Origin of the sequence: Stenotrophomonas sp. TWI602 (assembly GCF_039674045.1) — a bacterium.
Taxonomy (GTDB): Bacteria; Pseudomonadota; Gammaproteobacteria; order Xanthomonadales; family Xanthomonadaceae; genus Stenotrophomonas.
This window is the reverse complement of sequence record NZ_JBDJMT010000005.1, coordinates 170278-224316: the sequence shown is the minus strand read 5'-3', so window position 1 is coordinate 224316 and position 54039 is coordinate 170278. Positions and strand designations below refer to the sequence as shown.

Genomic DNA, 54039 nt, shown 5'->3' with positions numbered 1-54039 from the left:
GTTGTTTGTGGGGCGCGGGGGGCGACCTCGTTTTGTGGGGGGGGCGCCGGCGGCGGGCGGGCACTACCTGGGGCTCACGCCCATAAAAAAACGCCCCGGGAAACCGGGGCGTTTTTTGTGTGAGATGTTCCGCTGCGCTACGATCTCGACCGGGCCGACATCCATGCCGTCGTAGTCTTCCACGCCGTTCGCTTCGGCCAGGGCCTGCAGCTCATGGTTGCGGGCATCCAGCGAGGCTTCGGTGTGCACCTCGGCGCGCTCCACGTGCAGCACGTGGTACGGGTCTTCGCCTTCTTCAAGGTCCGGTTCGAACACTTCCACCAGGGTGTACCCCAGTTCGACCAGCTTCTCGCCCAGGCCGTGCAACGGCTCCGGGGTGGTGTTGACGAAGAAGTAGCCCCACAGCATCGGGCCGTTGAGGTCCCAATCGGTGTTTTCACGGATGTTGGCGAACATCTCGTTGATTGCGGTGATATCCATCTGGGTGTCCTGTATGCGTGTTGCGGTGAGCGCCGGCACGTGGCCGACGCTGCGATGGATGTGCTGGGCCGGGCGGCCACAGGCGTGATGCCGGCGAGCCTACCCGGTTATGGCTTACTTGTCGCAGCCCTGCAGCTTGATGCTCTGGCCCTGCCTGAGCGAATAGGCCGGCGCCTTGAGGCCATTGGCCCGTGCCAGGGTCGGCACATCGCACTGGAACTTGGCCGCGATCCTGCCCAGCGTCTCGCCCTTGCCCACCTTGTAGCTGCGGGCCGGCTTGGCCTTGGGCTTGGCGGCCGGGACGGCTACCGGCGCGGCCGGGGTCACCGCGGGCATGGCCTGCGCCTGGGCGACCGGGACCACGCTGCCCACCGCCACGTTGCCGGTGTAGCTGACCGCCGTAGGCCGCACGATCGCCGCATTGAGGTCGGCGGTGATGAGGGTGCGGGCCAGATCGGCGCGCGGGCCGCTGACGCAGAACCGGTTGTACAGGCCCGCGATGCGGGTGGTCGCGTTGATGATGGTGCCGGCCGGAATCCAGCCGTCGGCCTCATAGCGCGGGTTGAGGTTGCGCAGCGCGCGCATGTAGCCGTCACGGGTACCGGTGCTGCCCAGGCAGATGGTCAGCTCGTAGATCGTGGTCGACTTGGCCAGGCGGATGGTCGCCGGCTGCGCGCTGATCTTCGGGAATTCCACGCCGTACTGCTGCGGGTGCAGATAGATCCACGCCGCGGCGATCACCATCGGCACGTAGTCCTTGGTCTCGCCCGGGAACTGGTTGTAGACGCTGTCGGTCCAGAAGCCCTGCCCCGGGTACTGGCGGAACACGCGGATGGCACGGCCCTCACCGCCGTTGTAACCGGCCAGCGACAGCTCGACACTGTTGTTGAGCTCACGCATACGTTCGTTGAGGTAGGTCGCGCTGGCCTCGGCCGCGCTGCGGGCATCAAAGCGCGTATCAAAGCCGGTCCCGTCCGGGCCGAGACCAAAGCGACGCCCGGTGGCGGGCATGAACTGCATCAGCCCGGCGGCGCCGGCACGCGAAGAGGCGTGCACGCGGCCGTTGGATTCCTTGGCCATGATCCCGAACAGCAGCGCTTCGGGCAGGCCGCGCTTTTCCCACTCCGGCCACATCACCGCACGCAGGTTCTGGTAGTTCTCGTAACTGGTGAGCAGCGCCGGGCGCATGTCGGTCAACCAGCGGCGGATGCCGGCCTGCACGGCCGGGTTGTACTCGACCATGGTGTCGAAGGCGTGCCGCTTGTCGTTGAGCAGCGCTGCAGCGCGGGCGGCTTCGGGCACATCGGCGGCCAGCGGGCCGACATGGTCCGGGTCGGCCTCCAGCAAGGTGCCGTCGGCGATGGCCGTGCCGTCCTCGCTGTCCTGCTGGCTGTCGGCGTTGCTCTTGAGCAGGCGTTTGTAGGTCGGCAGCAGGTTGCTGACCTGGCAGCCCTTCTGGGCCACACAGGCGCTGATCACATCCTCCATGTCCTCCAGCGCGGCATCAGCCTCGTTGGTGCCTTTCGGGTCGGCATTGTTCACCAGCACCAGCGCCGCGTTGTAGCGCTTTTCGGCGGCTGTCATGCGCTGGTCGAGCGCCTCCACCTTGGCCTTGTCGCGGGCGGAGACGCGCTGGGCATGGGCCTCGGGGACGATCGACAGCATCGCGGCAACGGCCAACAGCGGCCAACCACGGACAAGCAAGACAGGAACGGGCATTTTTGGCACTGTGTGCGAACGATGGGGCAGAGTAGCCGCGCCGCTTGCATCCGGGCAACCCGTCTGCCGGCCGGCCAACGCCGACGTTTAGAATCCCGCCTATTCACACTGCGAGTTGACCATGGATCCGATTCTGCTCGGCAAAGGCATCACCGACGATATCCCCGTGACCCTGTTGCCGCGGCTGGGCAACCGCCATGGCCTGGTGGCCGGCGCGACCGGCACCGGCAAGACCGTCACCCTGATGACGCTGGCCGAGGGCTTCTCGCGGATCGGCGTACCGGTGTTCCTGGCTGATGTGAAGGGTGACGTGTCGGGCTTGGCCGTGCCCGGTGCCGGGACCGAGGCGCTGCTGCAGCGCGCGACCGATCTCGGCGTGGCCGATTACGCGCCCGCCGCCAGCCCGACCATCTTCTGGGACCTGTACGGCAAGCTCGGCCACCCCGTGCGCACCACAGTGAGCGAGATGGGCCCGACCCTGCTCGCGCGCATCCTGGAACTCAACGACACCCAGGCCGGCGTGCTGGACATCGTGTTCAAGCTCGCCGACGACCGCGGCCTGCTGCTGCTCGACCTGGACGATCTGCGCGCCCTGCTCGGCCTGGTCGCCGAGGAGCGCAAGGACATCTCCACCGAATACGGCTTGGTCAGTGCGCAGACGGTGGCGGCGATCCAGCGCTCGCTGCTGCGCCTGTCACAGGACGGTGGCGAAGCGTTCTTCGGCGAGCCTGCACTGGAGCTGGCCGACCTGATGCGCGTCAACCACGATGGCCGCGGCGTGATCGGTATCCTCGCCGCCGACCAGCTGGTGCTCAAGCCGCGGCTGTATTCCACCTTCCTGCTGTGGCTGCTCTCGGAGCTGTTCGAAACGCTGCCGGAAGTGGGCGATCTGGAGAAGCCGAAGCTGGTCTTCATCTTCGATGAGGCGCACCTGCTGTTCGATGACGCACCGCCGGCGCTGGTGCAGCGCATCGAGCAGGTGGTCCGGCTGATCCGCTCCAAGGGCGTGGGCGTCTACTTCTGCTCACAGTTCCCGGATGACGTGCCGGCCAACATTCTCGGCCAGCTCGGCAACCGCGTGCAGCATGCGCTGCGTGCGTTCACGCCGCGCGACCAGAAAGCAGTGAAGGTCGCCGCCGAAACCTTCGTGCCCAACCCGAAGCTGGATGTGGCCGCCACGCTGGCCAAGCTGGGTACCGGTGAAGCGCTGGTGTCCACGCTGCAGGACAAGGGTATCCCCTCGCCTGTGCAGCAGACCCAGATCGCGCCACCGCGTTGCCGGATGGGCGCGATCACCGAGGCCGAACGTGCGCAGGTGCGCGCCGGCAGCCCGGTCGGCACCCGCTACGACACCGCGATCAATCGCGAATCGGCGGCGGAACGGCTGGCGCAGCGCGCGCAGAAGGCGGTCGAGCAGGCCGATGCGCCCAAAGCCCGCACCCGCCAGCAGGATGAAGCGCAGGAGGGCGGCTTTGGCCAGAGCATCAAGGACGCGATCTTCGGCACCAAGCGCCGCCAGGGCATGATCGAAACCATGGCCAAGCAGACCACCCGTACCGTCGGCACCAAGCTGGGCAACCAGATCGTGCGTGGCCTGCTGGGCGGTATTTTCGGCGGAAAGCGCTGATACTTCGTGTCGCGCCCTGTGGCGCGGCACCTTTTGACGAGCACAAGCAGACCTGATGTCGCGTTGGCGTCCCCCCGCGGAAAAAAGCACGGCCCTGATCACCGCACAGGGCCACCAGCGGTTGAAGACCGAACTGGATGAGCTGTGGCGGCACAAGCGCCCCGAAGTGGTGAAGGCACTGGCCGCCGCTGCTGCGGAAGGCGACCGGTCCGAGAATGCCGAGTACACCTACCGCAAGAAGCAGCTCGGTGAGATCGATCGGCGCGTACGCTACCTGACCAAGCGACTGGAGGCGCTGCGCATTGTCGATACCGCGCCGACCGATCCGAACGCGGTGTTCTTCGGCGCGACGATCGAGCTGGAGAACGTCGACTCGGGCGACATCCACGTGTATCGCATCGTCGGCCCGGACGAGACCGACGCCGGTGCGGGCTGGATCAGCATCGATTCGCCGTTGGCGCGCGCGCTGCTGAAAAAACGCGTGGACGATGAGTTCGAGGTGGAGCTGCCCAGCGGCCGCCATGGGTTCGCGATTCTGTCCGTGGCGTACCCCGGCTGACAGGGTGCATCCACGCATGGCGTGGATCTACACGTGACGCCGGCAACCCGCGGGGATGGCGCCACTGCCGGATCACCCCAGCGCTGCGGGATACACGCGCCCCGGGCGCAGCGGTCGGAAGTAGTCGGCCCGCGCATAGAAGGCCGCCTCCTGCCGCGCGTGCCACCCGGGAATCCCCGCCAACGGCAATGGCCGCAACTCCAGGGGGTCATTGAGCAGCGCGCCGTCCGTGATGGCCTGCGCCACTGCCGCGACCGCAGTGGCATCATCATCACTCTGTACCACCACGCACTTGCCGACCAGCAGGCGCTCCGGCACCAAGGCCTGCTCCAGCAGCGCATGCCCGATCACCGCCGCGACGGCAATGTCGCCCCGTCGCCACTGCCCTGCCCCATCCCAGAGCAGCGCCTGCCAATCATGCTGGTCCCACGCGCGCAGCAGCGCCGGTTCGCGCACACGCACGATCACGCCGCTCTCGTCGAATTGGGTCAACGCGGCCTGCGCACGGTTGCGCTGCCCTGGCTCCATCGCCGCGATGTGCCGGCATTGCTGCCGGTTGAGCGCGCGCTTGATGGTGGGGTAACGCGCCCAGACCAGGGCATTGAACAGGTCATGCCAGTTGTCTGCACGCGTGGCGATCTGGCCGCGCCCGGCGATGCGCGTTTCATAGTGCAGGCCGTCGGCCAGCAATGCCTCGTCCTGCTCGGCCAGATGCTTGTCTGGCAACGCGAGGCGTGCATCGAGCGCTGCGATGGTGGGCCAGCTCGGCGCCACCATCAGGTCCTGCATGTCGCTCAGCCCGGCGTAGATCGGCTGCGCGAAGCAGGCCGCATCCACCGCCTCACGCGGCGGCGCGATGAAACGGCGACGACCACCGATATCGGCAGCCGTCACCACTGCGATCACAGCACCTGCAGATCGAACGGCTTGCGCGCTTCGGTGGCGAGGATCGCATCACCGAACAGATCGTGGTCGTCGCTCTCGGTGATCTCCACATCGATGAACTGACCCACGCGCAGCTTGGCTTCTTCCGCGTTCTGGATATGCACCAGACCGTCGATCTCCGGCGCATCGGCCTTGGAACGGGCCACCGCGATGCCGTCTTCGATGGCATCGACGAGGCACTGCTGCACGGTGCCGATCTTGGCTTCCAGGCGCGCGGCGGAGATCTCCGCCTGGCGCTCCATGAAGCGTGCCAGGCGTTCCTGCTTCACTTCTTCGGGCACCGCACCGGGCAGATCGTTGGCGGTCGCGCCGGTGACCGGCGAATAGGCGAACGCGCCCACGCGGTCCAGCTGCGCCTCGTCCAGGAAGCTCAGCAGCTCCTCGAACTCGGCATCGGTCTCGCCCGGGAAGCCGACGATGAAGGTCGAGCGCACGGTGATATCCGGGCACAGCTGACGCCAGCGCTGCACGCGCTCCAGGGTCTTGTCGACCGCCCCCGGGCGCTTCATCAGCTTCAGGATGCGCGGGCTGGCGTGCTGGAACGGAATATCCAGGTACGGCAGGATCCGGTTTTCGGCCATCAGCGGCACGATCTCGTCCACGTGCGGGTACGGGTACACGTAGTGCATGCGGGTCCACGCATCCAGCTCGGACAGGCCTTCGCACAGCGCCTTCAAGCGGGTCTGGTAGGCCTTGTCGCGCCACATGCGCTCGGCGTACTTCACATCCACGCCATAGGCCGAGGTGTCCTGGGAGACCACCAGCAGTTCCTTGACGCCCCCCCGCACCAGCCGCTCTGCTTCGCGCAGCACCTCATCGACCGGGCGCGAGACCAGCTTGCCGCGCATCGAGGGGATGATGCAGAAGCTGCACTTGTGGTTGCAGCCTTCGGAAATCTTCAGATACGCGTAATGGCGGGGGGTCAGCTTGATGCCGTAATCAGGCACCAGATCCACGAAGGGATCGTGCTTAGGCGGCAGCGCGGCGTGCACGGCCTCCATCACGCTCATGTAGTCCTGCGGGCCCGACACCGCCAGCACGTTCGGGTAGGCCTCGCGGATCTGCTCCGGGCGCTTGCCCAGGCAGCCGGTGACGATCACCTTGCCGTTCGCGTTCATCGCCTCGCCGATCGCATCCAGCGACTCGGTCACGGCCGAATCGATGAAGCCGCAGGTGTTGACCACCACCACGTCGGCCGCGTCGTAGGAGGGAACGATGTCGTAGCCCTCGGACCGCAGCTGGGTGAGGATGCGCTCGGAATCGACAAGGGCCTTCGGGCAGCCAAGGCTGACGAAGCCGACTTTGGGGTTCAGCTGGGACATGGATCGCAAGGACTCTGGGGGCCTGGGCCCATGCCGGAATGGCGTGGGGGACCTGGGGCCGGAAACGGCGGCAAGTATACCGGCGTTCAGCCCACGCCCCTGAACCGGATCGGGTTGATCCCGCCAGATCCGGCATGCCCCCTGACATCGCGCTAACCGGCGCGGGGCCGATAATGAATGCCTGAACCAACGGGAGTCTCGCACCATGGGTGAGTGGATCACACTCGATACGCATTACGGACCGGTCCGCGCCTGGCAGGCGACGCCGGAAGGCAAGCCGCGCGGGGGCCTGGTGGTGATCCAGGAGATCTTCGGCGCCAACCCGCACATCCGCGCAGTGGCCGACGATTACGCCGCCAAGGGCTATGCCGTACTGGCCCCGTCGTTCTTCGATCTGGCCGAGTCGGCCCCGGACAGCACCGAACCGCCGGAGCTGCCTTACGACAGCGATGGCGTGGCCGCCGGCCTGGCCATGGTCGACGAGCTCGGGGTCGAAAAGGCGCTGGAGATCGTGCGGGCGGCCGCCTCGCGGCTGGCTCCGGCCGGCAAGGTCGGCACCGTCGGCTACTGCTGGGGCGGCAGCATCGCCCTGCTCTCCGCGCTGCGCCTGGGCCTGCCCTCGGTCAGCTATTACGGGGCCCGCAACGTGAAATACCTGGACGAGACGCCCAAGGCGCCGGTCATGTTCCACTTCGGCGCGCAGGACAAGAGCATCCCCCCGGAGGCGATCAAAGCCCACCGCGAGAAGCTGCCGCAGATGGCCACCTTCGTCTACCCGGCCGATCACGCCTTCAACCGCAGCGTCGGACATGCGTATGATCCAGACAGCGCCCACCTGGCGCTGGAACGCACCCTGGACTTCTTTGCGGAGCATCTTGGATGAGCGAGTTCGAACTGGATTCACGCCTGGCCACCGACAGCGTACTGGTAGCAGAAGGGCCGTTATCGCAAGTGCGATTGATGAACGATGAAAGGTATCCCTGGCTGATCCTGGTGCCACGCCTGAGTGGCGTGACCGAATGGATCGACCTGGATGGCGAGCAGCAGGACAAGCTGCGGACCGAGTTGAACCGGGCGTGCAAGGCGCTCAAAGGCACCGATGGGGTCGAGAAGATCAACATCGGCTCGCTGGGCAACATCGTGCGCCAGCTGCATTTCCATGTGATCGGGCGCCATGTCGGCGATCCGGCATGGCCGGGCCCGGTCTGGGGCCAGGGGCAGGCACACCATTTTGATCCACAGGTGCTGGCCGAGCGTGTCGCACTCTGGAAGGAACGGCTAGGATATTCGCCCCAGCCCTAGCGGACCCTGCCCCTGATGCGCTCCAACCTTGTCGCCGCCATTGTCCTGATCCTCGTCGGCCTGTTCCTGCTGGCCAGCAATCTCGGCTGGACCAACATGAACATGGGGAAGCTGATCCTCACCTGGTGGCCGGTCGTGCTGGTAGCGGTGGGCATCGGCCTGCTGTTCGGCCGCGGCAAGTAGAGCGGACCGTTGGTCCGCTGCTGTTCGGTCCGCTGCTGTTCGGTCCGCTGCTGTTCGGTCCGCTGCTGTTCGGTCCGCTGCTGTTCGGTCCGCTGCTTTTGGGTCCGCTGCTTTTGGTCACCACGCCGCACGTCGGACCAAGCCACAAAAAAAGCGCGGAGTACTCCGCGCTTTTTCTGTGGTCGCCCCTTGATGGGTAACGGTAACCACAGAAGCAGCCGACCAACGGTCGGCTCTACCAGGCGCGGACGCGGCAGCACGCCCGGGGATCGATCAGGTGCGCCGCGCCACCCGCGTGATCATCAGGTCCGCGGCAGGGTCACGCCGGTCTGGCCCTGGTACTTGCCACCGCGGTCCTTGTAGGACGTCTCGCAGATATCGTCCTTGTCGGCCTGGAAGAACAGCATCTGCGCCACGCCTTCATTGGCGTAGATGCGCGCCGGCAGCGGCGTGGTATTGCTGAATTCCAGGGTCACGTGGCCTTCCCATTCCGGCTCCAGCGGGGTCACGTTGACGATGATGCCGCAGCGCGCGTAGGTGCTCTTGCCCAGGCAGACCACGAGCGTGTCGCGCGGGATGCGGAAGTACTCCACGGTGCGCGCCAGCGCGAAGCTGTTGGGCGGGATGATGCACTCATCACCCACGATGTCCACGAAGCTGCCCGGGTCGAAGTGCTTCGGGTCCACGATGGTGGAGTTGATGTTGGTGAACACCTTGAACTCGCGCGAGCAACGGACGTCGTAGCCGTAGCTGGAGGTGCCGTAGCTGACGATGCGCTGGCCGTTGGCCTGCTTGACCTGGCCAGCTTCGAACGGCTCGATCATGCCGTGCTGCTCGGCCATCTGACGGATCCAGCGGTCACTCTTGATGCTCATGGGGGGTCCTGGGTGCGGAAGGAACAACGGCACCGCCAATGGGCGCCCGGGTGTCGATTCTAAACAGCGGCCCCGGCCGCGACCAGCGTCGACGCCGTCGCGGCAACTGCCTGGCCATTGGGGCCTGGAAACGAACAGGCCCGGCGGGGGCCGGGCCTGGAGGATACGGGGGGGGGCGCGCTCAGATCAGCGACGACAGGATCGGAATGCTGGCCCGCGGCCGCTTGGCCACTTCCTCGATCAGCCGCTCGGCCGCGCGCAGATAGGCCTGGGCCGCAGAAGACGCCGGCGCGGCGGCGGTGATCGGCGTACCGGCATCGCCCTGCTCGCGGATGCCGATCTCCAGCGGCAGCGACCCCAGCAGCGGCACCCCGTACTGGGCGGCCATGCGCTCGCCGCCGCCCTCGCCGAACAGATGCTCGACCTGGCCGCAGTTGCTGCAGGTATGCACGGCCATGTTCTCGACGATACCCAGCACCGGCACTTCCACCTTCTCGAACATCTTCAGCGCCTTCTTCGCATCCAGCGTGGCGATGTCCTGCGGGGTGGTGACGATCACCGCCCCGGCCAGCGGGATCTTCTGGGTCAACGTCAGCTGGATGTCGCCCGTGCCCGGCGGCAGATCGATCAGCAGGTAGTCCAGGTCGTCCCACAACGTATCGTTGAAGAACTGCGTCATCGCCGAGGTCGCCATCGGGCCGCGCCAGATCATCGGCGTCTCGTCCTCGATCAGGTAACCGATCGACATGGTCTCCACCCCGAACGCGCGCATCGGTTCGATCGACTTGTTGTCCGGGCTCTCCGGGCGACCGCTCAGGCCGAGCATTGCCGGTACGCTGGGGCCGTAGATATCGGCATCCAGCAGGCCCACGCGCGCGCCGAGCGCGGCAAGTGCGACAGCCAGGTTGACCGCGGTGGTGGACTTGCCGACCCCGCCTTTGCCTGACCCCACCGCGATCACGTTGCGCACGCGCGGATGCGGTGACAACCCCTTCTGCACTTGACTGGCGTGGGGACGACGCGTCTGGCTGGCACTCACTGCGGGCACTCCGGAAACACAACAAGGGGACGCAACACTATACAACCTTGACTGCACCTGACTGAGAATCCCAGTTGCTACGAAACCATGCAATTTTCGTTAAGTTCATGTTACGGTCGAAACGCACTACGTTGAGCGTTTTCCGCGCGTTTCGGGAGGGAATCATTGGCGTCAGTGCTTTTCTGTTTTGTTCTATGGACTATCAATGAATTACAGCACCACCGCACGTCGCAACACGCTCGCCGCTGCATTGTTCTCCGCCCTGATCGCCACTGCAGCCGCTCCGGCCATGGCACAGGATAAAGCCACGACGCTGGACAAAGTCACCGTCACCGGCTCGCTGATTCCGCAGACCGATATCGAAACCCAGACCCCGGTGATGTCCATCACCGCGCAGGACATCCAGACCCGCGGCTTCACCAGCGTGGCCGAAGTCCTGCAGCAGTCCTCGCTGACCACCGGCGGCCTCCAGGGCGGCCAGACCTCGGCGTCCTTCACCCAGGGCGCGGAAGCCTCGGGCATGTTCGGCCTGAATCCGGGCTACACCAAGTACCTGATCAACGGCCGTCCGATGATGTCGTACCCGGCGCTGTACAACGGCGGCGATACGTTCAACAACATCAGCGGCATTCCGATCGACATCGTCGAGCGCATTGAAGTCCTGCCGGGCGGCCAGTCGTCGCTGTACGGTTCGGACGCCATCGCCGGCGTGGTCAACATCATCCTCAAGGAACGCATGGACGGCGGCAGCATCTCCGTCCGTGGTGGCACCTACACCGAAGGCGGCGGCAACAGCGTGCGCTTCAGCGGCGCGCATGGTTTCAGCGCGTTCGATGACCGCTTCAACGCACTGGTCAACGTGCAGATCGAGTCGAGCAACCCGATCTGGGGCTACCAGCGCGACCTGACCCGCACCACCAATGCCAACGGCTACACCGCGCAGCTGCCGAGCAATGATTTCGCCGTCATCGACGCCGATACCAACCGCCTGTACATGATGGACCCGAACAACTGCGCCAACGTGGCCAGCCAGTTCGGTGGCACCACGGTGCTGGGCAATCGCCCGACCGGCCAGTCGTGCGGCACCTACTTCGGCGCCGGCTACAAGACGCTGAAGAACGGCAAGGACAGCGGCCAGTTCTATTCGGCGATGACCTTCGACGTCAACGACAACCTGCAGCTGTTCGCCGACGTGCTCTACAGCAAGGAAAAGACCGAGTACACCTCCGGCTCGAGCTACCTGTGGTGGGGCACCAAGAGCGGGATGGGCGGCTTCTACGACCAGTCCTCGGGCAAGGTGGTGAACCTGCAGCGCGCGTTCGCCCCGGAAGACATCGGTGGCCAGGGCTACAACGACGTTCTCAACAGTGACGAGAGCCGCTCCTACCAGGTGACCCTGGGCGCGAAGGGCATGGCCGGCAACTGGGACTACAGCGCCAGCTTCACGCGCGGTGAGTACAAGCTCACCGAGAACAAGTTCATGCGTTGGAAGGACCCGATCAACAACTACTTCGCCGAACACGTGCTGGGCCCGCAGCTGGGCACCACGGCCGACGGCTGGGGCATCTACAACCCGAACTACGACGCGTTCTACTCGCCGATCTCGCCGGAAGATTTCGCCAGCTTCACCGGCTACGCGACCAACCGCAGCCTTACCTGGCAGAACCTGGGCCGCGTGCAGATCACCAATGGCTCGCTGTTCTCGCTGCCGGGCGGTGACGCCGGCTTCGCGGTCGTGGTCGAAGGTGGCAGCGAAGGCTGGGATTACTCGCCCGACCAGCGCCTGCTGGACGGCCAGGTGTGGGGCTCTTCGGCCGTGGCCGGCAATGGCCACCGCAGCAATTATGCGGTGACCTCCGAACTGCGCATGCCGGTGCTGGAGCAGGTCACGGTGACCGCTTCGGGTCGCTATGACGCGTTCAAGATCGCCGACAACACCGTCGACAAGGCCACCTACAGCCTGGGTCTGGAATACCGCCCGATCGACAGCCTGCTGTTCCGCGGCAAGTACGGCACGGCGTTCCGCGCACCGACCCTGTCCGATGCCTTCCAGGGTAAGAGCGGGTACTACGCGGCCAACTCGACCGACTACTACCGTTGCGGCACCCTGGGCTATGCACCGGGCAACACCGCCGACTGCCGTTACCACGACAACGTCTCGGTGTACTCCGAGCGCGCGGGCAACCCGGACCTGGAGCCGATCACGGCCGACGTCTGGAATGCAGGCGTGGTCTGGGCACCGATGCCGAACCTCTCCATCTCGGCCGACTACTACAACTGGAAGATCGAGAACGAAGTCGATACGGCCAGCACCGACCAGCTGCTGCTGGCCGAGTACTACTGCCGCAACGGCCTGCCCAACGGCTCTTCGGCCAGCTGCCAGAACGTGGCCGACTGGGTCGTGCGCGACGCCGCCGGCAACCTGAGCAGCCTGTACACCCCGAAGATGAACGTGGCTCGCCAGAACCTGCAGGCCGTGACGGTCGGCTTCAAGTATCTGCAGGACATCGGCCGCTTCGGCTCGCTGCAGTTCTCGGCCAACTACACCAACATGCTCAAGCGTGAAGTGCAGTCGCAGCCGGGCGAGGAGTTCCAGGATCTGCTGGGCAACCCGATCGCGATGTGGAACTACGACAACTTCGCCAAGGTCCGCAGCGATGCGTCCGTGGGCTGGTCGGTCGACAAGTTCACCACCACGCTGTACGCGAACTACATCGGCAAGACCCCGAACTACCTGGCCGGCATCAATGGCTATGACTACGTCCACCCGGCATCGGGCAAGGCCGCAGGCAAGTGGGGCTCGTACACCACGTACAACCTGAGCGTGAACTATCGCGCACAGGACGACCTGACGCTTTCGCTGATGGTCAACAACGTGTTCAACAAGATGCCCGACGGCCAGGCCTACAGCTACCTGGGCACCTCGGGTGCGCCGTACAACACCGGCCTGTACAACGCGTACGGCCGTGCCGTGTACGTCCAGGCCAAGTACGACTTCGGCAAGTAATCGCCGCAGGCAGCACCGGCGACCGTGCAGGGCCCTGCCCTGCCGGTTCGCCAACCGGAACGCCCCGAAAGGGGCGTTTCGCGTTTGTGCACCTGCAACCGGCGTGATGCCCGTCCGCCGCCCTGAATGCAACGACACGCGTCGCCGCGAGAGAGGCATGTGCATGTCCGACGTTCTGATGGTGCGATGCGTCTATGGGACAGGCATACGCACACCGATCTCAGTTGTTAATTCCGCGCCATATTCAGCATTCACTCATTGACGAAACATAAATAAAATTTCATTTAGGCCCAGGCAATTGTTTTTCAACGCCTTTCAGTTTGCGTCAATGCACAGCCCTTATCGGCGATGACCATTCAGCGTATTTCACGTTAAGCGTGTGTTACGTTCGCCGCACGCCGGTTTCAACTGAACGCAGAATGAAACTACCAAGGATGGCCGCCCAGGCCTGATACCGGCTCGCTGTTGAACGCAGTCAAGAAGTCCCACGGAAGGGAAAGCCACGACATCACCACTACATGGGGTTGCACATGTCTCGCCAAGGTAATTCGATCTCGCGTCATCCGCTTGCCGCCGCCGTCCTCACCGGCCTGCTGCTCACCAGCGCCACCGTCTTCGCACAGGACAACGCCGCCACCAATCTCGATCGTGTCACTGTCACCGGGTCCTTGATCCCGCAGACCGAGATCGAGAACCACACGCCGGTCCTGACTGTCACCGCCGAAGACATCCAGACGCGCGGCTTCACCAGCATCTCCGAAGTCCTGCAGCAGTCTTCGCTGACCACCGGCGGCCTGCAGGGCGGCCAGACCGCCGCCTCGTTCACCCAGGGCGCCGAAGCGGCCGGCATGTTCGGCCTGGATCCGGGCTACACCAAGTACCTGATCAATGGCCGGCCGATGCTGCAGTACCCGGCGCTTTACAACGGCAGCGACGCGTTCAACAACCTCAGCGGCATTCCGATCGACATCGTCGAGCGCATCGAGATCCTGCCCGGCGGCCAGTCCTCGCTGTACGGCTCGGATGCGATCGCCGGCGTGGTCAACATCATCCTGAAAGAACGCATGGACGGCGGCGTGCTCAACGTCCGCGGGGGCGCCACCACCGAAGGCGGCGGCAACAACATCCGCGTCAGCGGCGCCAGGGGCTTCAACAGCGCCGATGACCGCTTCAACGCACTGGTCAATGTGCAGTACGAAAAGAGCAACCCGATCTGGGGCTACCAGCGCGACCTGACCCGCACCAACAACCGCGTCGGTTACAGCGCGCAGGTGCCGGCCAATGATTTCCTGGTCTACCTGCCGGCGGACAACAACGCGTTCGTGATGATGGATCCGACCCGCTGCGCCAGCGTCGCCGGCCAGTTCGGCGGCACCACCGTGCTGGGCACCCGCGCGGCCGGCGAGTCCTGCGGTTCGGCCTACGGCGCCGGCTACCGCACCCTGAAGAACGACAAGGAGAGCAGCCAGTTCTACAGCTCGATGACGTTCGATGTGAACGACAACTTCACCCTGTTCGCCGATGCGCTGTACAGCCTGGAAGAGGTCAAGTACACCCCGGGTTCGGGCTATACGTTCTGGGGCAGCGACCTGAGTTTCGGCGCGTTCTATGACCAGGACACCGATCAGTACATGAACCTGCAGCGCGCGTTCGCGCCTGAAGACATCGGGCCGAACGGCTACAAGGACATCCTCAACACCGACCGCAACAAGGCCTACCAGGTCACCCTCGGCGGGCGTGGCACGTTCGGCAACTGGGACTATAGCGCCAGCTTCAGCCGCGGCGAGTACAAGCTCACCGAGCGCGGCTTCGTGCGCTGGGCCGATGACATCGACAGCTACTTCGAAGACCGCGTGCTCGGCCCGGTGCTGGGCACCACCGATGACGGCTACAACATCTACAGCCCGAACTGGGGCGCGTTCTATTCGCAGCTGCCGGCCGGTGATTTCCAGAGCTTCACCGGATACACCTACAACCAGAGCAAGACCTGGCAGAACCTGGGCCGCTTCCAGATCACCAACGGCTCGTTGTTCACCCTGCCCGGTGGCGATGCAGGTTTCGCCGTGGTCGCCGAAGCCGGCAGCGAAGGCTGGGATTACCGCCCGGACGAGCGCTTGATGGATGGCAGCGTGTGGGGCACCACCTCGGTAGCCGGCAATGGCCATCGCAGCAACTACGCCGTCACCTCCGAGCTGCGCCTGCCGCTGATCGACTCGTTGACCGTCACCGGTTCGGGTCGCTATGACGCCTACAAGATCGCCGACAACACCATCGACAAGGCCACCTACAGCGTCGGCGTGGAGTTCCGTCCGATCGAAAGCCTGCTGTTCCGCGGCAAGTACGGCACTGCGTTCCGTGCACCGACCCTGCCCGATGCCTTCCAGGGCGAGAGCGGCTACTACGCCAACGGCGCAGTCGATTATTACCGTTGCGGCCAGCTCGGCTATGCCCCGGCCGATACCCTCGCCTGCCCCTACGGCAACGAATCGGTGTTCGGCGTGCAGGCCGGCAACACCGAGCTGGAACCGATCACCGCCGATGTCTGGAATGCCGGCGTGGTCTGGGCACCGATGAACAATCTGTCGATCTCGGTGGACTACTACAACTGGAAGATCGACAACGAAGTCGACACCCTGAGCTCGGACCAGCTGCTGCGCGCGGAATACTACTGCCGCAATGGCCAGGGCAACCCGACCTCGGCCAGCTGCGAGAACGTTGCGGACTGGATCACCCGCGATGCCGCCGGCAACATCGAGCAGATCTTCACGCCCAAGCTCAACGTCGCGCGCCAGAACCTGCAGGCACTGACGGCCAGCTTCAAGTACGTGCAGGACATCGGCCGCTTCGGCTCGCTGCAGTTCGCCAGCAACTACACCAACATCCTCAAGCGCGAGCTGCAGCCGCAACCGGGCGATGACTACCTGGATCTGCTGCGCGACCCGTATGCGATGTGGTACTACGATGCCTACGCCAAGGTCCGTACCGATGGTTCGGTGGGCTGGGCCAAGGACCGCTGGACCACCACGCTGTACTTCAACTACATCGGCAAGACGCCGAACTACATGTCCTACCTGGGCGAGAGCTTCGACTACGTCCACCCGTCCGGTTACAAGGCCGGCAAGTGGGGCTCGTACACCACCTACAACCTGAGCGTGAACTACCGGGCGTTGGACAACCTCACCCTCTCGGTGATGGTCAACAACGTGTTCAACAAGATGCCCGACGGCCAGGCCCACAGCTACGCCGGCAACATCGCCTCGCCGTACAACAGCAGCATCTACAACCCGTACGGCCGCGCGGTGTACGTGCAGGCCAAGTACGATTTCGGCACCAAGACCAACTAAGCCGCACCCGGGATGACACCCCCAAGCCCCGCCGCAAGGCGGGGCTTTTCCTTGGCCGCCCCGGGCCAGGGCCACGTCCGGAGTTGACCGGATCGGGCCTCTTGCCATCGGCCATGACCTTCGACACCCTTGCAGGCCGGGCCGGCGGCGTATCGTCTGGCCCACAGGCTCTTCGGGGCCATTCCTGCATGACTTTCCGGCCTGGAGGCCAATCACGTGATCGCTCGTACACCCAAACTGGTACTGCTGACCCTGGCCGTTTCGGCCGCGCTGGTCGGCTGCGGCAAGAACGAAACCCCGGCGACGGACAGCGCAGCCTCCACCGCCGCGCCGGCCGCCACGGCCGCCACCGAGTACAAGCTCGACGAGAGCAAGCTGCCGGCCTACAACGCCTTCCACCCGTCCGATCTGGACACCAGCATGGACGCCTGCGGTGCGTTCGGTGACTACGTCAACAGCAAGTGGCTGGCCGCCAACGAGATCCCGGCCGACCGTACCAGCTGGGGCGCCTTCACCATCCTGGACGAGCGCTCGGTCGCCGTGCAGCACCAGCTCGCCGAGCAGGTCGCGGCGGTCAAGAATCCGGCCGGCATCGAAAAGATCGTCGGCGACTTCTGGGCCACCGGCATGGACGAGGCCAAGATCAATGCCCAGGGCATCGAGCCGATCAAGGCCGACCTGACCGCCATCGACGGCCTGCAGGACAAGGACGCGATCGCCAACTACCTGCGCACCAGCGCGGCCAAGGGCGAAAACGTGCTGTTCGGCTTCGGTCCGGAAGCGGACTTCAAGAATTCCAGCATGAACCTGGCCTATGCCAGCCAGGGCGGCCTGGGCCTGCCGGACACCACCTATTACACCGACGCCAAGAACGCCGACAAGCTCAAGGCCTACCAGGCCCACGTGGCCAAGGTGCTGGAACTGGCAGGCGTGGCCACGGCCGATGCCGAGAAGCAGGCCGCCGACGTGGTCAAGTTCGAAACGCGCCTGGCCAAGGCCTCCAAGTCCAGCGTCGAGCTCTCGCGCGATGTCTCGCTGTTCTACAACCCGGTCACCGTGGCCGATGCGGACAAGCTGACCCCGAACTTCAGCTGGACCGAGTTCTTCAAGGCCCAGGGCATCGCCGCCCCGGAGAAGTTCTCGCTGGCCATGCCGAGCTTCCACCAGGAAGTGAGCAAGGCACTGGGCGACACCGATCCGTCGGTGTGGCGTGCCTACCTGCGCTTCCACACCGTGGACGGCGCCTCGCCGTACCTGGCTGATGCGTTCGTCAATGAGAACTACAACTTCTACGGCAAGACCCTGAACGGTCAGAAGGAGCAGAAGCCGCGTTGGAAGCGCGTGCTGGGCACCATCGAAAACGATGCCGGTGATGCGTTCGGCCAGCTGTACGTCAAGGTCGCTTTCTCGCCGGAAGCCAAGGCCAAGATGGAAGAACTGGTCAAGAACCTGGCCGCCTCGCTCAAGGAGCGCATCCAGGGCCTGACCTGGATGAGCGACGAGACCAAGGCCAAGGCGATCGCCAAGTGGGAAACCTTCACCCCGAAGATCGGCTACCCGGACAAGTGGCGTGACTGGAGCGGCCTGACCACCGGCCGCGACAGCTACCTGGGCAACGTGCGCGCGGCGAACGCGTTCAATTACAAGTTCGCGCTGTCCAAGATCGGCCAGCCGGTGGACAAGACCGAATGGGGCATGACCCCGCAGACCGTCAATGCCTACTACAACCCGCTGCAGAACGAGATCGTGTTCCCGGCCGCCATCCTGCAGCCGCCGTTCTTCGACCCGAAGGCCGATGACGCGCTGAACTACGGCGGCATCGGTGCGGTGATCGGCCACGAAATGACCCACGGTTACGACGACCAGGGCAGCCGCTTCGGGCCGACCGGCAACTTCGAGAACTGGTGGACCGAGGCCGACACCAAGAACTTCAGCGGCCTGACCGGCAAGCTGATCAAGCAGTTCGATGGCTACAAGGTGGATGGCCAGCCGGTCAACGGCAAGCTGACCCTGGGCGAGAACATCGCCGACCTGGGTGGCCTGGCCACCGCCTACGATGCCCTGCAGAAGGCCTCGGCCGGCAAGGAAGACCCGAAGGTCGACGGCTTCACCCGTGACCAGCGCTTCTTCTTCAACTGGGCCACCGTGTGGCGCACCAAGTACACCCCGGAGAACATGAAGGTCCGTCTGGCGACCGACCCGCATGCCCCGGCGCAGTTCCGCGCGATGGGTGCCCCGTCGAACCTGCCGACCTTCGCCGCGGCGTTCCAGTGCAAGGCCGGTTCGCCGATGGTGCGCGCCGGCGACCAGCAGGTCGTGATCTGGTAAGCCATCGCGCCCACGCGTGAGGTGATGCATGCAAAGGCCCGGGATCTCCCGGGCCTTTGCTTTTGCGGCGCATGCTGCCCATCACGCTCGTTTCGCTTTGCTTGGTACACTCGCGCGATCCCAATCCTGCTGGATTCGCTTTACATGTCCAACCTCCGTCCGCTCGCCATTGCCCTGGGCCTGAGCCTGGCCTCCCTGGTCATCGCTCCCGATGCGCACGCCGCGCCGAAGAAGAAGGCCGCCGCCCGCGCGCCGGCCGTCAGCGCCCAGTGCAGCGACTTCTACGAGGCCACCAACGCGACCTGGCTGAAAGCCAATCCGGTGCCGCAGACCGGTGCCACCACCGCACTGGGCCAGCTGGCCGACCGCGCGCGCCAGCAGCAGCGTGAACTGCTGGATGGGGCGATGACCGCACCGCAGGGCAACGTGCAGAAGCTGCTCGGCGACTTCTGGGCCAGCGGCCTGGACGAGGCCGCGGTGGAAGCCGACGGTTCCAACCCGATCGCCCCGTTGCTGACCCGCATCAACGCGATCAAGAAGGCCAAGGACGTGCCGGCCTCGATCGCCGCGCTGCACCAGGTCGGCATTCCGGTGGCCTTCAACTTCGCCCCGGACGTCGACCTCAAGGCGCTGGACCGCCACATCGGCTACTTCATGCAGGGCGGCATGGGCCTGCCGGACCCGGCGTTCTATACCCGTACCGATGCCGACACCGTCGCGCTGATGGCGCGCTACCGCACTTACGTCAAGCAGGTGCTGGCGCTGACCGGTACCCCGGCTGACAAGCTCGATGCCGAATCGCAGTCGGTGATCGCGCTGGAGACCGAGCTGGCGCGCAATGCGCAGTCGCTGGCCGGCATCAACAATCCGTTCAACAACTACGCGCCGATCTCCACCAAGGAGCTCAACAGCCGTTACCGCAACCTGCAGCTGGAGGCCTTCCTGAAGGCGCAGGGCGTCAATGACGACCTGGTCTCGCTGTCCGATCCGGCGCTGTTCAAGCAACTCGACGGCATGGTCACCCGGCTCAAGCCGGAACAGTGGAAGGTCTACCTGCGCTGGCGCGTGGGTGATGCAATGGCCCCGTACCTGTCCAAGGCCTACCGCGATGCCGAATTCGAATTCCGTGGCCGTGTGATGCGTGGCCAGACCCTGCCGCCGGCGCGCTGGGAGCAGGTGCTGGATGCGATCAACGTGGCTGCCGGCCCGATGGTCGGCCGCGAATATGCGGCCAAGCACCTCTCGGCCGACGACCGTCGCAAGGCAGCGCTGGTCGTGGACAAGATCCGCGAAGTGCAGATCGATGCGGTCAAGCGCAGCACCTGGATGAGCGATGAGGCCAAGACCGAAGCACAGGCCAAGCTGGCTGCGCTGAAGATCGAGATCGGCACCCCGCTGCGCGATCTGGACTACACGGTGCAGCCGATGGGCCGCGGCAGCTTCGGCGGCAACATGCTGATCGCCTCCACCTGGCGCCACCGCGAGGAAATGAAGCGCATCGGCAAGGGCAACGCCGACCGCCGCTGGGACGTGCTGCCGCAGCAGCCGGCACTGGCGTATGACATCGCGCAGAACCGCCTGATCGTCACTGCCGCCGTGCTGCAGGGCCCGGTGTTCAATGCTAAGGGCGACACCGCCGACCTGTTCGGCAGCTACGGCGCGCTGGTCGCGCACGAACTGACCCGTGCGATCGACGCCAAGGGCGCGCTGGTGGATGCCAAGGGCGAACTGCGCAGCTGGTGGACCCCGGCCGACAAGACCGCCTGGACCCTGTTCGGCAACCGCGTGGCCGCCCAGTACAGCGGCTACGACTACCCGGGCGTGAAGGGTGCCAAGGTCAACGGTGAACTCACCCGCGAAGAGAATCTGGCCGACCTGGCCGGTCTGGAACTGGCGTGGGAGGCTTACAAGGCTGTCGAACCGGCGGCCAAGCCGGCCGCCCAGCAGGGCTTCTTCCGTGCGTGGGCGAGCCTGTGGCCGCAGCAGCTGTCGCCGAACGTGGCCGCCCAGCGCGTGACCTCGGACATCCTAGCCCCGGGCCGCTGGCGCACCAACGGCCCGCTGTCCAACCTGCCGGCGTTCGGTGCCACGTTCACCTGCAAGCCCGGCCAGCCGATGCAGCGCGTGGATAACGACCAGATCAAGGTCTGGCGCTGAGCCCCCTGCCGGACCTGCGCTGAGCCGCAGCGGCTGACGAAGAAGGCGCCCCAAGGGCGCCTTTTTTTTGTGTCCATAACCCGCCAACCAGGCAAAAAAGACCCCGGCAGGCGCCGGGGTCGAAGACCCGTCCACGGAGAGTGAGGGAGTACGTTAGAAGTCGTAGGACGCCGACAGCCGAACCGTGCGCGGCGCAGTAAGGTAGGTCCCGATACCATAGAGATTGGACACGGTGTCGGGCCCTGCCTGGTACGTCGCATCCGACTGCAGCGCGCGGCGCTGGTTGAACACGTTGAACACATCCAGCCCGAAGCCAAGACGTTGCTGGGCGAACGTGGGGCGATACATCACGCCCAGGTCCACGCGCGTGGTCCACGGCTGGCGGCCGGCATCGCCCGGACGCGAGGGGCTGCCATTGCAATAGTGGTAGGCCGAGCCGTAGGCGATCGGATCACTCTGGTCGGCGCCGTAATAGCCCAGGCAGCTCTTCGGCGCACCGGACATCACGCGCAGCGTGGCCGACGCCGTCCACTCCGGCGTGAACTGATAGGCCCCGTAGCCCTTCAACTGATGACGGCGATCGTTGGCGAGATAGCCACCGGCGTACTCCATCAGGTAGGAAGAATCCCAGTCCTGGGTCTTGGAGACATCATCCTGGCCGATGTCCGATTTGACCTGTCCTTCGGTGTTTCCGAAACTGCGCGACCAGGTGTAGTCGAGACGGCCATACCAGTTGTTGCTCATCGGATGTTCGACAAACAGATCGACCGCCACGTAATCACGCTTGGCCTTGTTGCTGCCCAGCCCCCAGTCCGCCCCGCTCATGCTCACTGGCACGTAGCCGGAGCCGTCGGTCTTCTTGACCAGGAAGGTATTGGTCTTGCCCGGGTTGAAGATCACGCAGCCCGGCACCTCCAGGTTGCTGGAATCCACACCCATGGCATCGAGCTTGTCGTAGATGCGGTCCGAATCGCAGGTATCGTCGATCGCGGTCTGCAGGCGACGGTAGGTGACTTTCGCGCCGCTGTTCCACGCCGTGCCGAGGGTCTTCTCGAAGCCGAGGATCAGCTCGTCCTGGTACTGCGACTTCAGATCGCTCGGCGCCACGCTGCGCGGATCCGGCGTCTGTCCATACTCATTGTTGGCCGACACCGGGCCCGGCCCCAGTTCGCCCAGTCCGGTCGGATTGCCATTCGCGTCGATTCCCGTGTACGTGAAGTACTCGCGGGTGTAGGTCGACGCCGACGCACCGCGGATGGCCACACTGTTGGGCAGCGCCAGGAAATAGCGGCCCAGGTTGGCGAACACCTTCAGCGAAGAATCACCGAATACGTCCCACGCCGCGCCCAGCCGGGGCGCCCACTGGTCGCCGGTTTCGACATACGCCACGGCGGCGCTGTTGTAATTGGTGAACGTGTCGTTGCGTACGCCCAGGGTCAGCAGCCAGTTCGGCGTCACCTGCCAGCGGTCTTCAAGGTAGTACGCCTTCTGCTTCAGCGACATGCTGGTGGTGGTGGAGTAGATGTACTTCTGCACGAAGTAACCCTCGCCACCGGGCGGGGTGATATCGAAGCCAGGCGACGGCGACGAACCTGGGGCGATGCGCGAGTAGATCCAGGCGTAGCCGGGGCCGGTCATCGCCTCGCCTTCGTTGCTGCCCTGGAAGGTCATGTTGTCGATACCACCGGTGATCTCGTGATCGCCGATGCGGTACTGCAGGTCCACGCGCAGGCCACGCGACGTGCTGCCCGCGTTGTAGGCCTTGTCGTTGGCCGCCGGCTGATCGTTGCGGATCGGGGTGCCACCGGTGATCAACGGATCCTGGTTGTTGGCGCCACTGATGAGAGGATTGCCCGAACTCAAGGGATTGGAGTCCAGGTTGTCCTGCTTGCTTCGCCCCCACAGTGCGCTGAGCGTGAGGTCGTCGGTGAGGTAGCTGGTGAACTTGAAGACGTCGTAGGTGTCCTTCACCTTCGTCGTGTTGGCAAACGTCCCCGTGCGCTCGCCCTCGCTGCGGGTCTCGTAATCGAAGTCCCGGTAATAGGCGTCGTAACGGTCCGTGTTCTGGAGACGCGTGTATTCCAGCGTGTTGCTGTCATTGATGTTCCAGTCGATCTTGCCGTAGAACTTCGGGGCATCAATGGTGTAGTGGCTGCGCGACTGCTGCGCCGACTCGATGGAGGCCGTGGACACGCCGTCGGACTTATCCTGCTCGGCCGCCAGATGGACGAACAGCCGGTCTTCGATGAGCGGGCCGCTGACGTAGCCGCTGTAGGTGGTACGGGTCGCCTTGTCGCCGCGACGCGAGCGGTACAGCGTGCCGGGCAGTGTCGGATCCTCGAATTCATACCCCTCCTGCAGCCCGCGGTCCGGATACAGAATGTCGCGGGGCGATTCGGCCAGGGAGTCGGGCTGCCAGGTGGTCTGGAATCCAAAATGCCATTCGTTTGTACCGCGCTTGCCGAGCTGGTTGATCACGCCGCCCGTGGAACGGCCATAGCTTGCGCCATAGCCACCGGTGAACGTTTCCTGCTGATCGATCGAGCCGTAGGGCAGGCTGACGCCACCGAGGCTGTTCAGCGGGTTGGTCGCGTTGAAGCCATTGATGTAATACGCGTTCTCGCTGACGCTGGACCCCCCGAAGGAAAGCACCGAGCGCGAGCCGTTGCTGAAGGCGCCGCTGCCGCCGACCACACCCGGGGCGAGCAGCGCGATGGCTTCCGCACTGCGGCCCAGGGGCAGTACATCCAACTGTTCGGAGGTGATCACCGAGCGCGACACCGTGTTGCTCACATCGATCTTGGGCACATTGGTCGCTGTCACATTGACGGTGCCGAGGGTGGTCGCATCGCCACCGGCGCTGCCACCGCGGCTGAAGGAGACTTCGGTACCGGCACCGACGATCAGCTGCACGTCGGTGCGCGTCTCGACAACCTGCCCGTCGCGCTGCAGGGTCACGGTGTAGCGCCCCACCGGCAGCGAACCCAGGGTGTAACGGCCGTTGGCATCGACGGTGGCCGAGCGGCGCAGGCCAGTGTCACTTTGCACGACAACCGTAGTGCCCGCGGCGGACGGCACAGAGCCGTAGACGGAGCCCGTGGTGCTCTGTGCTGCGGCGGCGCCGATGAAGGAGGTCAGGATGACGGCCAAGGCCGTGCGCTTCAGCCGATTGGCCGGGATGCTGGGTGTCATGGAGTGTCCTTGAGTCGGGAGTTGCATACCGAAATGTCAGCAGCGTTGCGGCGAAATGACGTTCATCCGCAACTGAACCCGATCTTAATTTCACTGTTTTGCAAGCCGCAATTCAAACTGAACTGACATCTAACTCACTGAATGAGAAGAGGTTTATTCTAATTCCCGACGAAAAAAAGCTGATCACGACAATTATCCGAGGCATATCGAGATAATCCATCTCAGTTTTTTATCTGGATACGGGACGTTACCCACACTTTCTGTATGCTGATTGCGAAGGCACCCGGGCAAAGACGACGCACCACGAATAAAAAGGAGGCGAACACGACAACGCAGCCTCACGCCCGTCAGGGCGCAAGGTGCATTTCACGACATTCAACGCCTTACTTGATGCTGCGCAGGTGATTGGGTCGCTTCGGCGGGCCCGGCGGACGACGGTTGTTGAACGGTGGTTGGCCCCGCCAGTAGCGGATCAGCAGCCAGCCGAACAACATGCCGCCCAGATGCGCGAAGTGGGCCACGCCCGGCTGCCAGCCGGTGGCGCCCAGCATCAGCTCCATCGCACCGAACACGATCACGAACGTGCGTGCCTTCATGGGGATCGGCGGGAACAGCAGCATCACCCGCTGGTTCGGGAACAGCATGCCGTAGGCCAGCAGCAGACCGAACACGCCACCGGACGCACCCAGCACCGTGGCCGGATCGGCCAGCATCATGCCGACCAGCAGCTGGCACAGGCCGGCACCGGCGACGCACACCAGGTAATAGATCAGGAAGCGCTTCTCACCCCAGGTCTGTTCCAGCGGCGCGCCGAACATGAAGAGCGCGAGCATGTTGAAGAACAGATGGCCGAAGCTGCCATGCAGGAAGCCATAGGTCAGAAGCTGCCAGGGCTGGAAGTTGCCGCCCGGCGAGAACGGATCGAAGCCGCCGCCCAATGGCTGCAGCATGAAAGGCTCGAAGGTGCCGTTGCCGAGCAGGAATGGCTGCTGCAGCAGGAACAGCACGGCGTTGGCGATCAACAGCGCTTTGGTGACAGTAGGCAGTCGCGGAAACATGGGGGCATCCTTTGGAACTGCGCCCATCATAGCCGCAGCGCCCGGCCGCCATCTGCGTGGCGGCGCCCGCGTTCAACCGACAGGCAGCGTCAGCCCGGTCCCCACAGGGCGGCATCCAGATCGTTGGCGCCGGTTACGGGCATGCCCTTCACCCGCCCCCGTTCGATCATCACGCCCTCGGCGCGCAGCCGCTGGCTCTGTTCCTTCCACCCTGCCGAGCCTTCGGGCATTGCAATGCGCCCGTCCGAACGCAGCACGCGGTGCCACGGCAGGTCCGGGTCATCATTCATGCCAAGCACGCGCGCGGTCAGCCGCGCCCTGCCCGGCAGCCCCGCCTTGGCGGCGACCTGGCCGTAGCCCATCACCTGCCCGCGCGGGATCGCGCGGATCACCGCCAAAATCCGTGCACGCGCCTGCGCCGCCGGGTCATCGCCCACGGCGGCCGCGTTCACGCGCGGACCCGGCTGACCAGCAGCACGCCGAGCAGGACCAGGGCCGTGCCGAGGATCTGCCACGGCCCCATGGGTTCGTCGAGCAGCCATAGACTCATCACGATGGTGGAGACCGGACCGAGCATACCCACCTGGGCGGCCAGCGACGAGCCGATCCGCTTCACCGCCAGCATGATCGCCATCACCGGCAGCACCGTGCAGACCGTCGCATTGATCAGCGACAGCCAGTACACCGGCGTGGGCGCCTGGCCCAGCGCGGACATCGGGTGCAGCACAGCGAAGTGCAGCACGCACAGCACGCAGGCCACGCAGCTGGCATAGGCGGTCAGGCGGATCGCACCGATCCGCGCCACCACCTGGCCACTGCCGAACAGATACAGCGCATAGCTCAGCGCACTGGCGAACACCAGCGCACTGCCCAGCACGATGCGCCCGCCTTCCAGCTGCAGGTCATGGCCAAAGGCCAGCAGCACGCCGAGATAGCTGAGCACCAGTGCCGCCACCTGCCAGCGACCCGGGCGCTTTTTCAGCAGGACCAGGCTGATCAGCAGCACCAGGGTCGGGTTCAAGTACAGGATCAGGCGTTCCAGGGTGACGCTGATGTACTGCAGGCCCTGGAAGTCGAGCAGGCTGGACAAGTAATACCCGGTGAAGCCCAGCCACACCACGCGCCCGCGGTCGCCCCATGACAATGCCGGCGCGCGCCGCGCCGACCATACCGCCAGCACCGCGAACAGCGGAAACGCCATCAGCATCCGCAACGCCAGCAGTGTGGTGGCATCCACGCCATGCCGATACGCGAGTTTGACGATGACCGCTTTGCCCGAGGCCGCGATCGCGCCAATTGCGGCCAAGGCGATGCCGCCGGCGGCGATGCGGCTGGAGGACGTGGGGAGCGGGGAAGCGGGTGACGGCATCAGGACGGCGGACAGCCGCTCGGGGGCGGCTGGTCAGGTGGGGGGCGGCCATTGTCGCATGCGTGGCGGCGGGTGTTCTGCGCCGGCAGACGCTGCGGGAACGGCGCTCCGATCCTGTTTCAACTGCGGAAAGGACACGGCAAGCCACCGAGCTGTGCGCCTGCGGAAGGTTGTGCCGCGCGGTGCGCGGTTGCCACGCATGGCGTGGCACTACCGGATTCCTGCTGCGGCTTCGGCGGCTGCACGCCGCTGATGCGCTTTCAGCGCATCAATACGACTTCTTCTGCGGAGGTCGGATGGATTGCCACGGTGTCGTCGAACTGGGCCTTGGTCACGCCCATCTTCACTGCCAGTGCAAACCCCTGCAGGATTTCATCGGCAGACTCGCCCAGCAGGTGGACACCGACCACACGCTCCTCCTCGCCCACGCAGACCAGCTTGAACAGGCTGCGCTGGGTGCCATCGGCCAAGGCCTGCAGCATCGGGCGGAAGTTGCTGCGATACACGCGCACATCGCCGTATCTCGCACAGGCCTCTTCTTCGCTCAGCCCCACCGCGCCCAAGGCCGGATGCGAGAACACCACACTGGCCACGTTCTCATAGTCCATCCTGGCCTGCGGCTGGCCACCGAACAGGCGGTCCATCAGCTTGCGCGCCGCGGCGATCGCCACCGGGGTCAGGCCAACCTTGCCGGCAATGTCGCCCACTGCGTGCACGCTGGGTACCGCGGTGGTCTGCCACGCGTCGACCTCGACCTCGCCCTTGTCACCGATCACCACGCCGAGCGCTTCCAACCCCAGATCGGCACTGTTGCCGCGTCGCCCGGTGGCAAAGAACACCGCATCGAAATGACCGTCGGCCGGGCCATCATGGCCGAGCGCGACCACGGCATCGCCGTCACGCTGCAGCTCGCGCAGGCGGTAACCGAAATGGATCTGTACGCCTTGGTGGCGCAGGTTCTCGGCAAGCTGTGCGGTCAGTTCTGCATCGAAGCGCTCCAGCAGCCGCTCGCCACGTACCAGCAGCGTCACGCGGCTACCGAGCGCCTGCAGCAGCCCGGCCAGCTCCACCGCGATATAGCCACCGCCGACGATGGCCACGCGCTCCGGTGCGCCGCACAGGTTGAAGAAATCATCGGAGACCAGGCCCAGTTCGGCTCCGGGAATCTCCGGCCGTTGCGGATACGCACCGGTCGCGATCAGGATGTGAGCGGCACTGATGCGCACGCCATCGCTGCACTCCACGGTGTGCGCATCCACAAGCCGGCCACGGCGCGGTACACGCACCACCTTGTTCTCATTGAGTCGCTTGAGATAACTGGAATGGATGTTGGCGATGTAGGCCTGCCGATGCACCACCAGTTCTTTCCAGTCCAGCGGGGGGCGCACCGGCACATCGAAGCCCATTGCGGCGGCCAGGCCGATACGGCCGGAAAGATCGGCCGCCAGCCACATCGCCTTCTTCGGCACGCAGCCGACATTGACGCAGGTGCCGCCCAGTTCGCCCGGCTCCAGCATCGCCACGCGCTGGCCGTGCTGCGCCGCGCGGAAGGCAGCGGCGAGGCCGCCGGAACCACCGCCCAGCACGATCAGGTCATAGTCGTATTGCGTCGTCATTGGCATCGCTCAACTCGGTAAGGGGCAGGATCGATTGCCGGCGCGCGGCCGTTGATCAGGTCTGCCATCAACTGGCCGGAGCCGACGCTCATGCTCGTGCCCAGCATGCCACGACCGGCTGCGATCCAGACGTGAGGGTGCGTGGCACCGCCGTGTCAGGCCCGGCGCAGCGGCGGCCACTGCAGATAGGTCATCGCGCGCCAGATCCACTCCAGCGGCCCGAACCGGAAGTACCGCAGCCACGCATGGCTGATCGCCACCTGCAGCGCGAACAGGGCCAGCGCGAACGGAATCTGCCACAGGCGCGGCATCGTTTCGAACGCGCCCAGTCCATAGCCATAGAACACCCAGGTACAGACCAGCGACTGGCCGATGTAATGGGTCAGCGCCATCCGCCCCATTGGCGCCAGCACCTGCAGGCGTGCGCGCCAGTGCACGATCCAGGCCAGATAGCCCAGGCACATCAGCAGCCCGGCCAGCGCGCTGACCGCATACGCCACGCCGCCGCGCAGGTCCAGCGTGCCGGGCGCCTGATAGGGGTGCCAGATCGCGCTGCCCAGCATCAGCACCAGCCCGACCGGCAACGCGACCCAGCGCAGCCGTGCATACAGCCGCGCGAACCGCTCGGGCTCGGCCAGCGCGCCACTGCGCGCGAACCAGCTGCCGATCAGGAACATGCCCAGCACTTCCGGACCGATCACGAAGATGCCCGACAGCATCGCGCCGAGATCACGCAGGCGCTGTCCCACCGCCTGCCCCCAGCTGCCATGCGCGTACGCCTGGCGCTGCAGCTCGATCGTGCGTTGGGCCTGGGCGATGGCCTCGCGTAGCGGTTCCTGCGTGTGCTCCATGCTGGCCATCCAGCTCATCAACGCCCCCAGCACCAGCACCAGGGCGGCAGCGCCCAGATAGCTGGTCGCGCCCATCGCGGGCAACCAACTGCGCGGCGCCTCGCGGCAGGCGAGCAGCAACAGCGAGATCAACGCATAGATCACCAGAATGTCGCCGGACCACACCAGCAGCGCGTGGCACAGGCCGATCAGCAGCAGCGCCACGCTGCGGCGCAGATAGAACGGTGCGAATGCGCGCCCGGCCGCTTCGGCGCGCTGCGCCATGACCGAGAACCCCGCGCCGAACAGCAGCGAGAACAGGGTGAAGAACTTGCCCTGGACCAGCACGTAGATGGCCGCATCGGCCCAGTAGTCCGCGCCCTGCCAATGCGGATCGATGCCGGTGAAGGACAGGTCCAGCGGACCGCTGAACGCCTCCATGTTCATCAGCAGGATGCCAAGCAGCGCGAACCCGCGCAGGATGTCGATGACGGCGATGCGCTCGTGGGCACTCACCGGCTGCAAAGGAGAAGAAGCTGCGTTCACAGGCAATCCGCTGACCAGGGCCGCCATTATGCCGTGCGCACGAGGGCCTGCCGCACAAACGAAAACGGCCCGCCGAAGCGGGCCGTTGGATCAACCAGGGGTTGCAGCACTCAGTGCTGGTGGCCGCCGTCGCCGTGCACGTGGCCGTGCTCGATTTCTTCCTTGCTGGCTTCGCGCACGTCGACGATCTCGACGTTGAAGTGCAGGTCCTTGCCGGCCATCGGGTGGTTCAGGTCGACATCGACCACGCTCATGCCGACCTTCTCAACGGTGACCGCGCGCGGGCCGAAGTTGGTCTGCAGCACGACCTGCTGGCCCGGGACCAGCTTGCTGGTGCCGAAGTGCTTCTTGGGCACGCGCTGGGTCAGGCCTTCGCGGCGCTCGCCGTAGGCATCGGTCGCCTTGACGTCCACTTCGAAAGTGGCGCCGGCTTCCTTGTCCATCATGGCGTTTTCCAGGCCCGGGATGATGTTGCCGTGGCCGATCAGGATCGCCAGCGGATCACGGTCCTTGGAGCTCTCGATCGGCTCCTGGCCCTGCTCGGCGACGGTGTAATGGAAACGGACGACGCGGTCTTTTTCGATCTTCATGCGCAACTCTGGTCTGGAGACTGCCGAGGGCAGACGGGTGAGGCGGGTTGTGGCCTGCCGGATACGCCGCCATCATGACGGCCTTCTAAGGTCGCGCATTATCCGGACAACATGCACATGACGCCAGTTTCGCGCCTGACCCGCCTGCCCGGCCGCCTGGCCCTGCTGGCGATCATCGCCCTGCTGAGCGCCTGTGGCGGCGGCAAGACCACCCGCCCGGCCCCACCGCCCGCCTCCACCCAGGTCTGGCCCAGCGTGACCCCGAACGACCCGCAGGCGGCCAACGCGGTGCTGATGCGCGCGATCGGACTGGTGGGCACGCCGTACCGTTACGGCGGCAACACCCCGGAATCCGGCTTCGACTGCAGCGGCCTGGTCGCCTACGTCTATCGCGAGATGCTCGATCTGCGGCTGCCGCGCACCTCGCGCGATCTGGCCGCCGTGCAGGGGCCGAAGATCGATCCCAAGCGCCTGGCGCCGGGCGATCTGGTGTTTTTCGGCAACAAGGGCAACGTCTTCCATGTCGGCATCTATGTCGGTGAAGGCCGCTTCGTGCACGCCCCCAGCACCGGCGGCACGGTCCGTCTGGACTCGCTCGGCGGTCCCTATTGGAAGGACCACTACACCGGGGCGAAACGCGTCCTTAACTAAGCTGAACAGGGGTAAGGTCCACATTTGTGACGTACATCACATAGCTGTAAACGAAAAATTAACGGAATTTGTACCTAATCACTGCGCTTACACGGCATCATCACCCATCGTTTTTATTCAGTGACCGCCGCGTGACGACAGACGACCTGACGTGCAAAGGCCAGACCGCCGCCACCCGGCGACGCGCCCGCCCCGCTTTCCTCGCTGCAGCACTCTGCCTGGCCAGCCTTCCGGCCTGGGCGCAGTCCGCACCGACGACCGCTCCCGAGGTTGCTGCCCCCCCCGTCACTGTCACCCCCGATTCTTCCGCGCCGGCCAAGCCCAAGGCTGATGCGCCGGCCCGCAGCAAGGCTGATGCCGCTGCCAGCGCCACCCTCGCCGCCCTGCTTCCGCACCTGGCGGCCAACGACACCATCCCGCTCATGGATCGCTCGGCGATGTTCGCCGGTGACCTGAGCCGCCTGCTCGCCAACTACGACGCCAGCACCGGCGCCATTACCGTGGCCGGCGACGCCGCCGAAAACGGCAAGGTCCAGTCCCTGCTGCGCCGTGCGATGACCCTGCTCGGCACCCCGTACCGCTGGGGTGGCACCTCGCCGGACAGTGGTTTCGACTGCAGCGGCCTGGTCGGCTATGTGTTCCGTACCGCGCTGGGCGTGGAGCTGCCGCGCGTGTCGCGCGAGATGGCCCATGACGGCGCTGCCGAACTGATCAATGACCGCAACGCCCTGGCGGCTGGCGACCTGGTGTTCTTCGGCCGCAAGGGCCGGGTCGACCACGTCGGCATCTATGTCGGCGAAGGTCGCTTCCTGCATGCCCCGAGCACCGGCAAGGACGTCCGCGTCGACAGCCTGGTCAGCGGCTACTGGGGCGGCAAGTTCATGCAGGCCCGCCGCGTCGATCTCTGACGGGCCCTGCTGAACGGATGGATCGAAGGCCGCTGCCCTGCAGCGGCCTTTTTTGTTGGGCCCGGCGATGGCCGCTGACCGGCCCAACCCGCGTTCCTTTCTCTGTCACCGCCTGTTTTCCAGCGGGCGACACGCCCGGCGCACGCGCGCCGCGGCGGGGGACGGACCCGGACGTGGGGCGGCACGTCCTGGGCAACCGATCAGGCAGCAGACACCGCCCGTGATCCTCGTCGACAAGGTGACGCATGGCGGCTGTCCCCGATTTTCCTGCCCGGTGTGTGATCTGGTTTGGGCAACCCCTCGCGCTTGAACGCGCGACGCTGGCTGCGGCCGGCTGGCAGGTGCGCGGCGTCGCCCCCGAGCAGTGCGCCGGCATCGGCATGCGCGGCAGCGACCAGGTCGTCGGCCTGCTGGACCTGCGTACCGTGGTCCCGGCCAATCTGGCCCACCTGCAGCAGCTGCTGGTCGACCACCGCCACATGAGCCTGCTGGCGTTGTTGCCGGCGGCTCCGCTGCGCGCCTCGCCGGTGCTGGATGCGCTGCTTGCCGCCTGTGTGGATACCTATACCGCCCCGATCGATCTGCCGCGCGTCGTACAGCGACTGCAGCAGCTGGCGGGCGCCGCCCCCCTGCCCGCGCCCCATGGCCCGCAGTCCCTGATCGGCGACAGCGCGGTCCTGCAGGTCACCCGCGCGGCCATCCGCAAGTACGCACCGGTAGACCTGCCGGTACTGATCACCGGCGAAACCGGCACCGGCAAGGAACTCGCGGCGCAGGCGCTGCACGCACTGTCCGCGCGCCACGCGCGTCCCTTCCTGGCGGTGAACTGCGGCGCCATCCCGGCCGCGCTGGTCCAGTCCGAGCTGTTCGGCCACGAGCGGGGCGCCTTCACCGGTGCGGCAACGCGGCGCCTGGGCCTGTTCGAATCGGCCAGTGGCGGCACCGTATTCCTGGACGAGATCGGCGACCTGCCGCTGGATGCGCAGACCAATCTGCTGCGTGTACTGCAGGAAGGCACCGTCGAACGCGTCGGCAGCAACCGGCCGCTGGCGGTGGATGTGCGTGTGTTGGCCGCCACCCACGTCGATCTTGAAGCCGCGGTCGAACAGGGCCACTTCCGGCGCGATCTGTTCTATCGGCTCAACGTGCTGCGCCTACCCCTGCCACCGCTGCGCGAGCGCGGCACGGATATCGCGATGCTGGCCCACCATTTTCTCGCCAGCTTCCGGCATCGCCACGTCACCCGGGCGCGCGGCTTCACCGCCGATGCCGTCCAGGCGCTGGAGCGCTTTGCATGGCCGGGCAATGTGCGCGAGCTGCTCAACCGGGTGCAGCGTGCAGCGATCGTCAGCGATGCCGAACTGATCACCGCCGCGGATCTGGAGTTGAGCCAGCCGCTGCTGCCCATCACCGCGCACGGCCTGCACGGCGCAAAGCAGGTCGCCGAACGCGAAACCCTGCTGCATGCCCTGCGCCAGAACGACTTCAACATCACCGCCTGCGCCCGCCACATGCAGGTCTCGCGGGTGACCGTTTACCGGCTGTGCCGCAAGCACCAGCTGGCGCTTCCCGAACTGCGCTGACCTTCAGCGGTGGCGTCGCAGCCTCCGCAGCGCGCCTACAAGCTGTACGGCACCTTGAACGCCAGAGTGAAGTCCGGTGCATCCGGGGTCAGGCCGATACCCAGCAGGCTCACCAAGGTGGTCTTCTGGTTGAGGGCGTAGGTGATGCCCAGGTTCAGCGTGCCCGCGTTGGCGTCACTGCCGATCACCTTCAGCCACTGGCCGTTCTTGTAGCGCGTGGACGCGCGCGCGCTCAGCTTGTCGCTGAAGGAGATGCTCAGGCTGGTGCGCTCGTTGAAGGCGAACGCCACGCCGGCACCGAAGTAGTACGAGCCGCCCAGCTTCACATCCCCCGGGTTGGTGGTATCCGGGTTGGCGTCGATGTCATCGAAGCTGCGCGGGAAGGAATGGATGTAACCGATGTTGGCGAACAGGATCGCCGGATCGGCGGTCTTCACTGCGGAAAGCCCGACGTTGGCCTGCCACACCCCGTTGCCGGTGGGCTGCTGCTCGGGCACGGCGAAGCGGATGAAGTCATCGTCATCGCGCTCGAGCACCTTCCAGTCCAGCCCATACGGCGCACGCCCGGTCGGCGCGGTCGCGCCCACGGTCAACACGGTTTCCGGCAGCCGCCCCCGCTCGGCGAACAGCCGGTAGTTGGCGCTCACGCCAACATCGCCGATGCCGTTGCCGGTCGTCTCTTCCTGCGCGATGGCCGCGGCAGATCCGCCGGCGCCGCCCTTCTGGAACACGGTCTTGCGAGCCAGGTAGGGCACATCCAGGTTCAAGGTAAGGCGCGGACTGACACCCCAGCGCGCGGCCAGGTTGTAGGTCAGCGTGTCCGACTCGACGTTCTCGATGGCGATGTTGCCCAGGAAGATCGCGTCCAGCGCCAGGAAGCCGTTGAGGCTGAGCTGCTTGCGGTCATAGCGCGCGTAGGACAGGCTGTTTTCGATCGTGAAGCGGCGACTGAACAGCGCAGCCTGCTGTTGTTTGACGTCATCCACGCTGCGCCGCGATTCCTGTTTGGCCTGCTGCGCTTCGGCCGCCGAGCTGGCGTAACCGTCGGCGCTGGCCGGCGCTGCGGGCGTGCCAGCCGGCAAGGCCTGTTGAGGTGGAGGTGCGGCACCGGCGACGGGCGCGGTCTTGCCGGTCAGCCGCGCCTGCATGGCCTGCACCTGCATGTCCAGCTCGCGCAGGCGCCGTACTTCCTGCGCGTAATTGGCTTTCAGGCTTTCCAGCTGCGCCATCAAGGCCTTGACGTCGGCTGCGTCATCGGGCGCCGGCTGTTGTGCCTGTGCCTGGGCGGACGCAGCCGCCATGAGTGCCAGCGCCGCCAGCGCCAGCGGTGTTGCGCGGATCATCGTGTGCATTGCCTTGGCCCACTGTTGTGTTGTCGCTCCCCCTGCCGGGCCGATGGATCACTGGCCCGGCCCCATGCCTACGCCGCGTACCAGCGTCATCGCCTGCGCCACGTTCTGGTTGAGCGGAACGTTGTTGGCCAGCGATTGCCTCACGAGGTCGATCTGCAGCCGGTTGGTGACCGACTGCCCATCACTGCCCAGCGCGATGCTCTGGCCGACGCTGCCATTGCGGATCCATTGCTGGACCGCACCGACACCCTCGATCTGCAACTGCACCTTGGCCGTGTTGCCATCCAGCTGGGCCAGCGCACTGACACCGCCCTGCTGCACGCTGGCCAGGTTCACCCCTTCGCCGGTGGGCGTGGGTGCCACGCCATCGCGCACGCTCAGCTGGGTGGCGTTGCTGGCCAGGTTGCCATCGCCGGCCACCTGGATGCTCTGACTCAGGCCAGCCACGTTCTGCAGGCCACTGGAGTCCACACTGCGCCCCGGTGTCACCGGCAGCGGCGCATCGGCAGCGGTCACACTCACGCTCGGTGCGAAGCTGATCTTCGGTGTGCTGCCGCCGTGGCTGAAGTCCATGCCCAGCTTCAGCGCACTCTGTGCCGACTGCCCGCCGGCGGTCTGCCATTGCGAGACCATGGTGACGCCGAACCACGCCACGGTGTTGCCACCGACGGTGTAGCGGCCCCGCATGAGGTTCAATTCCGGATCGGGGATTTCGCTCAATCCCTTGCCGGGCCGGCTCTCGTCGGCATGCGCCGGCGCAATGCCCAGCAGGGCGAGCAACACGATGCCGGGCGTCCAGGTTGCGATGTTCATGGTGCCTCCTTAAAACAGATCGGCATGGGTGAATCCGAAATCGACCAGTTCCGCATCGGTGATCGGCCCCTGCCTGGCGTACAGCGAACGGGCACTCGGCCGTTCACCGGGCTGCAGCAACGCCGTGTTGCGATCGAAGTCACTGCCGATCACGACAAACACGGCGCGCGACGGCCACGCCTGGAGAAATTCGCTGACGGGAATGCTGCGGTTGCCCAGAATCGGGTCGGCCACATCCACCAGATCGCCACGGACCTGTTTGAGGACCACGAAGTGGCGGAAGCCCCGCACATCCATCAGCACCAGCCCGGGCACGCGCAGTGAGCGCAGGCGCTCTTCATTGACGCGGTAGCCGCGCCCACGCATGCCCATCGATTCGACGTAACGCTTGATGTCCAGCAGCGAGAAACCGCGCTGGTGGACCAGTTGTGGATCCGAGACCCCCATCATCCCTTCGATCACCGTGCTCTCATCGGCCTCCAGGTGGTAGGCATAGCGCAGGATCGTGGCCAGGGCAGCTGCGCCACAGCTGTAATCGGTGTGTTGCCGTACGACATTGCGGAAGCGCCGTTCCTGCATGCTTTCCACGCGCTGGGTGAGGACCGCCCCGTTGGGCAGCACACCACTGAAGCCGACGTCGCCGGCACGCACGATGCCCATCGGCATCATCAGCACCGACAAGGCCCACACCAGCATCCACGTGCGCATACGACTGGACATGTAGTACTCCGGCTCAGGAAGGAGCCCCTGCCCCAAGGGGGAGAAGGGACAGGGGCTCCCGGGGAGCCCGGTCATTGGCGGATGACCGGGTTTGTTGCGCTCAACGCGTACTGCTTGCGAAAACGGACAACCTTACTGTTCCGGACCGCCGCCACCGCCACCGCCGCCGGTGGAGGGCTGCGCAACCGCCAGGGCCAGACTGTTGGCCTGCAGGTTGCCGGTACCGGAGGCCACGTTCACCCCGATGTTGCCGGAGGCGCCGGAGAACGCACTGCCGGACAGCGCCGCGGTGTTGGTCGCATCCACGTTCACCCAACGGGTGGTGGAGACGGTGCCGCTCAGGCTCGCGTAGAGATCGGCCACGCCCAGTTCAACGAACTGGCTGGTGCCGCGCTCATCGGTATCGAACGCGATGCCGCCCACGCCCGGACGATTCGGGTTGGCGGTGGCATTCTGGATATCGCTATCCATGTCGATATGACCGGTTTCGCTGCCGCTCGGGTGATCCAGCGCGCCGCTCCAGGTATCCAGGTAGTAGTTGTCTTTCTGGTAGGCACTACCCGTGCCGCTGTAACGGCCCGCACCCACGGCCAATGTGGCACCGGCAACGCGACCACTCAGGTTCACGTCCACGGTGTCGGTCATCGACTGCAGGTAGCCGGCGTTGCTGACGGTGTTGCCGGAGGACACCTGGTTGGAGCTGATGCTCGAGGTCGCATAGGCGCTGGTGGCGACCGAGGCGGCGAGCGCGTTCTTCTGCTCGTTGTTGTTGCCCGAGGCGACGTTGGCACCGATGTTGCCGGACGCGCCGCTGAAGGCATTGCCACCCAGGCCCGCGGCGTTGGTCACGCCGGAGTTGAGGGTGGTGTTGCCACCGCCGAACTGGTTGACGAAGACTTCCGCATCGGCCATGCCGAAGCTGAAGGACGCATCGGCCGCGGACAGCGACGCCGCATTGTCCTGGGCGTTGTTGTCACCGGCGGCGACGTTGAAGCCCAGGTTGCCCGAGGCATCGGCACCGACGTCGTCGGCGATCGAGGCGCTGTTGGTCACCAGGGTGTTGCCGGCCAGATTGTTGGTGACCGACTGGCGGTTGTCGATGACGGCGATGGCGGCCGAATCGATGTCGATCGAACCGGTGATTTCCGGATCACCCGAGAAGCTGATGTCCGAGCTCAGGCGCAGGTCCTTTTCGATGTTCACGTCAACGCCGTGATTGTTCTTTTCCTGGCGTTCGTCGGCCTGGATGTTGCTGGTCTTGTTGACGTTCTCGGTGACGTTGCGGTTGCTGGTCACGTCGCGGTTGCTGGTGACGTTGGTGTTGCTCGTCACGTTGTCGTTGATGGTGGTGTTGGTGGTGCTGTTGTTGTTGCGGGTGTTGTTCCAGGTCCGGTTCCAGGTGCGCGAATCGGTATCGGTGTTGGTGGTGGTATTGGTTTCGGTGTTGGTATCGGTGTTGGTATTGGTGCGCGTTTCAGCCACGTTGTGCAGGTGGTTGATGTTGGCGCTCTGGTTCTGGTTGTCGCGGTCATTGCCCCAGCCATTGGCGCCGGCGGAGGCGGATGCAGCGGCGACGGCGATGGCCAGTACGGTCCGTTTCATGTTGGTGTTCATGGTGCCCTCTCTCTCATCACAGACAATCGGGTGGATGTGACTACTCACGGGGTGGACTGCACCGAAATGCTCAGTTGGTTTGCGGTGGCGTTGCCGGATCCCGCGATCTGATTGAGTTGCAGGACGCCGTCGAATCCCTGCAGCGCGGAGGCTTCGACCGCCACCCTGCGAGTTCCGGCCGACCGACCGCTGTTGACGGCCCCCTGCCCCCCTGCTGACGCGAGTGCGCCCGACGCGGCCAAAGCCTCGTCGTTCGTTTCGCGTATGCCCTGTTGCGCCAGCGTGGCGGTGACGACGTTGAGCGTCGCGTTGCCATTGCCGCTGGCCTGGTTGATCGATGCGACGCCACTGGCGCCGTTCAGTGCCTGGCCACCGAGCGTGGCGCTGGCGTCCATGGCGGTGTCGCCGAGGCTGACGTTGTTGGACTGCTGCTGGCGTGCATCCACCTGGATATGGGCGTTGCGGCCGTTGGCGATGCCCATCAGGTTGGCCTGCTGGTTCAGGTCACCGGCAGCCATGTTGACGGTGATGGCGCCATCGGCGCCGGCCAGGGTGCGGCCGTCGATGCGGCTCTGGTTGAGATAGGAGAGCATCGCGGCGTAGTCGTTGCCCTGCTGGGCGTGTGCAGCCCAGGGAGCCAGCACCAGGCTGGTCAACAGTGCCATGCGCAGGACGGTGTTCATTTGCCGGGCCCGCCCGCAGGCTGGCCGAGCGGGAACTGGGCGAGTGCGCCACGCACCTGGTCGCCAATGCCGCGGGTGGCGTTGCCGACGGCGCCCATGGGGCCGCCGATGGTGTTGCTGAACTGGCCGCTGGAGAGCATGCCGCTGTCGGTCACTTTGCCGAGCGTGCCGTTGACCGTATGGCCGGTGACGCGTTCGATGGTGGTGGCGTTGCGGGGAATGCCGGCGCCGGTGTTGGAGCCCAGCGAGGCGTAATCGTCATCGCTGAGTTCATCCATGCCGGTGGAGGTGCCGAGGGCATGGCCGATTTCGCGGCGCGGTGAGGGGTCTGCGATAAGCGCCATGCCGGGGGGCGCAGGACGGTACGCAGGCCGTGTGGAGACGTCACGCAGGAGGACGATTTCGCCGGGTTGTGCTTTGACGCCCTGGCGTGCGCCGGAGGCGTTGGCGGCGGCCGGCAGGATGAGTGCGGCGGCGAGCAGCCAGAGTGTGGTGTGTCGTGTGCGGTGTGCGGCAACGCTGTCCATGGCGACCTCCCGATTACATGCGGAGGGTTGGAGCAGCATTCGTGCCAAGTTCCCAATGGCCGTGTTTCCGGGGTTTTCCTGCGGCGCGGGTTAATCGCACGCAACATTGCTGTTACAGCGGCGTTAGCGTTTGTGCGTATGAATAGGTTTGGCGATGGACGGCGTTGCGCTGAGAGTCAAGCGGGGTGCGGGTGTATCACGGGTGTTACACCGGGTGATACAGGGGGTTACGGTGCGGATTCAGGCTCGACCCGGGTTTGCTTGTAAAGCCTCAGCCAGTCGCTTTGTCGTGAGGGCCGGCGATGCCAAGCCTCGCCAGCCCGCCAGACATCTGCCTGTTTGGCAGGAAGAAGCGACGATGCGAAAGCAGTTGCACACAAGCAAAAAAAGACCGGCTCTCGCCGGTCTTTGGGTGCTGCGTCCGTGCCTGCATCAGGACGTTCGTTCTTCGCCTTCATCCACGCCGAGGTTGGTGGATGGGTTGTCGTAGATCTCGCGGTCGAGCAGGCCGGTTTCCTTGGCGACGATGACCGGGACCAGCATCTGGCCGGTGACGTTGGTCATGGTGCGCATCATGTCGAGGATGCGGTCGATGGCGTAGAGGTAGCCGATGGTTTCCAGCGGGAGATTGGCGGCGCTGAGGACGACGGTGGCCATCACGACGGCGGTGCCGGGGACGCCGGCGGTGCCGAAGCTGCCCAGGACCGAGGCGATCAGGACCACGATGTACTGCTCGGAGGTGAGCGGCACGCCGGTGTACTGGGCGATGAAGACGGCGCACAGGGCCGGATAGATCGCCCCGCAGCCGTCCATCTTGATGCTGGCGCCGAGGGGGACGGCGAAGGAGGCGTAGTCCTTGTTGACGCCGAGGTTGTGGGTGATCGAGCGCATCGCGGCGGGCATGGCGGCGAAGCTGGAAGAGCTGACGAAGGCGACCTGCATGCCGGGGGCGGCGCCGCGGAAGAACTTGAGCGGGTTCAGGCCGTGCATGAGCAGCAGGCTGCCGTAGACCACGACGATGTGCAGGGCGCAGGCGATGTACAGGGCGAGCACGAAGTTGCCGAGCGGCAGCAGTTTCTCAAAGCCGTAGCTGCCGACCAGGCCGGCGATCAGGCCGAAGGTGCCCAGCGGGGTGATCTCCAGCACGAAGCGGGTCACCTGGATCATGATCTCGCTCATCTGCCCGGTCAGCTTGCGTGCCTCGCTGACCTTGTCGCCGAGCTTGACCATGGCAAAGCCGAGCAGGCCGGCGAAGAAGATCACCGGGAGGATCGAGCCGCGGCCCGCGGCCAGCACGGTTTCACCGGCGCCATTGATGCGGGTGCCGATGCCGGTCAACGCGTAGAAGACGTTGGAGGGCACGACATCCATCAGCACCTTGATCACGCTGGGTACTTCGCGCGGGGTGTAGCCGTGGTCCATGCTCAGGCTGAGCGCGCCGCTGCCCGGCTGCATGAGGGTGCCGACACCCAGGCCCACGCACACGGCCAGGGCAGCGGTGATGATGAACCACAGGAAGGTGCGCCCGCCCAGCGCCGCCACGGACTTCTGCCCGTGCAGCGAGGAAATGGCGTTGATCACGGCGAAGAACACCAGCGGCACCGCGATCATCTTGATCAGGGTGACGTAGAGATCGCCGAGCGGGCCGAACCAGGTTTCGGCCGCCGGGCCGAGCAGCCAGCCGGCCAGTGCGCCCAGCACGAAGCCGCCGAGGACCCGTTGCCAGAAGGGGATCCGCAGCCAGGCAGAGACCAGCTTCATGTGCGTTCCAGAGATGATTTGACAGCTAGGCACCTTAGCCCAAGCGGGGCCGTGGCACGAGGCGTACACGGAAAATCAGCGTGTCATCGGCGTGCCTTGCGGCGTTCTGCATAATGAACGCCCGTTTCACATGTGAGATGCATTCATCCATGTCCCGTTTCACGCCTCTGGTGGCTGCCGTCACCACCCTGCTGCTTGGCGCCTGCGCCACTACCGCTCCCTCCTCCAGCGCCTCTGCCGGCGCGGTCCAGGTCGATGTGCCGGCCATTGCCCACCCCGCCGGGGAGACCCCGCAGTGGTGGTACCGCAGCGGTGCGGCGCGCGCGGCCAGCACAGGTGCGATGGACGGCAAGGCCAAGAACGTCATCCTGTTCCTGGGTGACGGCATGAGCCTGACCACGGTGGCCGCGGCGCGCATCTTCGAGGGGCAGCGCAACGGGCATCCGGGCGAGGAGAACCTGTTGTCCTGGGAGCGCTTCCCGGCCACGGCGTTCAGCAAGACCTACAACACCGATTCGCAGACGCCGGATTCGGCCGGCACCATGACCGCGATCACCACCGGCGTGAAGACCCACATGGGCGCGATCGGCGTCAGTGCGGGCACCCGCAACGACTGCGCCGACAGCCTGAACAAGGGGCTGCTGACCTGGCTGCAGCTGGCTGACAGCGCCGGCATGGCGACCGGGGTGGTCTCCACCGCGCGCCTGACCCATGCCACCCCGGCGGCGACCTATGCACACTCGCCGGAGCGCAACTGGGAAAACGACACCGACGTGCCGGACGAGGCCAAGGCCGCCGGCTGCCGCGATTTCGCCCAGCAGCTGTTGTCGACCTCGCGCTTCGGGCGCGGCCCGCTGGTCGCCCTCGGCGGCGGCCGCGGTGAATTCACCACGGTCGAAGAACGCGATCCGGAGTATGACGACAAGGTCGGCCAGCGCCTGGACGGGCGCAGCCTGGTGACCGAGTGGCAGCAGGCGCACCCGCAGGGTGCCTATGTGTGGAACGCCAGACAGCTGCAGGCCGCCGCGAACGCCCCGGCGATCCTCGGCCTGTTCGAGCCGGACCACATGCGTTACGAGGCCGAGCGCAAGGACGACCCGGCCGGTGAGCCGAGCCTGGCCGAGCTGACCCAGGCGGCGATCGCCAACCTGTCGCGCCACCAGGAAGGCTACGTGCTGATGGTGGAAGGCGCGCGCATCGATCACGCCAACCACAGCGGCAACGCCTACCGCGCACTGACCGATACGGTGGCGATGTCCGATGCGGTGCGCGCGGCCGTCGAGGCGACCTCCGACCAGGACACGCTGATCATCGTCACCGCCGACCATTCGCACACGCTGAACTTCGTCGGTTACCCGGCACGTGGCAACCCGATCCTGGGCAAGGTCAAGGACAAGGGCGGCGAAGACGGTGCCGGCAAGCTGGACCTGGCCCGCGATGGCCTGGGCCTGCCCTACACCACCCTGACCTACGCCAACGGCCCTGGCTACACCGGTGCCACCAACCAGCAGCCGGTCGGCCCGAAACGGTACCCGCACAACCCGAGCAGCTTCGATCCGAGCACCGGCCGGCCGGACCTGACCGCGGTGGATACCGAGCATCCTGATTACATGCAGGAAGCGCTGGTACCCGCCAAGAGCGAATCGCATGGCGGCGAAGACGTCGGCATCTGGGCACGTGGCCCGGGCAGCAAGGCAGTGCGCGGCACGATGGAGCAGAACGCGATCTACCACATGATCGTGCAGGCCACCCCGCGCCTGCGCCAGCGCCTGTGCGAGGCCGGCACCTGCGACGCCAAGGGCGTGCCGGTCGAGCTGCCCAAGCCGACCGCGTTCGAGCGCCAGGCCGGCGACAGCAAGTAATGCGTCTGCCGACCTGCAACACGACGAAGAGGGGCCGCTACGTGCGGCTCCTGCTGCTGGCAGCCGGCCTGCTGGCCTCCGCCATGGCGTGGGGGGGCACCGGCAGCGCGTGCACCGTGCTTACCGAGGAAGATGGCCTGCAACCGCTGGCCGGTTGCCAGTGGCGCGATGGGCGTCTGGCGCTGGATGCCACGGCGCTGGCGGCGTTGCCCTACGACCAGGACGGGTTGGCTGCCGTTTATGCCGGCGGCGGATTCCACTATGTCCGTGCCGACGGTCGGCAACTGCCGGTGATCACCTTCGACAACGGCCCGGACTACGTGGTGGAAGGGCTGGTGCGCGGCCGCGTGGGCGCGCGCATCGGCTACTTCGATACCCAGCTGCGCCAGGTGTTCCCGGCGACCTTCGATTTCGGCTGGGCGTTCGATGACGGGGTGGCCCGGGTCTGCCAAGGCTGCCGACCAGGCACGCCGGACGATCATGGCCACATTGCGATGGTCGGTGGCACCTGGTACCGCATCGATCGGCAGGGGCGTCCGGCGATGGATGCCGACGCGCCGTGATCCCCGCGCGTGGCATCGTTGCCACGCAGCACCGATACTGCCGGTCTGCCTGAGATCGCACTGCCCATGACGTCCCTGCTGCCGCCACCGCCCTCTGTCGTCCGCCCCGTGCTGGTGGGCTTCAGCGGCGGGCTCGATTCGACCGTCCTGCTGCACTGGCTGGCCACCTCGGCGGCCCAGCGCACCGCGGGGCTGCGCGCCATCCATGTCCATCATGGCCTGCAGGAGCAGGCCGATGCCTGGACCGTGCACTGCACGCAGGTGTGTGCGCGCTGGAACATTCCGCTGCGGGTGCTCCGTGTCCAGGTGCAACGCAACCAGGGACAGGGGCCGGAAGCTGCCGCGCGGCATGCACGCCGTGAGGCGTTCGCCTCGCAGCTGCTTCCGGGCGAACAGTTGGCGCTGGCCCACCATCGCGACGACCAGGCCGAGACCTTCCTGCTGCGGGCGCTGCGTGGCTCCGGGGTGGATGGATTGGCGTCCATGCAGGTCACCAGCGCATTTGGTGCCGGCACCGTATGGCGGCCGTTGCTGGAGGTTCCGCGCAGCACCCTGCGTGCGCATGCCCAGGCCGAAGGCCTGGAGTGGATCGAAGACCCCAGCAACGCCAGTGACGATGCCGACCGCAATTTCCTGCGCCTGCAGGTACTGCCGCAGCTTCGCCAGCGCTGGGCGCAGGCCGATGCCGCCTTCGCGCGCAGCGCGGCGTTGTGCGCGCAGTCCCAACATCTGCTCGACAGTGCCGACCGCGACGCGCTGGAACGCTGCAGCGTCGGCCCCGGCGTGATCGACTGCGCGCGGCTGATGCGCCAGCCGGTGGAACGACGTGCGCGCCTGCTGCGCCATTGGGTGCGCGGCAGTGGCCTGCCACCGCTGCCAGCCGCCGGGGTCGAGGCGGTCGAGCGCGAACTGTTGCCGGCTGCGCACCATGCCGATGCCCAGTTCGCCTGGCAGGGTGCGCGTATCCGCCGTTGGCGCGGGCAGCTGCACCTGCTCTCGGCCAGCCTGGCCCTGCCAGCCGACTGGAGCGTGCATTGGGATGGCCGCGCGCCGCTGGCATTGCCCGATGGGGGCGAGCTGCACCTGCTCGGCACGGACGCCGGTTTCGATAGCCCCGTGCAGATCCGCGCGCGCCGCGGCGGCGAACGCATCCAGCTGCCCGGGCGCACACATTCCCATGCGCTCAAGGACCTGCTGCAACAGCAGGGCCTGCCGCCGTGGCAGCGCCGTCAGCTGCCGCTCCTGTTCGACGAAGACACCCTGCTGGCCGCAGGCGACCGGGTAATCGGGGCGGCATTGCAACCGTGGTTGCAGGCCCATCATGCGCAGTTGCAGTGGACCCCGGGCGCGGCGTGAATTGACCCCGCCGGGCCAGCAGCCCACACTTGGCGCATGGCAAAGAAGTCCCCCAATGAAACCTCCCCGGTCGCCCACTTCGAGCAGTCGCTGGAAGAGCTTGAGCAGCTGGTGGAGAAGATGGAAACCGGCGAAATGAGCCTGGAACAATCGCTCAGCGCCTACGAACGTGGCGTCGGCCTGTACCGCCAGTGCCAGCAGGCGCTGGAACAGGCCGAACTGCGCGTGCGCCTGCTCAGCGATCCGGCCCAGCCCGACACCGCCGTACCGTTCGACCCGCCCAGCCATGACGGTTGAGGCCACGTTCGCGCGTTGGCGCGACCGTATCGAAAGCGAACTCGACGCCAGCCTGCCTTCCCCGTCCGATGCCCCGCGCGGGCTGCATCAGGCGATGCGTTATGCGGTGCTCGGGGGTGGCAAGCGCATGCGGCCGTTGCTGGTGTATGCCGGCGGCCGGATCTTCGGCGCCGACGAAAACGCACTGGATGCACCTGCAATGGCGGTGGAGCTGATCCATGCGTATTCGCTGGTGCACGATGATCTGCCGGCGATGGACGATGACGCCTTGCGGCGCGGCCGGCCGACCACGCATATCGCCTTCGATGAAGCCACCGCGATCCTCGCCGGCGATGCCCTGCAGACGCGCGCGTTCAGCCTGATCGCCGACGCGGCGTTGCCAGCGCAGCTGCGCGTGGATTGCCTGCAGACCCTGGCGCACGCCTCCGGCGCGGCCGGCATGTGCGGCGGCCAGGCCTTGGATATCGACGCCACTGGCCATCAGCAGCCGTTGCAGGCGCTGGAACGCATGCATGCGCTCAAGACCGGCGCGCTGATCCGCGCCGCGGTGCGCATGGGCGCGCTGTGTGGCCAGGCACCCGCGGCAGATCTGGCGACGCTGGATACGGTGGCCTCGGCACTGGGCCTGGCCTTCCAGGTGCGCGATGACATCCTCGATGTCGAAGCCAGTTCCGAACAGCTCGGCAAGACCGCCGGCAAGGACGAAGCACAGGCCAAATCGACCTTCCCGGCGCTGCTGGGCATGGACGGTGCCAAGGCGCATCTGCGCACGCTGAGCGAGCAGATGTTCGACGGTCTGGCCGGCTATGACGACGCGGCCGATGCACTACGTGCGCTGGCCAAGCTGGCGGTTGAGCGGGATCACTGAGCGATAGTGCAGTCAGCCACGCATGGCGTGGCTCTACAGCGCCAGCACACAAAAAAACGCCCGGGAATCCCGGGCGTTTTTTCGTTCCAGCGCTGCGGATCGATTACTTGATCAGGCGCAGTGCGAACGGGTAGCGGTAGGCTTCGCCGTTGTTGGCCTTGACCGCTGCGATGATGCAGAAGATCACGTTGAGCAGGCCGACGATCGGTGCCAGCAGGCCACCGATGATGACGATGGTCAGCACGATGCAGATCAGCATCGCGATGGTGATCGTGATCTGGAAGTTCAACGCTTCCTTGGCCTGATCGGTGACGAAGCGCTTGCTGCTGTCGTCTTTGTTGATCAGCCAGATGATCAGCGGGCCGAGGAACCAGGTGAAGATACCCAGCAGGTGGGCCACCAGGGCCATGGTGCGCTGTTCGGCCGGGGCCGGTGCGCTCACCGGCGGCGGCGGGGTGGTGACGTTATCGAAATCGCTCACGTGAAACTCCTTGTTCGAGGTAATGGGTATTGCACGCGGCAGGCTCCCCGCCTGCCAGGGCAGCCTCCATAGAATACGTCAATCGTTACCGGCAACGGTCATTCGTCCTACAAGGATCGAACCGGTGTGCACGTGCGAGCGCGTGTCGATGTCGGTGCCCACCGCTTCGATGCTGGCGAACATGTCCTTGAGGTTGCCGGCAATGGTGATGCCGTCCACCGGGTAGCTGATCTCGCCGTTCTCCACGCGGAAACCGCCGGCACCACGCGAGTAATCACCGGTGACGCTGTTGACGCCCTGCCCCATCAGTTCGGTGACCAGCAGTCCATTGCCCATCTGCCGGGCAATGGAGACCAGATCACCCGCGTTGGCGGTGACCTTGAGGTTGTGCACGCCACCGGCGTTGGCGGTGGTCGGCAGGCCGAGCTTGCGTGCCGAGTAGCTGCCCAGGATGTAGCGCTCCAGCACGCCATCGCGGATCAGCGCAGAATTGCGGGTGGCCACGCCATCGCCATCGAAGGCTGCCGAGCGCAGCCCACGGCGCAGCAGCGGCAGCTCTTCGATGCCGAACCAGTCCGGGAACAGGCGCGTGCCGACGCTGTCGAGCAGGAAGCTGGCGCGGCGGTACAACGCGCCGCCGGACACGGCACCGAGCAGATGGCCGATCAGCGAGCGGGCCACCTCCGGCGAATACAGCACCGGCATCTGCGCCGTGGTCATCGAGCGCGGGTCCAGGCGGGCCACGGTACGCTCGGCGGCGCGGCGGCCGATCGAGGCGGCATCGTCCAGATCTTCGCGGGCCAGTGCGCTGCTGTACCAACCGTCGCGCTGCATGCCATCGCCCTGCCCGGCGATCAGCGCGCAGCCGATCGAGTGGTGGCTGCTGCGCTCGCGGCCGATGAAGCCGTGCGAGTTGGCATACACCGACAGGCTCTGCGCGGTCGCCGCCGAGGCACCGTCGGAATTGCTGATGCGGGTGTCGGCCTCACGGCCGGCCGCTTCGCAGGCCAGGGCCAGATCCAGCGCCGCATCGGCGCTGAGTTCCCAAGGGTGCCAGCCGTCCAGATCCGGGAATTCACGGGCCATCAGGGCCGCCTCGGCCAGGCCGGCCGCCTCATCATCCTCGGTGTGGCGGGCGATCGCGCAGGCCTGGGCCACGGTCGACTCCAGGCTGCTCTCGCGCAGGTCGGCGGTGCTGGCGCTGCCCTTGCGCTGGCCGAAGTAGACGGTCACGGCGATGCCGCGGTCGCGGGTGGACTCGACCGTTTCGACCTCGCCCAGGCGCACATTCACATCCAGGCCGCGCTCATCGCTGCAGCTGACCTCGGCCTGGCTGGCGCCCAGGGCCTTGGCCCGCTCCAGCAGGCGCTGGGAGATGTCGGCCAGCTGCTCCAGGCGCTGCAGGCTGTCGTCGGCCGGGGAGACTTCAGGGGAGATCACGTTCAATGCTTTATCCTGTACAGGTGAGTGCCCGGCGCGACGCCGGCACAGTTTACGGATGTGGAAATAAGACGATGCGCGGACGCGACGAAGAAACCGGTGAATTCCTTGATATCAGCCGCAGCCAGAACCGCCGGGCGGCGCTGGACGTGCTGGCCCTGGGCGAGAAGCTGGTCTCGCTGACCCCGGCCCAGCTGGCGCGCCTGCCGGTGCCCGAGGATCTGCTGCCGCACATCGCCGAGGCCAAGCGCATCACCGCGCATATCGCCCACAAGCGCCAGCTGGCGTTCCTGGCCAAGCACATGCGTCGCGAGGACGACGCCGTGCTGGATGCGATCCGCGATGCGCTGGATGCCAACAGCGAGACCTCGCGCCGTGAAGTGGCGACCATGCACCGCGTGGAAGACTGGCGCGAACGCCTGCTCAAGGACGGCGACAAGGCGCTGGGCGCGCTGCTGGACGAATACCCGCATGCCGACCGCCAGGAACTGCGCACGCTGGTCCGCAACGCCCAGGCCGAAAAGGCCAAGAACAAGCCGCCGCGCGCCTACCGCGAGATCTTCCAGGTCCTGCGTACGCTGCTGCTGCCGGCCGCGCTCGGTCTGGAAGGCGTGAATGCCGCCTCCGAAGACGCGCTGGACGACGCGGTCGACACGGACATCGACAGCGACGAGAACGCCGAGGACTGAGTCCCGGCGCTCGCGCGGCGGCGCCAGCACCCTGCTGGCGGCCGCATGATCAGGCAGCGCAGGCGAATGCATCCCGGCTCAGGCCTGGGTGCCGCCCACGGTGATGCCATCGATCAGCAAGGACGGCTGGCCCACACCGACCGGCACGCTCTGGCCATCCTTGCCGCAGATGCCCACGCCCTCGTCCAGGGCCAGATCGTTGCCGATCATGCGCACTTTCTGCATGGTTTCCGGCCCATTGCCGATCAGGGTGGCGCCCTTCACCGGCGCGGTGATTTTTCCGTCTTCGATCAGGTAGGCCTCGGTGGCCGAGAACACGTATTTGCCGCTGGTGATGTCGACCTGGCCACCACCGAAGTTGACGGCGTACAGGCCACGCTTGACCGAGCGGATCATTTCTTCCGGATCGTGCTGGCCGGCGCGCATGTAGGTGTTGGTCATGCGCGGCATGGTCATGTGCGCGAACGATTCACGGCGGCCGTTACCCGTGGGGGCCACGCCCATCAGGCGCGCATTGAGCGAATCCTGCATGTAGCCGACCAGGATGCCGTCCTCGATCAGGGTGGTGCACTGGGTCGGGTGGCCCTCGTCATCGATGTTCAGCGAGCCGCGGCGTCCGTCCAGGGTGCCGTCGTCAACGATGGTCACGCCCGGCGCGGCCACGCGCTCGCCGATCCGGCCGGCGTAGACGCTGGTGCCCTTGCGGTTGAAGTCGCCTTCCAGGCCATGGCCGACCGCTTCATGCAGCAGCACGCCGGGCCAGCCCGGGCCGAGCACCACGGTCATCACCCCGGCCGGGGCCGGGATCGCCTCCAGGTTCACCAGCGCCTGGCGCAGGGCCTCGCGCGCGAAGCCTTCCGGGCGCCCCTCGGCAAACAGTTCTTCATAGCTGTAGCGGCCGCCGCCACCGGAGTAACCGGACTCGCGCCGGCCATGCTGCTCGACGATCACCTGCACGTTCAACCGCACCAGCGGGCGGATGTCGGCCGCAAGCACGCCATCGCTGCGCGCGATCAAGACCGTATCCACGCCGCCGGACAGGCTGACCATCACCTGCTGCACGCGCGGGTCGGCGGCGCGCAGGTAGCGGTCCAGCCGCTTGAGCATCTCGACCTTGGCCTCGTTGCCCATGCCATCGATGGGGTCCAGTGCCGGGTACAGCGCGCGGCCACTGCCCCGCACCAGCGAGCGGGCCGACTGCGCCCCACCCTCGCGGGAGATGGCGCGGGCCGAGTTGGCCGCGGCCAGCAGCGCGTCGCTGTGGATGTCGTCGGAGTAGGCGAAGCCGGTCTTCTCACCGGCGATGGCGCGTACGCCCACGCCCTGCTCGATCGAATGCGCCCCGTCCTTGACGATGCCGTCCTCCACGCTCCAGCTCTCGCGGCGCGCGTGCTGGAAATAGAGATCCCCGAAATCGATGCCCGGGCCCAACAGGGTGCCGAACGTGCGTTCCAGACCGTTCGCATCCAGCCCGGCGGGCAGCAGCAGACGGTCGGTGGCCAGCGAAAGTGCGTTGTTGTTCATGCTCTTTGATCTGTGGGCGCCGGGCGCAATCGCAACCCGGGCGCGGGAAAGGGATCAGCGCGCCGGCGGTGCGGCCGGGGCCGGCTTGGGCGCTGCGTCGCGGTCGATCACATCGACCTTGGGTTCGGCCCAGGGGCCGGTCACGCGGTAGGTCTTGGCGCCGATCTCGCCCAGCGGCTTGGACAGCACCGCATTGGCGGCCGCGCCGACCGCCGCCCCCACCGGGCCGCCGGCGACCGCGCCGACCACCGTCAGCAGGTTGCCCGCACGCGGGTTGACGTCGATGGTCTGATCGAAGCGTTGTTGGCGCAGGTCGGTCTTGCCGCGGATGGTGATGTTCGCCGCCGGGCCTTCGATCAGCACCTTGTCGGTGGTGGCCATGCCATCGGCGAACGCCACGCTGCCCTCGACCTGGTTGAAGGCGAAGCCCTTGGAGAAGAAATCGCGGAAATCGAACATCAACCGGCGCGGCAGCTGGGTCACGCTGAGCAGGCCGAGCACGCGCCCGGCACCGGGTTCGAGTTCCAGCAACTGGCCGTTGCGGGCCTGCACGTCGAGCTGGCCCTGCAGCGCACCGAGCTGGAAGTCGGATGGGCCGCCCTGCCAGCCGGCGCTCATGGTCAGCTGGCCCTGGCCGCCACGCAGCTGGCCGCCATAGTCCAGATTCTGCATCAGCCCGCCCAGGTCCTCGCTCTTGACCTGCACGTTGAACTGGCTGCGCGCGGCCTCGCCCATGCCCATCCAGCGGCCATTGACGTCGATCGCCTGCTTGGGCGCGCGGAACTGCAGCTGATCCACGCTCAGGCCGTTGGCCATGGGCCGCGTGCGCAATACCGCCTGGCCGAGCTTGGCCTTGCCGAACTGGAGGTCATCGATATCCAGCGACAGCGGCGGGATCTTGGCCGGATTGGTGTCATTGGCACTGGCCTGGACCCGCGCCGGCAGGGCCACGTCCGGTGGCAGCAGGATCGGGGCGCCATCGCTGGGCGCCTTGACGGGCGTAGGCAGCGACTGCCAGTGCACCCGGCTGAGCTTGCCGACGATGGTGCCGCCTTCGGCATTGGGCACGGTCAGGCCGCCCACCAGCGAGGGGCCGTCCAGGCGCACGTCCACGCTGCTGCTGGTCGGCCGCAGTTGCAGCCGGGTCTGCGGGAACACGCCACCGGCGAGCAGCAGCTGGCCGACCTGCACGTCCACATGCCGCAGCGGCATCGGGTCCTTGCCGTCGCCGCCGTCCGGCGAGCGGGCCAGCGCGATCCACTCCAGCGCATCCAGCGAGCCGCTGCGCCCGTTCACGACCAGCCCACTGGCCGGCGGATCACGATCCACGCGGTCGCTGCCGAGGGTGACCTGCACCCCGGTCTGGTTGTCATGCGTGCGCGCGGCCAGGGCCAGGCGCTGGCCGAAGGCGACATCAACGCGTCCGCTGCCCATCGGCAGCTGTGCGGTGACGTCCGTCGCCAACGGCGTAGCGGCGGGCTTGTCCAGCGGCGCCGGCAGTTCCAGGGTGGTGCCGACCAGATCCGAATGCAGCTTGAGCACGGTGGGCGGCTCGACCTTGCTGCCGGCCGCGACCTTGGGCAGGGTCACCCCGATGGTCCAACGCGAGGTGCCCTGGATGTAAGGCTTGAGCCAGTTCAATTCCGGGGCGCGGTCCAGCAGCGCCCCCGCCTCCAGCGAGGCGGTCAGTTCGGATTCGAAGGCCTGCTGCGGATCGCGCACGAACTCACCGGCGCGCAGGCTGAGCAGCCCGTCCTGGCCCTGGTGACGTACCGCCAGGTGCTCCGCATCGAAGCCGCCATGGCCATAACGGGCCGTACCGCGCATGTTGTCGAAGACCAGGTCGAAGCGCTTCTCGGTGAGGGTCGCGCCATTGAGATCGACCGTGCCCTGCAGGTGACCGCGGCCTTCGTCGTGGTGCAGCGGCTGCAGCAGGTCGAAGGTGACCGCGGCCGGTCCCTTCGCGGTGAGATTGTCCAGCGTCTCGCCATAGGTGGCCTGCAACGGGCTCTGCTTGAGCATGGCCAGCAGTGCACCGGCATCGCTGCGGCTGCTGGCCTTGACGTACAGATCGGTCTCGCCGAAATCAGGAATGCCGGCATCGAAGTGGTCCACCGCCACCCCGGCCAGGTCGCCCTTGCCATGCAGTTCGAAGCCCGGGCCGATGAAGGCGATATCGGCATCGACCTTGTTCATCGCCGGCCAGTCGTGCTGGAAGCGGATACTGCCGGCGTCGATGTGGCCGGTCGCCTCGAAGCGGCCGTTGTTCTTGTCGAACGGCCAGTCTTCCAGATCCCCGGTCACCAGGCCCACCCCGCCACGCACCTGCCCGGAGACCAGGGCAGCATCCAGCCAATCGGTGGCGGCCTTGCTCATCTTGGAGTGGATCCAGAAACGCTTGGCGGCGGTCATTGGCACATCGTCGATCTTGGCCGCCAGTTCCAGCCAGGGGCGCGTGCCGTTGTTCTGGAACCAGATGCCGCCGCGCACATCGGCGGCGTAATCGGTGCCCTGCACGCGCAGCGCCGGGGTCCCGATCCGCCAGCCGCCGGCCTCGTCGCGCCAGCCCACCAGTCGGCCGGCCAGGCGCACGTCGTGGCGCTCGCCAAAGCCGCTCGGCCAATCGAACTGCATCACCTGCTGCGGTTGCAGATCCAGGGTGAAGCCATCGGCATCGCCGTTGAAGCGCCCGCCCACACCGCTGAGCCCGGGCGAATGCCCGACCGCCGCGAAGCGGATGTCTTCCAGATCCCCCTCGACCGACAGCGGGCCGCCCTGCTCGCCTGCCACCCGCACGCGGGTCATGCGCACCTGCGGTGCGGCCTCATGCAGCCACTCGCGCAGGCCGGGATCGATCCGGTCGGTCAGCGCCAGCCCCCGCAGCAGCGCGGTGGCATCGATGTTGTCGCCAGCCAGCGCGAAGTGCTGCCCGCCGGCCAGCAGCAGCCCGTCCAATTGCTGGGTGCTGCCTTCCATGCCAATCCGCAACCGTGGCGCATCGGCGCGCCAGCCCCCCTGCACCCAGCGCCAGCGTGCACGCAGTTCCAGCGTGTCCAACGCCAGCTGCGGGTGGGTGCCGTCGGCCAGCGTCACGCCGCGCACCTGTACGTTCTGAAGGTCCGCATCGGTGGTGACCATCACCACCCGGTGATCGCGCAGGTCCACCCAGGCATTGAACTCACCGGTGCCCTGCTGCAGGCCGATGCCGCCGAACTGCAGCAGCGAGGCCCACGCCCGGAAGTCGGCCGGGGCGGCCGAGAACCAGGCCTGACCATCACCGCGCTTGCGCTCGAATTCCAGCACCGCCGTCAGCGGCTGTGCGGACGGGTCGGCCCACGCACGCGCCCCAACCCGCAGGCGCTGGCCGTTGACGCGCAGACGCAGGTCGATCCGCGGCAGCACGGCGTTCACGCCCAACGAGGGCGCATCCACCTTCAAGCGGCCACCGATCACCTGCAGCTCGCCCAGGCGGCGCAGTGTTTCCAGCGGGTCACCTGCACTGGACTGCGGCAGGCCCTGCACGGACCAGCGGCCATCGTCGGCGCGCTGCAGTACCAGCGCCACGCCACGCAGGCGCAGCTCGGTCAGCGAGTGGCCCGGCAGCAGGCCGGCATACATGGACACCAGCACTTCGGCCTCGCCGATGCGCAGGCCCTGCCCTTCACCGATGCGCAGCCCTTTGAGCTGCAGCAGCGGGCCGCGCCGTGTCCAGGCAGTATCCAATGCATCGAAACGCACCGGCTGGCCTGCGCGCGCGCTCAACCACGCCGCCACCTTGTCCGGGTGACGCTCGGCCAGCGGCAGCAGCTGGCTGGCAGTGCCGACCAGCAGGGCCACGCCCACGAGCAGGATCGCCACCGCATACACAGCATGGCGGCGGATCCGGCGCAGGCGCAGGCGGAGCGGTGTGCTCATCGGAACGTGGGGATGCCGGACCGGCCGCGATCAGAGCAGCACGACATCGAACTGCTCCTGCAGGTATTGCTCATCCGCCTGGAAGCGGATGCTCTTGCCCAGGAACTCCTCCAGTTCGGCCACCGCCGAGGATTCCTCGTCGGTGATGCGCGCGACCACCTTCGAGGAGGCGATCACCAGCAGGCGCGCCGCATCGAACTGACGCACCGCCCGGGTGATTTCGCGGAAGATCTCGTACGTCACCGTTTCGGCGGTCTTGATCGAACCCCGCCCGCTGCACTCCGGGCACGGCTCGGACAGCTGGCGCTCCAGGCTTTCCACGGTGCGCTTGCGGGTCATCTCGA

At 66.3% G+C, this 54039-nt stretch carries 43 protein-coding genes and 1 pseudogene (1 of these 44 only partly in view); 18 read left to right on the top strand and 26 right to left on the bottom strand.

Going from position 1 to position 54039, the window contains the following annotated elements; genetic code table 11:
• Positions 1 to 63: 63 nt before the first annotated feature.
• Together ABE483_RS08245 and ABE483_RS08240 are read right to left on the bottom strand one after the other, a co-directional pair.
• Positions 64 to 480, bottom strand: a complete 417-nt coding sequence (locus tag ABE483_RS08245) for a ribonuclease E inhibitor RraB (RefSeq protein ID WP_346481491.1) — start codon at positions 478 to 480, stop codon at positions 64 to 66.
• Positions 481 to 594: 114 nt separating this feature from the next.
• Entirely contained in the window at positions 595 to 2199 is a 1605-nt protein-coding gene (locus tag ABE483_RS08240) for a transglycosylase SLT domain-containing protein (protein ID WP_313208947.1), read from the bottom strand.
• 121 nt (positions 2200 to 2320) lie between these two features.
• On the opposite strand from ABE483_RS08240, the gene ABE483_RS08235 reads away from it, so the two are divergent.
• Positions 2321 to 3826 carry a helicase HerA-like domain-containing protein gene (locus ABE483_RS08235; RefSeq protein ID WP_313208946.1) on the top strand — a complete coding sequence of 502 codons (1506 nt, stop codon included), beginning with the start codon at positions 2321 to 2323 and terminating at the stop codon, positions 3824 to 3826.
• A 55-nt stretch (positions 3827 to 3881) separates the two neighbouring features.
• Positions 3882 to 4385 carry a transcription elongation factor GreB gene (gene greB, locus ABE483_RS08230; RefSeq protein WP_121038490.1) on the top strand — a complete coding sequence of 168 codons (504 nt, stop codon included), beginning with the start codon at positions 3882 to 3884 and terminating at the stop codon, positions 4383 to 4385.
• 72 nt (positions 4386 to 4457) lie between these two features.
• On the opposite strand, the gene ABE483_RS08225 is transcribed toward greB, so the two are convergent.
• A complete protein-coding gene (locus ABE483_RS08225) occupies positions 4458 to 5291 on the bottom strand; it encodes a DUF3025 domain-containing protein (RefSeq protein WP_346481490.1) in 834 nt (277 codons plus the stop codon).
• Positions 5288 to 6652, bottom strand: a complete 1365-nt coding sequence (rimO, locus tag ABE483_RS08220) for a 30S ribosomal protein S12 methylthiotransferase RimO (protein ID WP_346481489.1) — start codon at positions 6650 to 6652, stop codon at positions 5288 to 5290. The genes ABE483_RS08225 and rimO overlap by 4 nt, the downstream gene beginning before the upstream one ends.
• A 205-nt stretch (positions 6653 to 6857) precedes the next feature.
• Here rimO and ABE483_RS08215 point away from each other — a divergent pair, with 205 nt between their 5' ends.
• Genes ABE483_RS08215 through ABE483_RS08205 form a run of 3 tightly spaced genes read left to right on the top strand, consistent with a single transcriptional unit; the run spans position 6858 to position 8137 of the window.
• Positions 6858 to 7535 (top strand): dienelactone hydrolase family protein, encoded by a 678-nt coding sequence (locus tag ABE483_RS08215; protein WP_346481488.1) that lies wholly within the window; start codon positions 6858 to 6860, stop codon positions 7533 to 7535.
• Positions 7532 to 7954 carry an HIT family protein gene (locus ABE483_RS08210; RefSeq protein ID WP_313208942.1) on the top strand — a complete coding sequence of 141 codons (423 nt, stop codon included), beginning with the start codon at positions 7532 to 7534 and terminating at the stop codon, positions 7952 to 7954. Before ABE483_RS08215 ends, ABE483_RS08210 begins: the two co-directional genes overlap by 4 nt.
• Before the next feature lie 15 nt (positions 7955 to 7969).
• The gene (locus ABE483_RS08205; RefSeq protein WP_019182647.1) at positions 7970 to 8137 is read left to right on the top strand and encodes a DUF5668 domain-containing protein; all 168 of its coding nucleotides are present in this window, start codon (positions 7970 to 7972) and stop codon (positions 8135 to 8137) included.
• 302 nt (positions 8138 to 8439) lie between these two features.
• Here ABE483_RS08205 and dcd read toward each other — a convergent pair whose 3' ends face one another.
• Both dcd and apbC read right to left on the bottom strand, forming a co-directional pair.
• Positions 8440 to 9012 (bottom strand): dCTP deaminase, encoded by a 573-nt coding sequence (gene dcd / locus ABE483_RS08200; RefSeq protein WP_019182646.1) that lies wholly within the window; start codon positions 9010 to 9012, stop codon positions 8440 to 8442.
• A gap of 181 nt (positions 9013 to 9193) precedes the next feature.
• Positions 9194 to 10051, bottom strand: coding sequence for an iron-sulfur cluster carrier protein ApbC (gene apbC, locus ABE483_RS08195; protein ID WP_313219000.1), 858 nt, complete (start codon positions 10049 to 10051; stop codon positions 9194 to 9196).
• Between the two features lie 205 nt (positions 10052 to 10256).
• Here apbC and ABE483_RS08190 point away from each other — a divergent pair, with 205 nt between their 5' ends.
• From ABE483_RS08190 to ABE483_RS08175, 4 genes are all read left to right on the top strand, one after another.
• A complete protein-coding gene (locus ABE483_RS08190; protein ID WP_346481487.1) occupies positions 10257 to 13058 on the top strand; it encodes a TonB-dependent receptor in 2802 nt (933 codons plus the stop codon).
• A 530-nt stretch (positions 13059 to 13588) separates the two neighbouring features.
• On the top strand, positions 13589 to 16402 hold the full coding sequence (locus ABE483_RS08185) for a TonB-dependent receptor (protein ID WP_313219001.1): 2814 nt from the start codon (positions 13589 to 13591) through the stop codon (positions 16400 to 16402).
• A 219-nt stretch (positions 16403 to 16621) separates the two neighbouring features.
• Positions 16622 to 18730 carry a M13-type metalloendopeptidase gene (locus ABE483_RS08180; RefSeq protein WP_346463061.1) on the top strand — a complete coding sequence of 703 codons (2109 nt, stop codon included), beginning with the start codon at positions 16622 to 16624 and terminating at the stop codon, positions 18728 to 18730.
• A 144-nt stretch (positions 18731 to 18874) separates the two neighbouring features.
• Positions 18875 to 20887 (top strand): M13 family metallopeptidase, encoded by a 2013-nt coding sequence (locus ABE483_RS08175; RefSeq protein ID WP_346481486.1) that lies wholly within the window; start codon positions 18875 to 18877, stop codon positions 20885 to 20887.
• A gap of 153 nt (positions 20888 to 21040) precedes the next feature.
• On the opposite strand, the gene ABE483_RS08170 is transcribed toward ABE483_RS08175, so the two are convergent.
• The 8 genes and pseudogenes from ABE483_RS08170 to ABE483_RS08135 all read right to left on the bottom strand — a co-directional run bounded on the left by ABE483_RS08170 (position 21041) and on the right by ABE483_RS08135 (position 30088).
• Entirely contained in the window at positions 21041 to 24079 is a 3039-nt protein-coding gene (locus ABE483_RS08170) for a TonB-dependent receptor (RefSeq protein ID WP_346481485.1), read from the bottom strand.
• 383 nt (positions 24080 to 24462) lie between these two features.
• Positions 24463 to 25137, bottom strand: a complete 675-nt coding sequence (locus ABE483_RS08165) for a rhomboid family intramembrane serine protease (protein ID WP_070470961.1) — start codon at positions 25135 to 25137, stop codon at positions 24463 to 24465.
• Positions 25138 to 25226: 89 nt separating this feature from the next.
• Complete coding sequence (locus ABE483_RS08160) at positions 25227 to 25589, bottom strand: MGMT family protein (RefSeq protein ID WP_346481484.1); 363 nt, start codon at positions 25587 to 25589, stop codon at positions 25227 to 25229.
• Complete coding sequence (locus tag ABE483_RS08155; protein WP_346481483.1) at positions 25586 to 26506, bottom strand: DMT family transporter; 921 nt, start codon at positions 26504 to 26506, stop codon at positions 25586 to 25588. Before ABE483_RS08155 ends, ABE483_RS08160 begins: the two co-directional genes overlap by 4 nt.
• 260 nt (positions 26507 to 26766) lie before the next feature.
• Entirely contained in the window at positions 26767 to 28122 is a 1356-nt protein-coding gene (gene gorA / locus ABE483_RS08150; RefSeq protein WP_346481482.1) for a glutathione-disulfide reductase, read from the bottom strand.
• Positions 28119 to 28262 (bottom strand): annotated as a pseudogene (locus ABE483_RS08145) (amino acid dehydrogenase); the annotation flags it as partial. The gene gorA and the pseudogene ABE483_RS08145, both read right to left, overlap by 4 nt.
• A gap of 15 nt (positions 28263 to 28277) precedes the next feature.
• Complete coding sequence (locus tag ABE483_RS08140; RefSeq protein ID WP_313208935.1) at positions 28278 to 29525, bottom strand: DUF418 domain-containing protein; 1248 nt, start codon at positions 29523 to 29525, stop codon at positions 28278 to 28280.
• A gap of 83 nt (positions 29526 to 29608) precedes the next feature.
• Entirely contained in the window at positions 29609 to 30088 is a 480-nt protein-coding gene (locus ABE483_RS08135) for a peptidylprolyl isomerase (RefSeq protein ID WP_088433264.1), read from the bottom strand.
• A gap of 111 nt (positions 30089 to 30199) precedes the next feature.
• On the opposite strand from ABE483_RS08135, the gene ABE483_RS08130 reads away from it, so the two are divergent.
• The 3 genes from ABE483_RS08130 (at position 30200) to ABE483_RS08120 (ending at position 33230) form a co-directional block, all read left to right on the top strand.
• Entirely contained in the window at positions 30200 to 30739 is a 540-nt protein-coding gene (locus ABE483_RS08130; protein ID WP_346481481.1) for a C40 family peptidase, read from the top strand.
• A 146-nt stretch (positions 30740 to 30885) separates the two neighbouring features.
• The gene (locus tag ABE483_RS08125) at positions 30886 to 31647 is read left to right on the top strand and encodes a C40 family peptidase (protein WP_313209012.1); all 762 of its coding nucleotides are present in this window, start codon (positions 30886 to 30888) and stop codon (positions 31645 to 31647) included.
• A 245-nt stretch (positions 31648 to 31892) separates the two neighbouring features.
• Positions 31893 to 33230, top strand: coding sequence for a sigma-54 dependent transcriptional regulator (locus ABE483_RS08120; protein ID WP_346481480.1), 1338 nt, complete (start codon positions 31893 to 31895; stop codon positions 33228 to 33230).
• Between the two features lie 35 nt (positions 33231 to 33265).
• Here ABE483_RS08120 and ABE483_RS08115 read toward each other — a convergent pair whose 3' ends face one another.
• The 7 genes from ABE483_RS08115 to ABE483_RS08085 all read right to left on the bottom strand — a co-directional run bounded on the left by ABE483_RS08115 (position 33266) and on the right by ABE483_RS08085 (position 40700).
• Positions 33266 to 34582, bottom strand: coding sequence for a hypothetical protein (locus ABE483_RS08115; protein ID WP_121038531.1), 1317 nt, complete (start codon positions 34580 to 34582; stop codon positions 33266 to 33268).
• Positions 34583 to 34630: 48 nt separating this feature from the next.
• Positions 34631 to 35395 (bottom strand): hypothetical protein, encoded by a 765-nt coding sequence (locus ABE483_RS08110; RefSeq protein ID WP_346481479.1) that lies wholly within the window; start codon positions 35393 to 35395, stop codon positions 34631 to 34633.
• A 9-nt stretch (positions 35396 to 35404) separates the two neighbouring features.
• Positions 35405 to 36091: a C39 family peptidase gene (locus ABE483_RS08105; protein WP_313209011.1), complete on the bottom strand. Its 687-nt coding sequence runs from the start codon at positions 36089 to 36091 to the stop codon at positions 35405 to 35407.
• A gap of 156 nt (positions 36092 to 36247) precedes the next feature.
• Positions 36248 to 37717: an adhesin gene (locus ABE483_RS08100; RefSeq protein ID WP_313219016.1), complete on the bottom strand. Its 1470-nt coding sequence runs from the start codon at positions 37715 to 37717 to the stop codon at positions 36248 to 36250.
• A gap of 56 nt (positions 37718 to 37773) precedes the next feature.
• Positions 37774 to 38412, bottom strand: a complete 639-nt coding sequence (locus ABE483_RS08095; RefSeq protein WP_313219018.1) for a hypothetical protein — start codon at positions 38410 to 38412, stop codon at positions 37774 to 37776.
• A complete protein-coding gene (locus ABE483_RS08090) occupies positions 38409 to 38939 on the bottom strand; it encodes a hypothetical protein (protein WP_346481478.1) in 531 nt (176 codons plus the stop codon). Before ABE483_RS08090 ends, ABE483_RS08095 begins: the two co-directional genes overlap by 4 nt.
• A gap of 432 nt (positions 38940 to 39371) precedes the next feature.
• Positions 39372 to 40700 carry a dicarboxylate/amino acid:cation symporter gene (locus ABE483_RS08085; RefSeq protein ID WP_313219019.1) on the bottom strand — a complete coding sequence of 443 codons (1329 nt, stop codon included), beginning with the start codon at positions 40698 to 40700 and terminating at the stop codon, positions 39372 to 39374.
• Positions 40701 to 40849: 149 nt separating this feature from the next.
• Here ABE483_RS08085 and ABE483_RS08080 point away from each other — a divergent pair, with 149 nt between their 5' ends.
• The 5 genes from ABE483_RS08080 (at position 40850) to ABE483_RS08060 (ending at position 45646) form a co-directional block, all read left to right on the top strand.
• Positions 40850 to 42562 carry an alkaline phosphatase gene (locus ABE483_RS08080; protein WP_346481477.1) on the top strand — a complete coding sequence of 571 codons (1713 nt, stop codon included), beginning with the start codon at positions 40850 to 40852 and terminating at the stop codon, positions 42560 to 42562.
• Positions 42562 to 43125, top strand: a complete 564-nt coding sequence (locus tag ABE483_RS08075) for a WG repeat-containing protein (protein WP_313219021.1) — start codon at positions 42562 to 42564, stop codon at positions 43123 to 43125. Before ABE483_RS08080 ends, ABE483_RS08075 begins: the two co-directional genes overlap by 1 nt.
• A 66-nt stretch (positions 43126 to 43191) precedes the next feature.
• Positions 43192 to 44481 carry a tRNA lysidine(34) synthetase TilS gene (gene tilS / locus ABE483_RS08070; RefSeq protein WP_346481476.1) on the top strand — a complete coding sequence of 430 codons (1290 nt, stop codon included), beginning with the start codon at positions 43192 to 43194 and terminating at the stop codon, positions 44479 to 44481.
• A gap of 36 nt (positions 44482 to 44517) precedes the next feature.
• Positions 44518 to 44778, top strand: coding sequence for an exodeoxyribonuclease VII small subunit (locus tag ABE483_RS08065; RefSeq protein ID WP_019182618.1), 261 nt, complete (start codon positions 44518 to 44520; stop codon positions 44776 to 44778).
• Positions 44768 to 45646: a farnesyl diphosphate synthase gene (locus tag ABE483_RS08060; protein WP_346481475.1), complete on the top strand. Its 879-nt coding sequence runs from the start codon at positions 44768 to 44770 to the stop codon at positions 45644 to 45646. Before ABE483_RS08065 ends, ABE483_RS08060 begins: the two co-directional genes overlap by 11 nt.
• Before the next feature lie 103 nt (positions 45647 to 45749).
• Here the strand turns inward: ABE483_RS08060 and ABE483_RS08055 are convergent, their stop codons facing one another.
• Both ABE483_RS08055 and pmbA read right to left on the bottom strand, forming a co-directional pair.
• The gene (locus ABE483_RS08055) at positions 45750 to 46127 is read right to left on the bottom strand and encodes a DUF4870 domain-containing protein (protein WP_313208923.1); all 378 of its coding nucleotides are present in this window, start codon (positions 46125 to 46127) and stop codon (positions 45750 to 45752) included.
• A 78-nt stretch (positions 46128 to 46205) separates the two neighbouring features.
• Positions 46206 to 47573, bottom strand: a complete 1368-nt coding sequence (gene pmbA, locus ABE483_RS08050; RefSeq protein ID WP_313208922.1) for a metalloprotease PmbA — start codon at positions 47571 to 47573, stop codon at positions 46206 to 46208.
• Between the two features lie 68 nt (positions 47574 to 47641).
• On the opposite strand from pmbA, the gene yjgA reads away from it, so the two are divergent.
• A complete protein-coding gene (yjgA, locus tag ABE483_RS08045; protein WP_313219027.1) occupies positions 47642 to 48256 on the top strand; it encodes a ribosome biogenesis factor YjgA in 615 nt (204 codons plus the stop codon).
• A gap of 78 nt (positions 48257 to 48334) precedes the next feature.
• Here the strand turns inward: yjgA and tldD are convergent, their stop codons facing one another.
• The 3 genes in view from tldD to rng are tightly spaced (at most 54 nt apart) and all read right to left on the bottom strand, a layout consistent with a single transcriptional unit that may run on beyond the window.
• Positions 48335 to 49780 carry a metalloprotease TldD gene (gene tldD / locus ABE483_RS08040; protein ID WP_046273266.1) on the bottom strand — a complete coding sequence of 482 codons (1446 nt, stop codon included), beginning with the start codon at positions 49778 to 49780 and terminating at the stop codon, positions 48335 to 48337.
• A gap of 54 nt (positions 49781 to 49834) precedes the next feature.
• A complete protein-coding gene (locus ABE483_RS08035; RefSeq protein WP_346463010.1) occupies positions 49835 to 53695 on the bottom strand; it encodes a YhdP family protein in 3861 nt (1286 codons plus the stop codon).
• A 30-nt stretch (positions 53696 to 53725) separates the two neighbouring features.
• Positions 53726 to 54039, bottom strand: partial view of a ribonuclease G gene (rng, locus tag ABE483_RS08030; RefSeq protein WP_123730583.1) — the 3' portion only. Its footprint extends 1174 nt past the window's final position; 314 of the gene's 1488 nt are visible here — the last part of the coding sequence; its start codon lies beyond the right edge, outside the window; its stop codon occupies positions 53726 to 53728.

Coding starts and splice junctions, on each gene's coding strand:
- ABE483_RS08185 (WP_313219001.1), top strand. CDS start 13,589: ATGTCTCGCCAAGGTAATTCGATCTCGCGTCATCCGCTTGCCGCCGCC.
- ABE483_RS08110 (WP_346481479.1), bottom strand. CDS start 35,395: ATGAACATCGCAACCTGGACGCCCGGCATCGTGTTGCTCGCCCTGCTG.
- ABE483_RS08130 (WP_346481481.1), top strand. CDS start 30,200: ATGCACATGACGCCAGTTTCGCGCCTGACCCGCCTGCCCGGCCGCCTG.
- ABE483_RS08080 (WP_346481477.1), top strand. CDS start 40,850: ATGTCCCGTTTCACGCCTCTGGTGGCTGCCGTCACCACCCTGCTGCTT.
- gorA (WP_346481482.1), bottom strand. CDS start 28,122: ATGACGACGCAATACGACTATGACCTGATCGTGCTGGGCGGTGGTTCC.
- ABE483_RS08090 (WP_346481478.1), bottom strand. CDS start 38,939: ATGGACAGCGTTGCCGCACACCGCACACGACACACCACACTCTGGCTG.
- ABE483_RS08135 (WP_088433264.1), bottom strand. CDS start 30,088: ATGAAGATCGAAAAAGACCGCGTCGTCCGTTTCCATTACACCGTCGCC.
- ABE483_RS08190 (WP_346481487.1), top strand. CDS start 10,257: ATGAATTACAGCACCACCGCACGTCGCAACACGCTCGCCGCTGCATTG.
- ABE483_RS08085 (WP_313219019.1), bottom strand. CDS start 40,700: ATGAAGCTGGTCTCTGCCTGGCTGCGGATCCCCTTCTGGCAACGGGTC.
- rimO (WP_346481489.1), bottom strand. CDS start 6,652: ATGTCCCAGCTGAACCCCAAAGTCGGCTTCGTCAGCCTTGGCTGCCCG.
- ABE483_RS08175 (WP_346481486.1), top strand. CDS start 18,875: ATGTCCAACCTCCGTCCGCTCGCCATTGCCCTGGGCCTGAGCCTGGCC.
- ABE483_RS08075 (WP_313219021.1), top strand. CDS start 42,562: ATGCGTCTGCCGACCTGCAACACGACGAAGAGGGGCCGCTACGTGCGG.
- ABE483_RS08245 (WP_346481491.1), bottom strand. CDS start 480: ATGGATATCACCGCAATCAACGAGATGTTCGCCAACATCCGTGAAAAC.
- ABE483_RS08240 (WP_313208947.1), bottom strand. CDS start 2,199: ATGCCCGTTCCTGTCTTGCTTGTCCGTGGTTGGCCGCTGTTGGCCGTT.
- ABE483_RS08100 (WP_313219016.1), bottom strand. CDS start 37,717: ATGAAACGGACCGTACTGGCCATCGCCGTCGCCGCTGCATCCGCCTCC.
- ABE483_RS08115 (WP_121038531.1), bottom strand. CDS start 34,582: ATGCACACGATGATCCGCGCAACACCGCTGGCGCTGGCGGCGCTGGCA.
- ABE483_RS08060 (WP_346481475.1), top strand. CDS start 44,768: ATGACGGTTGAGGCCACGTTCGCGCGTTGGCGCGACCGTATCGAAAGC.
- ABE483_RS08205 (WP_019182647.1), top strand. CDS start 7,970: ATGCGCTCCAACCTTGTCGCCGCCATTGTCCTGATCCTCGTCGGCCTG.
- ABE483_RS08095 (WP_313219018.1), bottom strand. CDS start 38,412: ATGAACACCGTCCTGCGCATGGCACTGTTGACCAGCCTGGTGCTGGCT.
- ABE483_RS08170 (WP_346481485.1), bottom strand. CDS start 24,079: ATGACACCCAGCATCCCGGCCAATCGGCTGAAGCGCACGGCCTTGGCC.
- ABE483_RS08065 (WP_019182618.1), top strand. CDS start 44,518: ATGGCAAAGAAGTCCCCCAATGAAACCTCCCCGGTCGCCCACTTCGAG.
- ABE483_RS08140 (WP_313208935.1), bottom strand. CDS start 29,525: ATGGCGGCCCTGGTCAGCGGATTGCCTGTGAACGCAGCTTCTTCTCCT.
- ABE483_RS08235 (WP_313208946.1), top strand. CDS start 2,321: ATGGATCCGATTCTGCTCGGCAAAGGCATCACCGACGATATCCCCGTG.
- yjgA (WP_313219027.1), top strand. CDS start 47,642: ATGCGCGGACGCGACGAAGAAACCGGTGAATTCCTTGATATCAGCCGC.
- ABE483_RS08210 (WP_313208942.1), top strand. CDS start 7,532: ATGAGCGAGTTCGAACTGGATTCACGCCTGGCCACCGACAGCGTACTG.
- tilS (WP_346481476.1), top strand. CDS start 43,192: ATGACGTCCCTGCTGCCGCCACCGCCCTCTGTCGTCCGCCCCGTGCTG.
- tldD (WP_046273266.1), bottom strand. CDS start 49,780: ATGAACAACAACGCACTTTCGCTGGCCACCGACCGTCTGCTGCTGCCC.
- greB (WP_121038490.1), top strand. CDS start 3,882: ATGTCGCGTTGGCGTCCCCCCGCGGAAAAAAGCACGGCCCTGATCACC.
- ABE483_RS08120 (WP_346481480.1), top strand. CDS start 31,893: ATGGCGGCTGTCCCCGATTTTCCTGCCCGGTGTGTGATCTGGTTTGGG.
- ABE483_RS08165 (WP_070470961.1), bottom strand. CDS start 25,137: ATGTTTCCGCGACTGCCTACTGTCACCAAAGCGCTGTTGATCGCCAAC.
- ABE483_RS08035 (WP_346463010.1), bottom strand. CDS start 53,695: ATGAGCACACCGCTCCGCCTGCGCCTGCGCCGGATCCGCCGCCATGCT.
- dcd (WP_019182646.1), bottom strand. CDS start 9,012: ATGAGCATCAAGAGTGACCGCTGGATCCGTCAGATGGCCGAGCAGCAC.
- ABE483_RS08215 (WP_346481488.1), top strand. CDS start 6,858: ATGGGTGAGTGGATCACACTCGATACGCATTACGGACCGGTCCGCGCC.
- ABE483_RS08105 (WP_313209011.1), bottom strand. CDS start 36,091: ATGCTGGTGTGGGCCTTGTCGGTGCTGATGATGCCGATGGGCATCGTG.
- ABE483_RS08155 (WP_346481483.1), bottom strand. CDS start 26,506: ATGCCGTCACCCGCTTCCCCGCTCCCCACGTCCTCCAGCCGCATCGCC.